General features: G+C 53.4%; 51 protein-coding genes and 2 pseudogenes (1 of these 53 only partly in view). 25 read left to right on the top strand and 28 right to left on the bottom strand.

Translation table 11 applies throughout. From position 1 onward, the window contains the following. From OGV69_RS21105 to cobO, 6 genes are all read left to right on the top strand, one after another. Positions 1-285, top strand: partial view of an acyclic terpene utilization AtuA family protein gene (locus tag OGV69_RS21105; protein WP_038638923.1) — the final stretch only. The gene continues 1,086 nt to the left of window position 1, outside the view; 285 of the gene's 1,371 nt are visible here — the last part of the coding sequence; its start codon lies beyond the left edge, outside the window; its stop codon occupies positions 283-285. After that, entirely contained in the window at positions 282-599 is a 318-nt protein-coding gene (locus OGV69_RS21110) for a DUF4387 domain-containing protein (RefSeq protein ID WP_006685446.1), read from the top strand. Before OGV69_RS21105 ends, OGV69_RS21110 begins: the two co-directional genes overlap by 4 nt. 168 nt (positions 600-767) lie before the next feature. Further along, positions 768-2,075 (top strand): dicarboxylate/amino acid:cation symporter, encoded by a 1,308-nt coding sequence (locus OGV69_RS21115; RefSeq protein ID WP_038638921.1) that lies wholly within the window; start codon positions 768-770, stop codon positions 2,073-2,075. Between the two features lie 70 nt (positions 2,076-2,145). Beyond that, positions 2,146-3,147 (top strand): glutaminase A, encoded by a 1,002-nt coding sequence (gene glsA / locus OGV69_RS21120; RefSeq protein ID WP_038638918.1) that lies wholly within the window; start codon positions 2,146-2,148, stop codon positions 3,145-3,147. A 62-nt stretch (positions 3,148-3,209) separates the two neighbouring features. Continuing rightward, positions 3,210-4,862: a class I fumarate hydratase gene (locus tag OGV69_RS21125; RefSeq protein ID WP_061381689.1), complete on the top strand. Its 1,653-nt coding sequence runs from the start codon at positions 3,210-3,212 to the stop codon at positions 4,860-4,862. A gap of 9 nt (positions 4,863-4,871) precedes the next feature. After that, positions 4,872-5,474: a cob(I)yrinic acid a,c-diamide adenosyltransferase gene (cobO, locus tag OGV69_RS21130; RefSeq protein WP_042309700.1), complete on the top strand. Its 603-nt coding sequence runs from the start codon at positions 4,872-4,874 to the stop codon at positions 5,472-5,474. An 82-nt stretch (positions 5,475-5,556) separates the two neighbouring features. On the opposite strand, the gene OGV69_RS21135 is transcribed toward cobO, so the two are convergent. Continuing rightward, positions 5,557-6,459, bottom strand: a complete 903-nt coding sequence (locus tag OGV69_RS21135) for a LysR family transcriptional regulator (RefSeq protein ID WP_038638907.1) — start codon at positions 6,457-6,459, stop codon at positions 5,557-5,559. A 405-nt stretch (positions 6,460-6,864) separates the two neighbouring features. Between OGV69_RS21135 and cobA the strand changes: the two genes are divergently transcribed. Next, positions 6,865-7,653 carry a uroporphyrinogen-III C-methyltransferase gene (gene cobA, locus OGV69_RS21140; protein WP_069323181.1) on the top strand — a complete coding sequence of 263 codons (789 nt, stop codon included), beginning with the start codon at positions 6,865-6,867 and terminating at the stop codon, positions 7,651-7,653. Here the strand turns inward: cobA and OGV69_RS21145 are convergent. The 9 genes from OGV69_RS21145 to sdhC form a co-directional block, all read right to left on the bottom strand. Further along, positions 7,632-8,522, bottom strand: coding sequence for a PocR ligand-binding domain-containing protein (locus OGV69_RS21145; protein WP_069323180.1), 891 nt, complete (start codon positions 8,520-8,522; stop codon positions 7,632-7,634). The two genes, cobA and OGV69_RS21145, sit on opposite strands and share 22 nt — an antisense overlap. Positions 8,523-8,748: 226 nt before the next feature. Beyond that, complete coding sequence (gene sucD / locus OGV69_RS21150; RefSeq protein WP_003022929.1) at positions 8,749-9,618, bottom strand: succinate--CoA ligase subunit alpha; 870 nt, start codon at positions 9,616-9,618, stop codon at positions 8,749-8,751. After that, on the bottom strand, positions 9,618-10,784 hold the full coding sequence (sucC, locus tag OGV69_RS21155; protein WP_038638897.1) for an ADP-forming succinate--CoA ligase subunit beta: 1,167 nt from the start codon (positions 10,782-10,784) through the stop codon (positions 9,618-9,620). The genes sucD and sucC overlap by 1 nt, the downstream gene beginning before the upstream one ends. Positions 10,785-10,875: 91 nt before the next feature. Beyond that, positions 10,876-12,099: a 2-oxoglutarate dehydrogenase complex dihydrolipoyllysine-residue succinyltransferase gene (odhB, locus tag OGV69_RS21160; RefSeq protein WP_038638894.1), complete on the bottom strand. Its 1,224-nt coding sequence runs from the start codon at positions 12,097-12,099 to the stop codon at positions 10,876-10,878. Between the two features lie 14 nt (positions 12,100-12,113). Next, positions 12,114-14,915, bottom strand: coding sequence for a 2-oxoglutarate dehydrogenase E1 component (gene sucA, locus OGV69_RS21165; protein WP_038638891.1), 2,802 nt, complete (start codon positions 14,913-14,915; stop codon positions 12,114-12,116). Positions 14,916-15,309: 394 nt separating this feature from the next. Further along, on the bottom strand, positions 15,310-16,026 hold the full coding sequence (sdhB, locus tag OGV69_RS21170) for a succinate dehydrogenase iron-sulfur subunit SdhB (protein ID WP_038638888.1): 717 nt from the start codon (positions 16,024-16,026) through the stop codon (positions 15,310-15,312). A 15-nt stretch (positions 16,027-16,041) separates the two neighbouring features. Next, positions 16,042-17,808, bottom strand: a complete 1,767-nt coding sequence (sdhA, locus tag OGV69_RS21175) for a succinate dehydrogenase flavoprotein subunit (RefSeq protein WP_038638885.1) — start codon at positions 17,806-17,808, stop codon at positions 16,042-16,044. Next, complete coding sequence (sdhD, locus tag OGV69_RS21180; RefSeq protein WP_005122550.1) at positions 17,808-18,155, bottom strand: succinate dehydrogenase membrane anchor subunit; 348 nt, start codon at positions 18,153-18,155, stop codon at positions 17,808-17,810. The genes sdhA and sdhD overlap by 1 nt, the downstream gene beginning before the upstream one ends. Beyond that, positions 18,149-18,553, bottom strand: coding sequence for a succinate dehydrogenase cytochrome b556 subunit (gene sdhC, locus OGV69_RS21185; protein WP_042309715.1), 405 nt, complete (start codon positions 18,551-18,553; stop codon positions 18,149-18,151). Before sdhC ends, sdhD begins: the two co-directional genes overlap by 7 nt. A 382-nt stretch (positions 18,554-18,935) precedes the next feature. Here sdhC and OGV69_RS21190 point away from each other — a divergent pair. The 3 genes and pseudogenes from OGV69_RS21190 to OGV69_RS21200 all read left to right on the top strand — a co-directional run bounded on the left by OGV69_RS21190 (position 18,936) and on the right by OGV69_RS21200 (position 21,754). Then, positions 18,936-19,046, top strand: a pseudogene (locus OGV69_RS21190) (hypothetical protein). A gap of 203 nt (positions 19,047-19,249) precedes the next feature. Continuing rightward, complete coding sequence (locus OGV69_RS21195; RefSeq protein ID WP_006685463.1) at positions 19,250-20,533, top strand: citrate synthase; 1,284 nt, start codon at positions 19,250-19,252, stop codon at positions 20,531-20,533. 174 nt (positions 20,534-20,707) lie between these two features. Continuing rightward, positions 20,708-21,754: an AbrB family transcriptional regulator gene (locus tag OGV69_RS21200; RefSeq protein ID WP_204563331.1), complete on the top strand. Its 1,047-nt coding sequence runs from the start codon at positions 20,708-20,710 to the stop codon at positions 21,752-21,754. Here OGV69_RS21200 and nei read toward each other — a convergent pair. From nei to ybgI, 8 genes are read right to left on the bottom strand one after another with little or no spacing between them, the layout of a single operon-like run. Continuing rightward, the gene (nei, locus tag OGV69_RS21205; protein WP_069323178.1) at positions 21,751-22,542 is read right to left on the bottom strand and encodes an endonuclease VIII; all 792 of its coding nucleotides are present in this window, start codon (positions 22,540-22,542) and stop codon (positions 21,751-21,753) included. The genes OGV69_RS21200 and nei overlap by 4 nt on opposite strands. A 14-nt stretch (positions 22,543-22,556) precedes the next feature. Next, the gene (gene pcp / locus OGV69_RS21210) at positions 22,557-23,201 is read right to left on the bottom strand and encodes a pyroglutamyl-peptidase I (RefSeq protein WP_069323177.1); all 645 of its coding nucleotides are present in this window, start codon (positions 23,199-23,201) and stop codon (positions 22,557-22,559) included. A 9-nt stretch (positions 23,202-23,210) separates the two neighbouring features. Continuing rightward, a complete protein-coding gene (locus OGV69_RS21215; protein WP_038638872.1) occupies positions 23,211-24,206 on the bottom strand; it encodes a DUF979 domain-containing protein in 996 nt (331 codons plus the stop codon). Beyond that, entirely contained in the window at positions 24,203-24,925 is a 723-nt protein-coding gene (locus OGV69_RS21220; RefSeq protein ID WP_069323176.1) for a DUF969 domain-containing protein, read from the bottom strand. Before OGV69_RS21220 ends, OGV69_RS21215 begins: the two co-directional genes overlap by 4 nt. 52 nt (positions 24,926-24,977) lie before the next feature. Next, on the bottom strand, positions 24,978-25,712 hold the full coding sequence (pxpA, locus tag OGV69_RS21225; RefSeq protein ID WP_069323175.1) for a 5-oxoprolinase subunit PxpA: 735 nt from the start codon (positions 25,710-25,712) through the stop codon (positions 24,978-24,980). Then, positions 25,702-26,634 (bottom strand): 5-oxoprolinase subunit PxpC, encoded by a 933-nt coding sequence (pxpC, locus tag OGV69_RS21230; protein WP_069323174.1) that lies wholly within the window; start codon positions 26,632-26,634, stop codon positions 25,702-25,704. Before pxpC ends, pxpA begins: the two co-directional genes overlap by 11 nt. Next, positions 26,628-27,284, bottom strand: a complete 657-nt coding sequence (gene pxpB / locus OGV69_RS21235) for a 5-oxoprolinase subunit PxpB (RefSeq protein WP_038638862.1) — start codon at positions 27,282-27,284, stop codon at positions 26,628-26,630. The genes pxpC and pxpB overlap by 7 nt, the downstream gene beginning before the upstream one ends. 15 nt (positions 27,285-27,299) lie before the next feature. After that, positions 27,300-28,043, bottom strand: coding sequence for a radiation resistance protein YbgI (ybgI, locus tag OGV69_RS21240; RefSeq protein ID WP_016152273.1), 744 nt, complete (start codon positions 28,041-28,043; stop codon positions 27,300-27,302). A gap of 289 nt (positions 28,044-28,332) precedes the next feature. On the opposite strand from ybgI, the pseudogene dtpD reads away from it, so the two are divergent. Beyond that, positions 28,333-29,813 (top strand): annotated as a pseudogene (dtpD, locus tag OGV69_RS21245) (dipeptide permease DtpD). Between the two features lie 50 nt (positions 29,814-29,863). Here the strand turns inward: dtpD and OGV69_RS21250 are convergent. The 4 genes from OGV69_RS21250 to OGV69_RS21265 all read right to left on the bottom strand — a co-directional run bounded on the left by OGV69_RS21250 (position 29,864) and on the right by OGV69_RS21265 (position 33,092). After that, positions 29,864-30,766 (bottom strand): Rpn family recombination-promoting nuclease/putative transposase, encoded by a 903-nt coding sequence (locus tag OGV69_RS21250; protein ID WP_069323173.1) that lies wholly within the window; start codon positions 30,764-30,766, stop codon positions 29,864-29,866. A gap of 161 nt (positions 30,767-30,927) precedes the next feature. Continuing rightward, on the bottom strand, positions 30,928-32,346 hold the full coding sequence (gene phrB / locus OGV69_RS21255; protein WP_286469477.1) for a deoxyribodipyrimidine photo-lyase: 1,419 nt from the start codon (positions 32,344-32,346) through the stop codon (positions 30,928-30,930). Between the two features lie 53 nt (positions 32,347-32,399). Next, positions 32,400-32,798: a DUF523 and DUF1722 domain-containing protein gene (locus tag OGV69_RS21260; protein ID WP_286469478.1), complete on the bottom strand. Its 399-nt coding sequence runs from the start codon at positions 32,796-32,798 to the stop codon at positions 32,400-32,402. Positions 32,799-32,885: 87 nt separating this feature from the next. Then, on the bottom strand, positions 32,886-33,092 hold the full coding sequence (locus OGV69_RS21265; protein ID WP_003022870.1) for a YbfA family protein: 207 nt from the start codon (positions 33,090-33,092) through the stop codon (positions 32,886-32,888). A gap of 308 nt (positions 33,093-33,400) precedes the next feature. On the opposite strand from OGV69_RS21265, the gene kdpF reads away from it, so the two are divergent. The 6 genes from kdpF to kdpE are packed head-to-tail and all read left to right on the top strand — an operon-like array spanning position 33,401 to position 41,182. Next, positions 33,401-33,490 carry a K(+)-transporting ATPase subunit F gene (gene kdpF, locus OGV69_RS21270; protein ID WP_077949339.1) on the top strand — a complete coding sequence of 30 codons (90 nt, stop codon included), beginning with the start codon at positions 33,401-33,403 and terminating at the stop codon, positions 33,488-33,490. Next, positions 33,490-35,169, top strand: a complete 1,680-nt coding sequence (gene kdpA, locus OGV69_RS21275; protein ID WP_069323170.1) for a potassium-transporting ATPase subunit KdpA — start codon at positions 33,490-33,492, stop codon at positions 35,167-35,169. Before kdpF ends, kdpA begins: the two co-directional genes overlap by 1 nt. A 20-nt stretch (positions 35,170-35,189) precedes the next feature. Then, a complete protein-coding gene (gene kdpB, locus OGV69_RS21280; RefSeq protein ID WP_069323169.1) occupies positions 35,190-37,238 on the top strand; it encodes a potassium-transporting ATPase subunit KdpB in 2,049 nt (682 codons plus the stop codon). A gap of 8 nt (positions 37,239-37,246) precedes the next feature. Then, positions 37,247-37,813 carry a potassium-transporting ATPase subunit KdpC gene (gene kdpC / locus OGV69_RS21285; RefSeq protein ID WP_038638841.1) on the top strand — a complete coding sequence of 189 codons (567 nt, stop codon included), beginning with the start codon at positions 37,247-37,249 and terminating at the stop codon, positions 37,811-37,813. Positions 37,814-37,823: 10 nt separating this feature from the next. After that, positions 37,824-40,508 carry a two-component system sensor histidine kinase KdpD gene (gene kdpD / locus OGV69_RS21290; protein WP_069323168.1) on the top strand — a complete coding sequence of 895 codons (2,685 nt, stop codon included), beginning with the start codon at positions 37,824-37,826 and terminating at the stop codon, positions 40,506-40,508. Next, positions 40,505-41,182 carry a two-component system response regulator KdpE gene (gene kdpE, locus OGV69_RS21295; protein ID WP_038638835.1) on the top strand — a complete coding sequence of 226 codons (678 nt, stop codon included), beginning with the start codon at positions 40,505-40,507 and terminating at the stop codon, positions 41,180-41,182. The genes kdpD and kdpE overlap by 4 nt, the downstream gene beginning before the upstream one ends. A 95-nt stretch (positions 41,183-41,277) precedes the next feature. On the opposite strand, the gene pgm is transcribed toward kdpE, so the two are convergent. Then, the gene (gene pgm / locus OGV69_RS21300) at positions 41,278-42,918 is read right to left on the bottom strand and encodes a phosphoglucomutase (alpha-D-glucose-1,6-bisphosphate-dependent) (protein WP_069323167.1); all 1,641 of its coding nucleotides are present in this window, start codon (positions 42,916-42,918) and stop codon (positions 41,278-41,280) included. A 24-nt stretch (positions 42,919-42,942) separates the two neighbouring features. Then, the gene (seqA, locus tag OGV69_RS21305; protein ID WP_038638828.1) at positions 42,943-43,485 is read right to left on the bottom strand and encodes a replication initiation negative regulator SeqA; all 543 of its coding nucleotides are present in this window, start codon (positions 43,483-43,485) and stop codon (positions 42,943-42,945) included. 193 nt (positions 43,486-43,678) lie between these two features. Here seqA and ybfF point away from each other — a divergent pair, with 193 nt between their 5' ends. From ybfF to OGV69_RS21345, 8 genes are all read left to right on the top strand, one after another. Beyond that, positions 43,679-44,452: an esterase gene (ybfF, locus tag OGV69_RS21310; RefSeq protein WP_069323166.1), complete on the top strand. Its 774-nt coding sequence runs from the start codon at positions 43,679-43,681 to the stop codon at positions 44,450-44,452. Between the two features lie 128 nt (positions 44,453-44,580). Next, complete coding sequence (gene ybfE, locus OGV69_RS21315; RefSeq protein WP_042310165.1) at positions 44,581-44,868, top strand: LexA regulated protein; 288 nt, start codon at positions 44,581-44,583, stop codon at positions 44,866-44,868. 280 nt (positions 44,869-45,148) lie between these two features. Then, positions 45,149-45,679, top strand: a complete 531-nt coding sequence (gene fldA, locus OGV69_RS21320; RefSeq protein WP_003022839.1) for a flavodoxin FldA — start codon at positions 45,149-45,151, stop codon at positions 45,677-45,679. A 289-nt stretch (positions 45,680-45,968) separates the two neighbouring features. Then, entirely contained in the window at positions 45,969-46,415 is a 447-nt protein-coding gene (fur, locus tag OGV69_RS21325; protein WP_003022836.1) for a ferric iron uptake transcriptional regulator, read from the top strand. Positions 46,416-46,542: 127 nt separating this feature from the next. Beyond that, on the top strand, positions 46,543-47,469 hold the full coding sequence (gene tcuR, locus OGV69_RS21330) for a tricarballylate utilization LysR family transcriptional regulator TcuR (protein ID WP_069323165.1): 927 nt from the start codon (positions 46,543-46,545) through the stop codon (positions 47,467-47,469). 97 nt (positions 47,470-47,566) lie between these two features. Then, entirely contained in the window at positions 47,567-48,970 is a 1,404-nt protein-coding gene (tcuA, locus tag OGV69_RS21335) for an FAD-dependent tricarballylate dehydrogenase TcuA (protein ID WP_069323164.1), read from the top strand. Next, positions 48,957-50,096, top strand: coding sequence for a tricarballylate utilization 4Fe-4S protein TcuB (tcuB, locus tag OGV69_RS21340; RefSeq protein ID WP_042309776.1), 1,140 nt, complete (start codon positions 48,957-48,959; stop codon positions 50,094-50,096). The genes tcuA and tcuB overlap by 14 nt, the downstream gene beginning before the upstream one ends. A gap of 53 nt (positions 50,097-50,149) precedes the next feature. Continuing rightward, positions 50,150-51,445: an MFS transporter gene (locus OGV69_RS21345; protein ID WP_069323163.1), complete on the top strand. Its 1,296-nt coding sequence runs from the start codon at positions 50,150-50,152 to the stop codon at positions 51,443-51,445. 44 nt (positions 51,446-51,489) lie between these two features. Here OGV69_RS21345 and OGV69_RS21350 read toward each other — a convergent pair whose 3' ends face one another. From OGV69_RS21350 to nagE, 4 genes are all read right to left on the bottom strand, one after another. Further along, positions 51,490-51,822, bottom strand: a complete 333-nt coding sequence (locus OGV69_RS21350) for a ChiQ/YbfN family lipoprotein (protein ID WP_038638809.1) — start codon at positions 51,820-51,822, stop codon at positions 51,490-51,492. Between the two features lie 49 nt (positions 51,823-51,871). Beyond that, a complete protein-coding gene (chiP, locus tag OGV69_RS21355; RefSeq protein ID WP_038638807.1) occupies positions 51,872-53,278 on the bottom strand; it encodes a chitoporin ChiP in 1,407 nt (468 codons plus the stop codon). 433 nt (positions 53,279-53,711) lie between these two features. Continuing rightward, complete coding sequence (glnS, locus tag OGV69_RS21360) at positions 53,712-55,379, bottom strand: glutamine--tRNA ligase (RefSeq protein ID WP_038638804.1); 1,668 nt, start codon at positions 55,377-55,379, stop codon at positions 53,712-53,714. A gap of 186 nt (positions 55,380-55,565) precedes the next feature. Then, a complete protein-coding gene (nagE, locus tag OGV69_RS21365) occupies positions 55,566-57,515 on the bottom strand; it encodes a PTS N-acetyl glucosamine transporter subunit IIABC (RefSeq protein ID WP_038638803.1) in 1,950 nt (649 codons plus the stop codon). Between the last annotated feature and the right edge of the window lie 156 nt (positions 57,516-57,671).

The following is a 57,671-nucleotide window of genomic DNA, read 5'->3' on the forward strand; positions in this document are numbered from 1 at the left end:
CCGATGAAAACCGCCGGTCATGAACTGGGGATTTTGCTGGACGTCGTCGCGCCGACGCAGGATATCGCCAACAGCGTTTGCTCGCTGGTGCGCTCTACCCTGCTGCACTACGGTTATGAAAATCGCATTGCGACCGCGGGCAACCTCGCCTTCCCGTTCTCACCATCCGATATTCAGAGTGGACCGGTGTATGAGTTCTCGATCTATCACCTGATTGAAGCGAGCGATGCGCTGCGTTTTGATTTCCACATTGAACAGGTGACGCCAGAAGGAGTTCAGGCATGAAACACTCAATTTGTTCGCTGGCGCAAGTCATTCGTTCCAAAAATGCCGGGCCGTACGAACTGGTTTTAGATATTTTATTTAAAACCCGTGAAGATTATCAGCGAGTGAAGCGTTCAGAACAATTAACGCCACAACTTATTGCTGGTTTGTATAATGTCAAACCTGACTTTATTCATAATATTGTCTGGTTTGACCCAGCAAATGCCGTAAAAATTGTCATGCCGCGCGATATTATCTCCGGCAACATTGGTGACAATGATGTTTATGGTGCGCAGCAACACGCGCCATTATTAAGTATTGAGTTCGACCTGTAGTAAAAAACACAATAACAGCCATTGGAGCACAGAATTCAGCTGTATCACAGTGCTTCGAATTATTCATGCGGTTGGTCACAACAGGCGTGCGTCTGAACTGCTGTCCAGGTTCAGGCGCGCGCCGCCCTACACAATTCCAATTACCAACCTTTATCCGATGGAGTACACATGAAGAAAATAAGTTTAACGAAGATGATCATATTAGGTCTGATACTCGGCATGATTGCCGGGGTGGCCATAAATAATATGGTCGCGGCTGAAACGGCAAAATCTTATGCAGCAGATATTTCCATTTTTACCACCATATTCTTACGCATGGTGAAAATGATTATCGCGCCATTGGTTATTTCAACTCTGGTTGTGGGTATTGCCAAAATGGGCGATGCCAAAACGCTGGGACGTATATTTTCGAAAACCTTCTTCCTGTTTATTTGCGCCTCACTGCTGTCAATCGCGCTGGGCCTGGTTATCGTTAATATTTTCCAGCCAGGCGCTGGCATCAACTTTGTTCCGCATGACGCCGGGGCCGTTGCCGCCGTTAAATCTGAACCGTTCACGCTGAAAGTATTTATCTCGCACGCGGTACCAACCAGTATTGTTGATGCGATGGCACGTAACGAAATTCTGCAGATCGTCGTCTTCTCAATTTTCCTCGGTTGCAGCCTGGCTGCGATTGGTGAAAAAGCCGAGCCGATCGTGAAGGTTCTGGACTCACTGGTGCACGTAATGCTGAAGCTGACGGGCTACGTCATGCTGTTTGCACCACTGACCGTGTTTGCCGCTATCTCGGGTCTGATTGCCGAACGTGGTCTGGGAGTAATGGTCAGCGCCGGGATCTTTATGGGTGAGTTCTACCTGACGCTGGGTATGCTGTGGGCGATCCTGATCGGTCTGTCCACCATGATCGTAGGGCCTTGCATCGCGCGTTTAACGAAATCAATCCTCGAACCAGCACTGTTGGCCTTCACCACCTCCAGCTCTGAAGCCGCCTTCCCAGGCACGCTGGACAAACTGGAAAAATTCGGCGTTTCCTCAAAAATCGCCAGTTTCGTTCTGCCTATCGGTTACTCCTTTAACCTGGTCGGCTCGATGGCGTACTGCTCCTTTGCCACCGTATTTATTGCTCAGGCGTGCAATATCGAACTAAGCATGGGCGAGCAAATCACCATGCTGTTGATCCTGATGCTGACCTCGAAAGGGATGGCGGGCGTACCGCGTGCATCAATGGTTGTTATCGCCGCTACCCTGAACCAGTTCAACATTCCGGAAGCCGGTCTGATCCTGCTAATGGGTGTGGATCCATTCCTCGATATGGGTCGTTCCGCTACCAACGTCATGAGTAACGCCATGGGTGCTGCCATTGTAGGTCGTTGGGAAGGTGAACACTTCGGTCAGGGCTGTCGCGGAACTGCGCCAGTGAAGACACCGGAACAAGAACGTCCGGCGACCGAGCCGTCAGAAGTTGCGATGTCCTGATAGCACGCGATTGCCGGATGGCGCTCGCGCTTATCCGGCAAGATGATGAATAAACCAACAGGATTACACCATGAATAAAACCCTTATCGGCGTGAGTCTCTTTTCTTTCAGCCTCTTGTTTTGCGCCACCTCATTCGCGCAAACCGCGCCGGATTACGCAAAGATTATCGACCAGGCACATCAGAAATATAAAAGTAACAATGATGGCAAAGTCGCCGACTACATCCCTGCCCTGGCGACCTACAGCCCGAAAAATTTTGCCATCACCATTGCCACGGTGGACGGCAAGATCTATCAGGTGGGCGATGTTAACAAACCCTTCCCAATGGAATCCCTGAGTAAAGTCTTCACCCTGGCGCTCGCCATGGAACAACATGGCCCTCAGGTCGTCCTGGAGAAACTTGGGGCCAATGCCACCGGCATGCCATTCAATTCTGGTTTGGCCGTAGAACTGACTAAAGGCGCACCGGAAAACCCGCTGGTAAACGCCGGGGCGATGAGCACCGTTAGCCTGATCGAAGCCAAAGATAAAACCGATCGCTGGAACAAAATCCTCGACAACCTGAACGTCTGGGCTGATGCCACACTCACCGTGAACGAGCCGGTTTTCAAATCCGAGATGGAAACCAACCAGCACAACCAGGCGCTGGCGAAGCTGATGGAATCCTATAACAGCTTCTATGGCAACACAGACGACGCTGTCGAAATTTATACCCGTCAGTGCTCCGTCGATATCACCGTTGAGCAACTGGCCAAAATGGGCGCGGTACTCGCGAACAAAGGCAAATCACCGTTCAACGGTAAGCAATTGCTGAATGAAAAATATGTCCCGCAGGTACTGGCTGAAATGGCCATTGCCGGATTGTACGACGGTAGTGGTAAGTGGCTGTACACCGTAGGCATCCCGGCGAAAAGCGGCGTCGGCGGTGGGATGGTTGCCGTTGTGCCAGGCGAATATGCGATAGCCGTCTATTCCCCGCCGCTGGATGAAGCCGGTAACAGCGTTCGTGCCCAGAAAACGATCGAATATGTCGCCGAAGCGACCGAAGCGAATGTCTTTTTAGCAAAATAAAACTCTATGCCGGATGGCGCTTCGCTTATCCGGCAAACAACACGAAGAGGTGAGAAGTAAACATGTCTAAACCATTTGTCTGGCAGGAACTCTTTGTTCAGGGTAAAGATAGTACCGAATATGAATTACTGAGTAATCAGCACGTTACAGTTTCGGAGTTAGACGGAGAGGAAGTGATTAAGGTTGCGCCGGAAGCGTTAACCTTATTAGCACAGCAGGCATTTTATGAGGCTTCATTCTTCCTGCGCGCCGGACATTTGAAACAGATCGCCAGCATTCTGCACGATCCACAGGCCAGCGGTAACGATAAGTATGTTGCATTGCAACTGCTGCGCAACGCTGAAGTTTCGGCCAAAGGCGTGCTGCCTAACTGTCAGGATACCGGAACGGCAACGATTGTGGCCTGCAAAGGTCAGCATGTCTGGACCGGCGGCGATGACGCAGAAGCGTTAAGCAAAGGCGTGTATACCACCTTCACCGAAAACAACCTGCGTTATTCGCAAAATGCCCCGCTGGATATGTACACCGAGGTCAATACTCAGACTAACCTGCCGGCACAAATCGATATCAGCGCCACGCCTGGCAATGAATACCGCTTCCTGTTTGTCAACAAAGGCGGCGGCTCGGCCAATAAAGCGGCGCTGTTCCAGGAAACAAAATCCATTCTGCAACCGGAAAAGCTCACCGCCTTTCTGATCGAAAAAATGAAATCACTGGGCACAGCCGCCTGCCCGCCGTATCACATCGCTTTCGTCGTTGGAGGCTTGTCGGCCGACCAGGCGCTGAAAGTCGCCAAGCTGGCTTCAACCAAGTATTACGACAACCTGCCCACCAGCGGGAACGAACTGGGTCAGGCGTTCCGCGATACGGCCCTGGAAGCCGAGTTGCTCAATGCCAGCCGTGAGTTTGGTATCGGCGCGCAGTTTGGCGGCAAGTATTTTGCCCACGATATCCGCGTGATTCGCCTGCCGCGTCACGGTGGTTCCTGCCCTATCGCCATGGCCCTCTCCTGCTCAGCCGACCGCAACATTAAGGCTAAAATTAACAAACACGGTATCTGGCTGGAGAAACTGGAGCATAACCCGGGCAAATTCATTCCTGATTCCCAACGGGTAGAAAATGGCGCCCAAACCGTACAGTTGGATCTCAACCGCCCGCTACGCGAGATTCTGCACGACCTGTCCGCTCTGCCTATCGGTACTCGTTTGTCGTTAAGTGGTCCAATTGTTGTCGCCCGTGATATTGCCCACGCTAACATCAAAGCACGCCTGGATAACGGCGAACCGATGCCGGAATACATGAAAAAGCATATCGTCTATTACGCAGGTCCCGCCAAAACGCCGGAGAATCAGGCCTGTGGTTCAATGGGTCCCACCACTGGCGGGCGCATGGATGGGTATGTCGATGCTTTCCAGGCACAAGGCGGTAGTCTCATTATGCTCACCAAAGGTAACCGCAGCCAACAGGTCACTGATGCCTGCCATAAACACGGTGGATTTAGCCTCGGTAGCATCGGCGGCGCCGCGGCCCTGCTTGCCCAACAGTACGTGAAAAGCCTGCACTGCCTGGAATATCCCGAACTGGGAATGGAAGCGGTCTGGATGATGGAAGTTAAAAATATGCCGGCCTTCGTGTTAGTCGACGACAAAGGTAATAACTTCTTTAGTCAGTTTGAGCAGCAACATCGCTGCGCAACCTGTCCGGCAGGACATTAAGGAGACATAATGGAAGCGCGAGCCAATAATGACAGACACCGCCAACGTCAGCAGAAACTGAAAGAACAGGTTGATACCCGCGTGGCGGCGGCAACGGAGAAGAAAGGGATCCTGATTGTCTTCACCGGTAACGGTAAAGGGAAATCCACCGCAGCCTTTGGCACAGCAACGCGCGCGGTTGGTCACGGAAAAACCGTTGGCATCGCGCAGTTTATCAAAGGTCAGTGGGATAATGGCGAGTACAACACCCTGCAGCCGCTCGGCGTTGAATTCCATATTATGGGCACCGGATTTACCTGGGAAACCCAAAACCGGCAAGCGGATATCGAGGCGGCAACGGTAGTCTGGCAAGAAAGTAAGCGCATGCTGGCTGATGCGCATTACGATCTGGTGGTGCTGGATGAACTGACTTACATGCTGGCTTACCACTACCTGGATACCCAGGAGGTTCTCAGCGCCATCGAAAATCGCCCTGTCGGTCAGAGTGTTATCGTCACCGGGCGCGGATGCCACGCACTGTTGCTGGAACTGGCCGATACGGTCAGCGAAATTCGCCCGGTCAAGCACGCGTTTGACAGCGGTATTCAGGCGCAGGTGGGAATCGACTGGTAGCCATTCTTTTGCCGGATAACGACGCCCTGGCGTCTTATCCGGCCTACCGTTCTTTGCAGGCCTGACAAGGCACACGGTACCATCAGGCAGGCGATACCACAGATTTATTCAACAGCCAGTCCCGGAAGATCTGTAAATGCACAGATTCCGCTTTCTCTTCACGCCACGTCATGATGAAACGGTTCCCGGTTCGCATCGGGACATCGCAAGGAATGACCATATCACCACTATCCAGATCGTGCTGAATGGCAAAACGAGGAAGCAATGCCACGCCCAGATTAGAGCGAACCGCCGCAATCAGCATCGACAGCAGATCAAATCTTGGACCTTTATTGACCAACGGGCTGCTGACGTCTGACAGCGCAAACCATTCCTGCCAGCCTTTGATACGCGTGCTTTGGTGTAAAAGCGGGAATTCGTTCAGCAACTCCTCGACCGCCAGTTTCCGCTCCGGCTCAGCCAGCAAGCAGCGGCTGCAGACCGGCAGGATTTCCTCTTCAAACAGGTACTCAACACCCGACCATGGCGAGTAGAAATCTTCACGCATGATTGCCGCGTCATACTCCCGATTGAGAAAATCACCAATATTCGCCAGCGAATGGATATTCACGATAATATCCGGATTGAGTTTGTTGAACTCGCGCAGATTCGGGATCAGCCAATGCGTGCTGAAGGTCGGATTCACTGCCAGCTCAATAACCTGCACCGTCGGCTGCCAGGTCATTATCGTCGTCGTATCTCGCTCAAGTTTATTTAACGTTTCTTTAACGATACTTAAATAATGTTTGCCCGCCGCATTTAAAAAAATGCGTTTCTTGGCATGATTAAATAGCGAGGTATTCAGAAAATCCTCCAGTGCATTCACCTGACGGAAAACAGCACTTTGTGTTAAAGCCAGCTCTTCAGCAGCCCGGGTATAACTTTCGTGACGCGCAACAACTTCAAAAGTTACCAGCAACTCCGTCTTCGGTATTTTTCCTCTCATAACCTCTTCCATATGCAGCGTACAAAAATAGTTTAATTTATAAAAAATAATTCAAGACACCCAGATAAGCATCGAGAGTTATATTTTATTTCATCCATTGATGTCATTGATCCAATCCATGATTTACTCATACAGATGGCGGATAAATATTAACCAATAATACTCAAGCACAACAATAAACACAATTTAAATAAGGTTAAACCTATGCAAATAGTGCCAATAAGTTCTTAATAATTTTTCAAGTTAACTTGTTTATTGCAGAAAAAACTTTGCGAGATTAATCAATATTATCCATGCGATAATTTTAGATAATTTCACGTTATAACTTACGGGCAAACGACTGCTTTTAATCATTCCTTGATGTAGTTTCTGCCTTTTTTTGTTAGACGTGATAAAGGACACAATGTGAAAACTTTCGGAAAGGTCTGGCTCGTTGGAGCAGGTCCCGGTGATATTTCATTGCTCACCCTCAAAGCGATGATGTGCATTAAACAGGCTGATGTCATTATTTACGATCGACTGGTCAATCCCAAAATTTTGGAATGGGCATTACCTGATTGCCTGCTTATCAATGTCGGCAAAAATCCCGGCTTTCATTGTGTTCCCCAGGATGAAATTAACGCATTACTGGTCCAGTATGCCCAAACACATAACAACATCGTACGCCTGAAAGGGGGCGATCCTTATGTGTTTGGGCGTGGGGCCGAAGAAGTTGAAGATCTTGTTGAAGCGGGTATCCCATTTGAAGTTGTGCCGGGTATCAGTTCTACCATCGGCGGTCTGGCCTATGCCGGGATCCCAGTGACGCATCGCGATTTCGCCTCCGGTTTTCACGTGGTGACAGGCCATACGCGGGAAGGCAACCAGCAGCAGGACTGGCGTCAACTGGCGAAGCTAAATGGCACGCTGGTTATCGTCATGGGAATCGCCAATCTGGCGTTTATTTGCGAAGAACTGTTGATGGGCGGTAAATCAGCAGATACACCCGCAGCGCTAATTATGTCCGCCACCCGAGAGAATCAACGCCGACTAACCTGTACGCTCGGTTCATTACTGAGCAAAGCGCAGGAGGCTAACATTGCTCCACCTGCGCTGATTGTTATTGGCGAGGTGGTGACCCTGAGCGATCGACTCTCTTTTATACCGGAAGCCATCACCATGGCAGAAGATCTTTACTGCGAAAGTCTGGCATGACGAAAAGACTGGGGCGACGTTTGATGCGCCGCCCTGAAAACGCGGCAAAAGTAGCTGGTTTGCGCGTATTGAAGTTTCCGGGCAATACTGTCTATTGAGTGCACGGGATCGTGCAACAACTCCCCCGCTTTTTGCATTTTTTTCTGATTCACCCAGGTTTTAAAATTAACGCCCTGCCGCTTCTTAAAAAATCGGCTGAAATAGTTCGCGCTTAAGCACACATGCGCCGCTACGGATTCCAGGGATAATTCACCATACAAATTTTCATCAATATAACGCAGCGCCGCCAGAAGTTTTTTCTCATGACGAGAAGGTTCAGTGAAATAATGACGAACGCAACGGGTCGGCGGGGTGAATATCTGATCGGATTGTCGCTCTTGCTCAAAGTTATCAACAATAAAACTTAACAAATTAGCCGATGCCACCAGCGTATTATTATCCACTACCGCAACCTGACCCCATTCAGCTTTTATTTTTGGGTCATCCATCCATGAAAATTTATTATTAATTACGATAGTTTTATATTCCTGATACTTTGACCGGACCTGCCCGCAAACAATAAAACCATAAAGATGCCCTTCATTAATTATTGGCATCGAGAACAAACTTAACCCTGCATGACAGGTGAGTATTCTGGGTTTAAGCTGTTTTAGCCCCTCAAAAGCGCACTGCTTATCGCATTTTTCGCAACCTACACGATACCGCTCATCCGCCCGCATTAATGTGCAGAACGAATTAAAATTATGACAATCCGACAGTGCCTTGCCGTGAATATCAATCACGGCCGCGGCTAACCCGGTCGCGCGAGAGAATACTTCGGCTATCGAGAAAAAAACGTGTAAATAGTCATTCTGGATTTTCAGCGGCACGCTCTCCTCCGGCACTCATGATATTAAAGCCGGTAATATGCAGAATTTAATCAAGAGAAAGAATGATGCTGACCGCAAAAAATAATCTCATTTATGAATATGATTATGATCGAATCGCAAGAGAATAGACGGCAGAAAACAAAAAAGGCCATCATCAGATGGCCAACCATGTCGAAACGGGACCAGCCCTTGACCATGCAGATAGTCAGGGCTGTTTTTTTACTTCTTACTTAATAACGGTTTTCAGCGCTTCGCCGATATCGGCCAGGCTGCGAACGGTTTTCACGCCGGCAGCTTCCAGAGCCGCGAATTTCTCGTCCGCGGTACCCTTACCACCGGCGATGATCGCACCGGCGTGGCCCATACGTTTTCCTTTCGGCGCGGTGACGCCCGCGATGTAGCCGACAACCGGCTTGGTGACGTGATCTTTAATGTACGCCGCCGCTTCTTCTTCCGCGCTACCGCCGATCTCGCCGATCATCACGATCGCTTCAGTCTGCGGATCTTCCTGGAACAGCTTCAGAATGTCGATGAAGTTAGAGCCTGGAATCGGGTCGCCGCCGATACCGACACAGGTGGACTGGCCGAAACCGTAGTCGGTGGTCTGCTTAACCGCTTCATAGGTCAGCGTACCGGAACGGGAAACGATACCCACTTTACCCGGCTTGTGAATGTGACCCGGCATGATGCCGATTTTGCATTCGCCCGGGGTGATCACGCCTGGGCAGTTCGGGCCGATCATGCGCACGCCCGCTTCGTCCAGCTTCACCTTCACGGTCAGCATATCCAGCGTCGGGATACCTTCGGTGATGGTGATAATCAGTTTGATGCCTGCATCAATTGCTTCCAGGATGGAGTCTTTGCAGAACGGCGCCGGAACGTAGATCACAGTGGCCGTTGCGCCGGTCGCTTCTACCGCTTCACGCACGGTGTTAAACACCGGCAGACCCAGGTGAGTGGTGCCGCCTTTGCCTGGCGTTACGCCGCCAACCATCTGCGTACCGTAAGCAATCGCCTGTTCGGAGTGGAATGTCCCCTGGCTACCGGTGAAGCCCTGGCAGATAACCTTGGTATCTTTATTAATTAAAACTGACATTATTTCCCCTCCACTGCGGCAACAACCTGCTGAGCTGCATCCGTCAGACTTTTCGCTGCAATAATATTCAGGCCGCTATCAGCCAGTTTTTTCGCGCCGAGTTCGGCGTTGTTGCCTTCCAGACGAACGACAACCGGAACGTTAACGCCCACTTCCGCTACCGCGCCGATGATACCGTCAGCGATCAGGTCGCAACGTACGATACCGCCGAAGATGTTAACCAGTACAGCTTTTACATTGTCATCGGAGAGGATGATTTTGAACGCTTCGGTCACGCGCTCTTTGGTCGCGCCGCCGCCCACGTCAAGGAAGTTAGCCGGTTCGCCGCCGTGCAGTTTAACGATATCCATGGTGCCCATTGCCAGGCCCGCGCCGTTAACCATACAGCCAATGTTGCCGTCCAGCGCAACGTAGTTCAGTTCCCACTGTGCCGCCTGCGCTTCACGCGGATCTTCCTGAGACTGGTCGCGCATTTCACGCAGGTCAGCCTGGCGGAACAGCGCGTTGCCGTCAGCGCCCAGTTTGCCGTCGAGGCAGATCAGGTCGCCCTGTTTGGTCACTACCAGCGGGTTGATTTCGATCAGCGCCAGGTCACGCTCCAGGAAGATAGTCGCCAGGCCCATGAAGATCTTGGTGAACTGCTGAACCTGTTTACCTTCCAGACCCAGTTTGAACGCCAGCTCGCGTCCCTGGTAAGGCATCGGGCCTGCCAGTGGATCCAGCGCCACTTTGTGGATCAGGTGTGGGGTTTCTTCCGCCACTTTTTCAATTTCCACGCCGCCTTCGGTAGAGGCCATAAAGACCACGCGACGGGAGCTACGGTCAACCACTGCGCCGAGGTAAAGTTCTTTACCGATATCGGTCGCCGCTTCAACCAGGATCTGATTTACCGGTTGGCCATTCGCGTCTGTCTGGTAAGTCACCAGACGTTTCCCCAGCCAGTGCTCAGCAAAAGCGCGAATGTCTTCTTTGCTGTTAACAACCTTCACACCGCCCGCTTTACCACGGCCACCAGCGTGAACCTGACATTTCACTACCCACGGGCCTGCGCCGATTTTAGATGCGGCTTCTTCAGCTTCACGCGGAGTATTACAGGCATAACCCACCGGTGCCGGTAAGCCATAGCGGGCAAAAAGTTGTTTTGCCTGATATTCATGTAAGTTCATGTGTTCTGTCCATCCTTCAGGTAATCGTTATCTTTTACCCGTAGGCCTGATAAGGCGTCCAGACCTACGGAGCAGGTGATACTCTTTTTCGTTACACGTCCAGCAGCAGACGCGTTGGATCTTCCAGCAACTCTTTAATGGTTACCAGGAAGCCTACTGACTCACGACCATCGATCAGACGGTGATCGTAAGACAGCGCCAGATACATCATCGGCAGGATTTCAACCTTGCCGTCTACCGCCATCGGACGATCTTTGATGGCATGCATACCCAGGATGGCGCTCTGCGGTGGGTTGATAATCGGCGTAGACATCAGGGAACCGAACACACCGCCATTAGTGATGGTGAAGTTACCGCCCGTCAGGTCTTCAACCGTCAACTTGCCGTCGCGACCTTTTACTGCCAGCTCTTTAATGTTCTTCTCAATGTCAGCCATACCCAGCAGATCCACATCACGCAGGACCGGCGTTACCAGGCCGCGCGGCGTGGAGACCGCCATGCTGACATCAAAGTAGTTGTGGTACACCACGTCATCGCCATCGATAGAGGCGTTGACTTCCGGATAGCGTTTCAGCGCTTCAACCACCGCTTTCACGTAGAAAGACATAAAGCCCAGACGGATACCGTGGCGTTTCTCGAACGCGTCGCCGTACTGCTTACGCAGGTCCATAATCGGCTTCATGTTGACTTCGTTGAACGTCGTCAGCATGGCGGTGGAGTTTTTCGCTTCCAGCAGACGTTCGGCTACGCGTTTGCGCAGACGAGTCATCGGAACACGTTTTTCGCCACGCGCACCCAGTTGAGGCTGAGGCGCAGGCGCGGCGGCTGGTGCTTTGGCTTCGGCTGTTGCTGCCGGCGCTTTGGCCAGATGCTTTTCCACATCTTCGCGGGTGATGCGGCCACCGACGCCAGTGCCTTTGATGGCGCTGGCTTCGAGGTTATGTTCACCGAGCAGGCGACGGATCGCCGGGCTCAGGGCATCGTTGTTCTGCTCAGTAAGCGACGCCTGCTGGCGCTGTGCCGGAGTCGAATCTTTCTCTTCAGACTTGGCGCTGGTCTCTTTACCCGCGCTGTTGCCTTCACGCAGGCGACCGAGGATCTGGCGAGAGGTGACGGTTGTCCCTTCATCTTCCAGAACCGCATCAAGGATACCGTCCGCTGATGCCGGTACTTCCAGTACCACTTTGTCAGTTTCGATTTCTACCAGTACTTCATCACGACGTACTGCATCGCCCGGTTTTTTGTGCCAGGTTGCAACCGTTGCATCCGCTACGGATTCAGGCAGGTCGGGAACAAGAATATCTACGCTACTCATTATTTATCCTTTATTTAATCGACGTTCAGCGCGTCATTAACCAGATCTTGTTGCTGTTTCTGGTGAACGGACATATACCCTACTGCCGGAGAGGCAGAGGCCGGGCGACCTGCATAACGCAGAGCGGACCCAAATGGAATCACTTCACGGAAATGATGCTGACTGCAGTACCATGCGCCCTGGTTGAGCGGCTCTTCCTGGCACCAGACAAAATCATGTACGTGAGCGAACGGTTTCAGCGCTTCCTGTACCGCTTTATGCGGGAACGGATAGAGCTGTTCGATGCGCACAATGGCAACATCTTTTTGATCATTCTTGCGGCGTTGCTCCAGCAGGTCGTAATAAACCTTACCAGAACACATCACGACACGCTTCACGCCTTTCGGATCAAGCTCATCGACTTCGCCAATGGCCGGCAGGAAGGTGCCATTTGCCAGTTCATCCAGCGTTGAGACCGCCAGCGGATGGCGCAGCAGCGACTTCGGCGACATCACCACCAGTGGACGGCGCATACCGCGCAGCGCCTGACGACGCAGCATGTGGTACACCTGTGCCGGGGTAGACGGGACGCAAACCTGCATGTTTTGCTCAGCGCAAAGTTGCAGATAACGTTCCAGACGCGCGGAGGAGTGCTCCGGACCCTGACCTTCGTAGCCGTGCGGCAGCAGCATAACCAGACCGCACATACGACCCCATTTCTGTTCGCCGGAAGAGATGAACTGGTCGATAACGACCTGAGCACCGTTGGCGAAGTCACCGAACTGCGCTTCCCAGATGGTCAGCGTGCGCGGTTCCGCCGTGGCATAGCCGTATTCAAACGCCAGCACTGCTTCTTCAGACAGTACGGAGTCCCATACGCGGAACGTGCCCTGGCCGTTATGCACATGCTGCAGCGGCGTGTAGGTTGAACCGTTCGCCTGGTTATGAATTACCGCGTGACGGTGGAAGAAGGTTCCGCGACCGGAGTCTTCACCCGACAGACGAACCGGAATGCCTTCGTCAACCAGCGTGGCGTAAGCCAGATTCTCTGCGCCACCCCAGTCGAACAGCTTCTCGCCTGCGGCCATGGCCTGACGATCGCCGTAAATTTTGGCAACGCGCGACTGCATTTCAACCGCTTCAGGGACAGTGCTGATGCGTTTAGCCAGCTCCTGCAGACGCTTCATCTCAACTTTGTTCGGGTAGCTTTCGTCCCATTCGTGGTTGAGATATGGCGACCAGGTGAAGGAGTGCATGTTCATTGGACGCCACTCTTTCACTACACACTCGCCAGCATCCAGCGCATCGCGATACAGGTTGACCATTTCGGTCGCATCTTCCAGCGTGGCGACTTTGTCCGCTTCCAGCTTGTCGGCGTAGATTTTGCGCGGCGTCGGATGCTTTTTGATTTTCTGATACATCAGCGGCTGGGTTGCGCTCGGCTCGTCGGCTTCGTTGTGGCCGTGACGGCGGTAGCACACCAGATCGATGAAGACATCGCGTTTGAAGGTATTACGGAAGTCCAGCGCCAGACGCGTGACGAAAGCGACCGCTTCCGGGTCATCCGCGTTGACGTGGAAAATCGGCGCCTGAACCATCTTACCGATGTCGGTGCAGTATGGGGTAGAACGCGCATCCAACGGGTTAGAGGTGGTGAAGCCCACCTGGTTGTTGATAACGATGCGAACGGTACCGCCCACTTCGTAACCACGCGCTTTCGACATGTTCAGGGTTTCCTGAACCACGCCCTGCCCGGTGACTGCCGCATCGCCGTGAATGGTGATAGGCAGGACTTTATTGCTGCTCGGCTCATCCAGACGATCCAGACGCGCACGGACGGAACCGATTACCACCGGGCTAACAATTTCCAGGTGCGACGGGTTAAACGCCAGCGCCAGGTGTACCAGACCGCCTTCGGTTTCGATATCCGATGAGAAGCCCATGTGGTACTTCACGTCGCCAGTGCCGAGGTGTTCTTTATGTTTGCCCGCGAATTCGTCGAACAAATCCTGTGGCTTTTTACCCAGCACGTTGACCAGTACGTTCAGACGACCACGGTGCGCCATGCCCAGCACCACTTCACGCGTACCGCTGTTGCCCGCGTGGCGGATCATCTCTTTGAGCATCGGGATTAACGCATCACCGCCTTCCAGCGAGAAGCGTTTCGCGCCCGGGAACTTCGCGCCCAGGTAGCGTTCCAGGCCTTCCGCAGCGGTCAGTTCGCTGAGGAAGCGTTTTTTCTCTTCGCTACTGAACGCGGCACGGCCAGACTCGATGCGCTGCTGAAGCCAGCGTTTTTCTTCGGTGCTGGTGATGTGCATATACTCGGCGCCAATCGGACCGCAGTAGGTTTGTTTCAGCGCAACAACCAGGTCGCTCAGCTTCATAGTGTCTTTGCCGCCGGCAAAAGAACCTACGTTAAAGCTTTCCTGGAAATCCGCATCGGTCAGATCGTGGAAAGACGGATCCAGATCGGCCACTTTCTCTTGCTGCCACAGTCCCAGCGGATCAAGATTCGCATGTTGATGACCGCGGAAACGGTAGGCGTTAATGAGCTGCAGGACTTTAACCTGCTTCACATTGGCATCAGGGTCGGAAATAGAAGAAGAGTAACGTGGGGTAATCAACGCCTGCCGACGGAAATAATCACGTGTTTTTGAGTGGAGTTGATCCGGTTTGACTCCGGTGCCAGGTAACTGCTGGAACGTCGAACGCCAGTTAGCATCTACCGAGTCAGGGTCGGTTAAGAAGTCTTCATAGAGCTGTTCTATCCAGCTCTGGTTCGAGCCAGAGAGGTAAGAAGAGTCCAACCAGGCTTTCAAAGCGCTGTTCTGCATCGTGATCCCTTAAGCATCTTTTCTGCTTATTTAATACTCTAAATAGGTCACGTTTCAGGAAGGCGGCAAGCTTGCGAATCCCTGGGCGCTTACATCCAGTAAGTGACCGGGGTGAGCAAGTGCAGCCAACGCACATGCAACGTGAACTATGACGAGTATTTCGCCGTGGATACTACCACGCACACCGATGTGCGTGCCGGGGTTCACTTGTTGCGGACTGTCGTGTCATCTGCGTCCGCTAAGGAACCTTTAAAAACTGTCTAATCATATGGCAGTTTTTAGAGGTTTCCTGCACTTCTATTGCCCGATGGCGCGTAGCTTTCAGGCCTACAAGGTACGTAACCCGTAGGCCGGATAAGACGGTACGTCGCCATCCGGCAACCACTACAACAACTTACGCACTACGCTTGAGCAGCATTGACTTAATATGGCCGATAGCGCGCGTCGGGTTCAGCCCCTTAGGACATACGCTGACGCAGTTCATGATGCTGTGACAGCGGAATACGCTGAAAGCATCACTTAAACCTTCCAGGCGGCTGTCGGTCTCGGTATCGCGGCTGTCAATCAGGAAGCGATACGCGGCCAGCAGACCTGCCGGACCGATGAATTTGTCCGGATTCCACCAGAATGATGGGCAGGACGTTGAGCAGCATGCACACAAAATACATTCATACAGCCCATCGAGCTTCTCACGCTGCTCTGGCATTTGTAAATGCTCACGAGCCGGTGGATTTTTCCCATTATTCAACAAGTAAGGCTTAATCTTCTCATACTGTGCGTAGAATTGTCCCATGTCTACCACCAAATCGCGCACAACCGGTAAACCCGGCAGCGGGCGAATGACAATCTTCTTGCCCGGCTGATTCAGCGCAGAAACAGGTGTGATACAGGCCAGTCCATTTTTGCCGTTCATGTTCAGACCGTCGGAGCCGCAGACCCCTTCACGGCAGGAGCGACGAAACGATAGCGACGGATCTTTTTCTTTCAGCTGCATCAATGCATCCAGCAGCATCATGTCGCGCCCTTCTTCCGCTTCCAGGGTGTAATCCTGCATGCGCGGAGCATCGTCAACGTCCGGGTTATAGCGATAAACTGAAAACTCGAGTTTCATTGTCCTGTCTCCGCATTAATAAGTACGAATCTTCGGCGGGAATGCCGGGCGCAGCTTCGGTTCCATATTGACTTGACGTCGCGTCATGGTTTCCGACTCTGGCAGATACAGGGAATGGCACAGCCAGTTTTCATCATCACGTTCCGGGAAGTCGAAGCGGCTATGCGCGCCACGGCTTTCGGTACGGAAGTTTGCAGAGACTGCGGTGGCGTAAGCGGTTTCCATCAGGTTATCCAGCTCCAGACACTCAACGCGCTGGGTGTTAAATTCACTGGAGGTATCATCCAGACGGGCGTTTTTCAGACGCTCGCGAATCGCTTTCAGCTCTTCCAGTCCTTTCGCCATCGCATCGCCTTCGCGGAATACCGAGAAGTTATGCTGCATACATTCCTGCAGCGCTTTGCGAATGGCCACCGGATCTTCGCCGTTACGGTTGCCGTTCCAGCGATTCAGACGGGCCAGAGAAGCATCGATCTCGTCTTCCGTCGCATCCAGCAGGTCGCCCTGTTCCGCGATAGATTCCTGCAGATGCAGACCCACCGCACGACCAAAGACCACCAGATCCAGCAGCGAGTTGCCGCCCAGACGGTTGGCGCCGTGAACCGATACGCAGGCGATTTCGCCTACCGCAAACAGCCCCGGAATCACCACATCTTCGCCCTGCTCGTTTACGGTCAGCGCCTGGCCGGTTACTTTGGTCGGGATACCGCCCATCATGTAGTGGCAGGTAGGAATTACCGGAATCGGCTCTTTCACCGGGTCAACGTGGGCAAAGGTACGAGACAGTTCGAGGATACCCGGCAGACGAGATTCCAGCACTTCTTTACCCAGATGATCGAGTTTCAGCTTGGCGTGCGGCCCCCACGGGCCATCACAGCCGCGGCCTTCACGGATTTCGATCATGATGGAACGCGCCACCACGTCACGACCCGCCAGATCTTTCGCATTCGGGGCATAACGCTCCATGAAGCGCTCGCCGTGTTTGTTCAGCAGATAGCCGCCTTCACCGCGGCAGCCTTCTGTGACCAGTACGCCCGCGCCGGCGATACCGGTGGGGTGGAACTGCCACATCTCCATATCCTGCACCGGCACGCCAGCGCGGATAGCCATACCGACGCCGTCACCGGTATTGATGTGGGCGTTAGTAGTGGATTGATAAATACGGCCTGCGCCGCCGGTGGCCAGTACGGTTGCGCGGGCTTTAAAGTAAACCACTTCACCGGTTTCGATACACAGTGCGGTACAACCGACAATCGCGCCGTCAGCGTTCTTTACCAGGTCCAACGCATACCACTCAGAAAAGATGGTGGTGTGGTTTTTCAGGTTCTGCTGATACAGGGTATGCAGTAGCGCGTGGCCGGTACGGTCTGCCGCTGCGGCGGTACGTGCCGCCTGCTCGCCGCCGAAGTTTTTCGACTGACCGCCAAACGGACGTTGATAAATGGTGCCATTATCGAGACGAGAGAACGGCAGGCCCATATGGTCCAGCTCCAGAATCGCTTCCGGGCCGGTTTTACACATATATTCAATTGCGTCCTGATCGCCAATGTAGTCCGACCCTTTGACGGTGTCGTACATGTGCCATTCCCAGTTATCTTCATGGGTATTACCGAGCGCCACGGTGATGCCACCCTGCGCGGATACGGTATGGGAACGGGTTGGAAATACTTTTGAGAGCAGCGCACAGGTCTGTCCGCTCTGGGAAATTTGCAGCGCCGCGCGCATACCTGCGCCACCGGCACCAATCACAACAGCATCAAATTCTCTGACTGGCAGTTTCATTACACACCCCACACCACAACAAATCCATAAATGACGTAAACCACCAGCGCAACGACGATAGCCAGTTGCAGAATCAGGCGTACAGCCAGCGGTTTAACGTAGTCGGTCAACACCTGCCACATGCCAATCCAGGCATGAATCAAGATGGAAAAAAGCGCCAGCAGGGTGAAAACTTTGGTGAATGCCGATGAGAAGAAACCGGTCCAGACTTCAAAGGTCAACTCGCCGCTGGTGGCGAAGAAGCCGACCATATAGATGATGTATAACGTCAGAACGATAGCGGTAGCACGGACCAGAATGAAGTCATGTACGCCGTTGCGTCCTAATGCGGAGGCGTTGCTTACCATACGAGGACTCCTGCGAGAAGTGAAAGCACGACAATGATAACGAAACAAATTTTGGCGGAGCGTGTCCCTGCTTCGAGGGTTTCTTCGATATAGCCAAAATCCATCAACAGATGGCGAATGCCCATTACGGCGTGATAGGCCAGCGCAATCAGGATCCCCCACATGATTAACTCCACAAAGAAGTTATTCATAATGGATGACGCCGTGAGGAAACCTTCAGGGGAGGAAAGGCTGGTACCCAATAACCACAACAGAATCCCGACCGCCACGAAGGTGATCACTCCGGAAACGCGATGGAGAATGGACGCTATCGCCGTGATTGGGAACCGGATCGTTTGCAGATCCAGATTGACAGGTCTTTGTTTTTTCACATTTCTTATCATGAATAACGCCCACATGCTGTTCTTATTATTCCCTTTGGACTTCGGGCACAGAAGATAAGACTTCTGTAGTCTGAAAGACGCCGGGATTTCCTTCCTCCGGTCTGCTTGCGGGTCAGACAGCGTCCTTACTATAACTACGCGTCATATAAAACACTGCTTCCAGTTGCTAAAACGACACGTTACAACGCTGGTTGGCTCGGGATTGCAGGGTATTCCGGAGACCTGGCGGCAGTATAGGACGTTCACAAAATCATTACAATTAACCTACATATAGTTTGTCGGGTTTTATCCCGAACAGTGACATAGGTCACGATAACAACATTATTTTAATTTTTAATCATCTGATTTGACAATCATTAAACAAAGTTGTTACAAACGACACCAGAAAAAGCATATAATGCGTAAAAGTTATGGGGTCACTCTTTCACCGGAGATTTAGTTATGTAACAGTGTGGAAGTATTGACCAATACCTTCAGGACAGTTATTAGTGATAGACAGGTTAAATAATTCGGATTGCTAAGTTGTTGATTTGTTACTATTTCACCATGAGTTAACTGATTTACCTGCAAGCGCCCATTGCTCTGTACCCTGGTTTTCGCCTCTATCGCAGAGCGGCGAGCCGAATAAAAAACTGGTAACGGTTGATTGATGTATCGAAAACAAGTCTGACTTCCGCAGTCTTAAGTAATAAGGCGCTAAGGAGACCGTAAATGGCTGATACTAAAGCAAAAATCACTCTAAATGGTGACGCTGCTATTGAACTGGATGTGCTGAAAGGTACGCTCGGTCAAGATGTTATTGATATTCGTAGCCTTGGCTCAAAGGGGATGTTTACTTTTGACCCAGGTTTCACCTCTACCGCATCCTGCGAATCCAAAATTACGTTCATCGATGGTGATGAAGGCATTTTGCTGCATCGCGGCTTCCCGATTGACCAGTTGGCGACCGAGTCCAACTATCTGGAAGTGTGTTATATCCTGCTGTACGGCGAAAAACCAACGCAGGAGGAGTACGACGAGTTCAAAACCACGGTCACTCGCCATACCATGATTCACGAGCAGATCACGCGTCTGTTCCACGGTTTCCGCCGCGACTCTCACCCGATGGCCGTTATGTGCGGTGTCACCGGGGCGCTGGCTGCGTTCTATCACGATTCGCTGGACGTAAATAATGCGCGTCACCGTGAAATCGCCGCTTTCCGTCTGCTGTCCAAAATGCCGACCATGGCAGCGATGTGTTACAAATACTCCATCGGCCAGCCGTTCGTTTACCCGCGCAATGATCTCTCCTACGCCGGTAACTTCCTGAACATGATGTTCTCCACGCCGTGCGAAAAATACGAAGTTAATCCAATCCTGGAACGCGCCATGGACCGTATCCTGATCCTGCACGCTGACCACGAACAGAACGCCTCGACCTCTACCGTACGTACCGCAGGTTCTTCTGGCGCGAACCCGTTTGCCTGCATCGCGGCTGGTATTGCTTCCCTGTGGGGACCGGCACATGGCGGCGCCAACGAAGCTGCGCTGAAAATGCTGGAAGAAATCAGCTCAGTTAAACACATTCCGGAATTTGTTCGCCGCGCGAAAGACAAGAATGATTCTTTCCGCCTGATGGGCTTTGGTCACCGTGTTTACAAAAACTATGACCCGCGCGCCACCGTGATGCGTGAAACCTGCCATGAAGTGCTGAAAGAGCTGGGCACCAAAGATGATCTGCTGGAAGTGGCAATGGAGCTTGAGCACATTGCGCTCAACGACCCGTACTTCATCGAGAAGAAACTCTACCCGAACGTCGACTTCTACTCTGGCATCATTCTGAAAGCGATGGGCATTCCGTCCTCCATGTTCACTGTGATCTTCGCCATGGCGCGTACCGTTGGCTGGATTGCACACTGGAATGAAATGCACACCGACGGCATGAAAATCGCTCGTCCACGTCAGCTATATACCGGCTACGACAAGCGCGACTTTAAGTCTGATATTAAGCGTTAATTGTCTGCCGGACAGCGCTCTCGCCTGTCCGGCCTACTCCCTTGAATCTTCCAGGCCGGACAGGGTGTTAATGCCGCTGTCCGGTCTGTTTATTCTTGACCCACATTATTTTATTCTCATCACGTTTTCTCTATGATTTACTGAGATCTTCCTCATTTCACTCAGGAGCATGGGATGCCTGTTTTGCAGTGGAGCCTGCTATTTCTGCTATCACTCCTTCTTTCCCTGTTCTTTCTGTTGATACATCTTCCAGGCGCATTGCTGCTCGGCTCGATGATTGTCGGTATCATTTTCAGTATGCGCGGGATCTCCCTGCACACTCCCCGCTGCACATTTCTTGCCGCTCAGGCCATTCTCGGCTGCATGATTGCGCAAAACCTCACTGGATCCATTTTAACGACACTTGCGGCACACTGGCCGATGGTGATTGTCATCCTGCTGGCAACCCTGATTAGCAGCGCGGTGATCGGCTGGCTGCTGGTTCGCTACAGTAATCTACCGGGGAACACCGGCGCGTGGGGGTCATCACCTGGCGGGGCAGCCGCGATGGTTGCGATGGCGCAGGATTATGGCGCTGACATCCGGCTGGTGGCGTTTATGCAGTATTTGCGCGTACTGTTGGTGGTCGGCGCTGCCGCGCTGGTCACCCGATTTGTCATGGGCGAACAGGCACAAACGGTCGGCCAGCAAATCGTCTGGTTTCCACCGCTGAGTCTTAATCTGTTAAGTACCATACTGCTGGCCGCAGTTGCTGGTGTGGCCGGGCGCTTACTGCGTATCCCCTCCGGCGTGATGTTACTGCCCATGCTGGCGGGCGCATTGCTAAACGCAGGCGGTATAATGGTCATTGAACTGCCGGAATGGCTACTGGCGATAGCGTATATGGCGATTGGCTGGCAAATCGGTCTTGGCTTTGACAAACAGATCTTTTTAATGGCGCTGCGGCCACTGCCGCAAATACTGTTGTCCATTTTTTCACTGATGGCGATTTGTGCGGCGATGGCCTGGGGGCTGGCGCATTATATGCAAATCGACTTTCTCACCGCCTATCTGGCGACCAGCCCTGGCGGAGTCGATTCCGTCGCGGTAATTGCCGCTGGCAGCCACGCCGATATGGCGCTAATCATGGCGATGCAAACCCTGCGGCTGTTCAGTATTTTATTGACCGGTCCGGCGGTGGCGCGTTTTATTTCAGCACATGCGCCAAGACAGCCCACCTAATGCTGGCAGCCCGGACACCAGTAAAAGGGTCGCGAGGAAAGTGTCGTTTTCTCGATGATGCCGCCACAGCGCTCACAGGATTCGCCATCCCGATGAAAGACCTTAAAGCGAAACAACGCGCCGTGGTGCTTATTGTCATCGACCTGGCCGCGAGTGTTATACGACAGGCGAGGAATATCAAGTAGCGCTTGCGCCAGCGCATCCAACTGTTCATCGCTAAGCTGTGACGCTTTATGCTGACCGGTCAACCCCACCTGCCAGAGAATTTCTACCCGCAGATAGTTACCTAATCCCGCCAGAAATGCCTGATCCAACAGCAGACCGGAAAACTGGCGATTGCGAAAACGGGATGACAGCAGACGCGTTTTTACCTCTGCGGCCGTTAAACGCAAATCCAGCACGTCCGGTCCAACCCGTTGCAGAAATGGATGGGTGGTGAGCTGCTCTGGCGTCAGCATTTCGATGTCAGACGCGCTATACAGCAGGATAGTTTTATCCTCGGTTTGCAGCCTGACGCGCAGCACCCGCGTGGTTTGCGGCATGTTGCCGGTATCGACCACTCGCCACACGCCGTAAAGCTGATTGTGACTATACAGCGTCAGGCCATTGGAAAAATGGGTCAGTAAGGCTTTACCCCGCGTCTCAAGCTGGGTAACACTCTGCCCGATGAGTTGGGATTGATACGGTTTTAACTGCTCAAAGGCAAACCAGACATCCGTCAGGGGTTTACCTTTGACTGCCGCCTCCAGGGTATCCGCCGCGCGGCGGATCTCCGGGCCTTCAGGCATAATACTGTCCTTTGTTAATGTGTTGCGCCGCCTGTCACCGCGATATCGCTTTCCAACTGCAATGCGGTGGTAATCGCGACCTCCAGCGCCCGACGTACTGTTTCCGCCGCCATACTTGGCGCACCGGGGTGCTGCGCGGCCTGTTGTGGCAGATAAGGAATATGAATAAAACCGCCCTTCACTGCCGGAACGTCGCGTAATTTATGCAGCAGGCCATACATCACGTGGTTACACACGAAGGTACCCGCCGTCTGAGAAACCGAGGCCGGAATTCCCGCGTTGCGCATGGCGACAACCATCGCTTTGATCGGCAATGTGCTGAACCACGCCGCAGGGCCATCGGCCACAATCGGTACATCAATCGGCTGTTGCCCCTGATTATCCGCAATACGCGCATCGTCAACATTGATCGCCACGCGCTCCACGGTGATATCCGTTCGGCCACCCGCCTGCCCCACCGCCAGCACCAGCGATGGCGACAATGCGTCAATCGCGGCATTGAGTACGGAGAGAGACTCGCCAAAGACGCACGGCAACTGGCGGGCAACGACACGGCATCCATCGATGATAGCATTGTCGAGGCCCGAGACCACTTCCCAGGAAGGGTTAACTGACTCGCCGCCAAAGGGTTCAAATCCCGTGATGAGTACTGTTTTCATCCTTCCTCCTTACAGGAACATCAGGAAATACATCAGAAAAACGTTAACCAACAGCAGCAGTATGCCGGTTGGCACCTGTGCTTTAATCACCGCGTTTTTGTCTGGTAGCTCCAGCAGCGCCGCAGGCACAATATTGAAGTTCGCCGCCATTGGCGTCATCAATGTTCCGCAATAGCCGGAGAACATACCAATCGCCGCCATCACCGCCGGGTTACCACCGTGTTGCAGTACGAGGATCGGAATACCGATTCCCGCGGTCACGATCGGGAAAGCGGCAAACGCATTGCCCATCACCATCGTCAACAAGGCCATACCAATGGTGTACACCGCCACCGCGATAAAACGGCTATCCACCGCCAGATATTCCTGGGTCAGATATGAAATGCCGCTGCCGACGCCCGCCGCAGTGAACAACAGTCCGAGCGTGGCCAGGATCTGCGGCAGGATGAATGCCCAACCGATAGAGTCCAGCAGTCGGCGTGCCTCCTGAATCGGCTGATGCACCCGCTCATGGGTCATTTTTATCGCCATCGCCAGACCAATCAACGAACCTGCGGTCATCGAAAAGAGCGTCACCAGCGTGGCATGATTACCCGGCCCAAACAGCGCATCCTGTAAACCCGGAATATGGTTGAACATCAGTACGCCAATAACGGTTACCACCGGGATCGCCAGCGCCGGGAAAAACAGGCGATTACCCAGACGACTGGCGCTCTCTTCGCGCTGTTGCTGCGTTCGTTGATGGTAGCTTCCCAGCTTTACGCCGCCGAAACCGGCGATCAGGGCCAGTATGACCACCGCGACGCCGACGGCAATATGCACCGCGCGTTTATCGCCAAACAGCGAGTATGTCCAGTCGCCAAGCAGAAAGAGAACGCCGTACAGGCCCCAAAACAGACCGGTAGTTAAGCGACGCGGGTTAGCCTTATCCCGCCAGGACATCAGCGCCACAATCAGTAATACCGCGCCTGCCAGCCAGTAGAGATAGCTTTGCTGAAAATTCATTTCGCTTCCCCTTTCGCTGCGGCATTCGCTTTCGCCACTTCACGCTGCAAATAGCTATCCAGCCGCCACAGACGCGTGCCGTGGATCAGGAAGGCGCAAATTGCCGTCGGGATCCCCCACAGGGCGATATGCAGCGGTTCGGTCTGGATCCCGCCCGATTCCAGCATAAAATTGTGCATGAATATGATGGCACCGAAGGCAACAAAGATATCTTCACCGAAAAACAGCCCAACGTTATCAGTCGCGGCAGACATGGCGCGCAGACGATAACGAACCTCGCCCGGTATCTCACCGTGGTTTTTCTCGGCGGCCCCTTCCGCCATTGGCGCCAGCAGCGGACGCACCATCTGCGGATGTCCCCCCAGGCTGGTCAGTCCTAAGGCGGCGGTCGCCTCACGAATAAACAGATAGACAATAAGCAGACGGCCGCTGGTGGCGCTGCGGATTTTGGCAATCCACGCCTGAGCGCGCTCTTTGAGTCCGTGACGCTCCAGCAGACCAATAACCGCCAGGGGGATCAGCAGGATAAACGGCAGGTTGCGGGTGTTGAGAAATCCCTCACCCAGCTTTTCCAGAATGGTAGCGATTGGCATATGCGCCGCCAGTCCGGTGACGATCCCGGCAATAATGACCACCAATACCGGGTTAAAACGTAAAAGAAATCCGACCACAATGACGGCGATACCCGTCAATGGCCAGAGAGAAATGACCTCTCCCATAATTAAATCCCTTATGTTGTTGTGTAATATATTATTGTTTTTTATAAAAAAATTATGCGCTAATTTGAATATTGCATGCTTCGAATGCGCTGCGCAAGCGACGGGCAAAAGCGAGTGCGTGCTCGCCATCCCCATGAATGCATACCGTCTGGGCCGTCACGTTCGCCCATGTTCCGCTCTGGCTTTTTACTCTACCGGATTGCACCATTTCTAGCGTTTGCGCCAGCGCCTGCTCTTCATCCTCAATCAATGCGCCAGGCTGGCTACGCGGAACCAGACTGCCGTCAGCCTGGTAACCCCGATCGGCAAAAACCTCCTGACGCGTCACCAGGCCATAATGTTCCCCGGCGCGAATCAGTTCGCTTCCCGCCAGCCCCACCAGAACCAGCGAAGGATCGCAGGCATGCACCGCTTTCGCAATCGCGTCCGCCAACTGTGGATCTTTTGCCGCCTGGTTATAAAGCATACCGTGGGGTTTCACATGGCGCATCACGCCGCCTTCCGCGCGCGTAATGGCTGCCAGCGCACCAATTTGATACAGCGTCTGCGCATAAACCGTTTCCACAGGCAGAGTCATGGCGCTACGGCCAAAATTCTCCCGATCCGGAAAGCTCGGATGTGCGCCTACCGCCACGCCATTTTTTAGCGCTTCACGCACGCTTAAAAGCATGGTTTGCGCATCACCGGCGTGAAATCCACAGGCGATATTAGCTGACGACACCAGTTGCAGCAGCGCTGCATCGTTAGCACAGCCCTCACCGAGGTCTGCGTTGAGATCAATTTTCATTATTAAGTCGCCATGTTAACTGTTGCAGGTAACGCTGCTGATCGTGGCGCGCCTTAAGCGCTTCCTCCAGCGAACACTGCACAAAATGAATCGGCTGACCGAGCGGGATCTGCGCCAGATGGTACATATCCGCTTCGATGATACAGGCGATACGCGGATAGCCGCCCGTCGTCTGGGCATCATTCATCAGCACGATCGGTTGACCATTATGCGGAACCTGCACCACGCCGGGGAGTAAGCCATGCGACAGCAACTCGCGATCGGTCATACGCGTCAACGGCTGCCCCTGCAGGCGATAGCCCATCCGGTTGCTTTGCGGGCTAAGCTGCCACGGCGAACGCCAGAAAGACGCCTGCGAGACCTCGTCAAATTCCTGGTATTCAGGCCCGGGCAGCGCGCGAATGTGGTTTCCCCACATCAGCTGTTTTACCCCCTGAGGTCCGCTGAATTGCCGGGTAGATGCCCCAATCGCCAGCCGATCGCCATCACGCAGCAGACGCCCCTCCAGCCCGCCAATGCCGACTTTAAGATCGGTGCTGCGCGAGCCCATGACTTCGGGAACATCAAATCCGCCCGCAACCGCCAGATAACTACGCATACCATGATGTGGACGTTTTAGCGTCAGTCGCTGTCCCGCTTTCACCGGCAGTCGCCACCCACTCCACACAGGAGCACGATCCAGATGCGCTTCGCATCCGGCGCCGGTCAGGGCAAACCAACCATCGGCTTCAAATTCGACTACCAGTTGCCCCAGCGTGATTTCCAGCGCAGCGGCATTCGCATCATTTCCCACCAGCAGGTTAGCAACGTTAAACGCCGGTTTATCCAGCGCGCCGCACTGGCTGATGCCGGATTGACGAAAATTGTGGCGTCCGCCGTCCTGGACCGAGGTGTACATGCCCGCACGAATGATGTTTAACATACCCCCTCCTTCTGCGGAACAAAACGCACGGTATCCCCAGCGCGCAACAGGATCGGCTCTTCTCGTTTTGGATCAAATAACGACACGGAGGTACGCCCAATCAATTGCCATCCGCCGGGCGTGGCAAGCGGATAGACCCCCGTTTGCGATCCACCGATACCTACAGAACCTGCCGGAACAAGCAGACGCGGTTCTGACCGTCTGGGGGTATGGAGTGGTTCAGGTAAGCTCCCCAGATAGGGGAACCCTGGCTGAAAACCAATAAACCACACCACATAGTCGACTGACGCATGAAGTTCAACAACCTGCTTGTCGCTTAATCCACTGTGCCGGGCGACCTCTGCCAGATCGGGACCAAACTCACCGCCATAAGTCACGGGAATTTCAATAAAACGCGAATCCGGTTCCAGCGCTTCGCTCTCTTCCCACCAGCGCTGCAGGCGTTCAATCGCATCCAGCGCCAGCGTTTGTGGGTCACGCAAGATCACCGTGATATTGTTCATTCCTGGAATCGCTTCACGTACATTCGGAGCATCAACCAGACGCTGGGCCAGACGCCAGATACGTTTTTGAGTCGCCAGCGTAATGGGCGGTTCCAGTTCCAGAACTACCGCAGTCTCACCTAACAGATAACAACGCGCTCGCTGCACTTTCGTCCCTCTTTATTACGCTGGGTTAGGAATATCAATAAAAGTGACATCCAGATCGGTATTTTCATTCAGCCATTCGCTTAATGCACGAATCCCGCCGCGTTCGGTCGCATGGTGACCGGCAGCATAAAAATGCAGCCCCTGTTCGCGGGCAGAGTGAATGGTTTGCTCTGAGACTTCACCGGTGATAAAGGCATCAACGCCAAACCGGGCTGCGCTATCAATGAAGCTTTGACCGCCCCCCGTACACCACGCGACGCGTTGCACCTTTTCCGGCCCGGTATCACCACACCATAACGGTTTACGGCCCAGACGCGCTTCAATCCACGACGCCAGCTCCAGCCCTGGAACCGGCATAGAGAGTTCACCCCACGGTACCAGCGGCTCAATTTCCCCCATCACGGTAATCCCCAATAGCGCGGCAAGCTGCGCGTTATTACCCAGTTCCGGATGGGCATCCAGCGGCAGATGCCAGCCATACAGGTTAATATCATTTTCCAACAGCGTTTTCAGACGATGGCGCTTCATGCCGCGAATCACCGGAGATTCGCCTTTCCAGAAATAACCGTGATGAACGATGACCGCATCGGCCTGCAGGCGCACCGCCTCGTCCAGCAGCGCCTGGCTTGCGGTCACGCCGGTCACGATTTTATGCACCGTCTCTTTGCCCTCAACCTGCAAACCGTTCGGCGCATAGTCGCTAATGGCGGCGCTGTTCAGTTTGTCATTGATCAGTTGTTCCAGTTCGGTGTTTTTCATCATCGTCCTCGTTGTCATAAGTTCTGCCTGCCCAATCAGCAACACAGCTTAGGTTAAAATAGCGTCCTCGCCTGCGTTCGTCGATAGTCATTTCATTGACACATTAAGAAACAATCACACCACTGTAGAACGTAATTTGCATACCACCACGCGATCTAATTCATGTATATTTATGCAATCAGACAGCATATTGCAAAAATAATCAGATCTGTATCAAAGTTACAACTTTAAGGAAACACGCTCGCACAGCACATTCAACCTGTTGCGAGACATTTACTTCGAGAAAACAATGAATAAACAAGCATCTCAACCGCGGGCGATTTATTACGTTGTCGCGCTACAAATTTGGGAATATTTCAGTTTTTACGGTATGCGTGCGCTGCTGATTCTGTATCTCACTAACCAGCTTAAGTACGACGATAATCACGCTTATGAACTGTTCAGCGCCTACTGCTCGCTGGTCTACGTCACACCCATTCTCGGAGGGTATCTGGCAGATAAAGTGCTCGGCAACCGGATGGCGGTGATGATCGGCGCATTTTGATGGCGGTGGGGCATCTGGTGTTGGGCGCCAGCGAAATGGCCCCGGCATTCCTTTATTTATCGCTAGCGATTATCGTCTGTGGCTACGGTCTGTTTAAATCCAACGTCAGTTGCCTGCTGGGTGAACTGTATCAGCCTGAAGATCCCCGCCGCGACGGTGGGTTCTCTCTGCTCTACGCCGCCGGCAACATCGGTTCAATCATTGCCCCGATAGCCTGTGGCTATGTGCAGGAAGAGTACAGCTGGGCGATGGGTTTTGCGCTGGCCGCTATCGGCATGCTGGCAGGGCTGGTGATTTTCTTATGTGGTAATCGCCATTTCGCCCATACCACCGGCGTCAATAAGGCCGTCCTGCGCGCGAAAAAATACATGTTGCCGAACTGGGCCTGGTTGTTAGTTCTGCTGGTTGCCGCCCCACTGCTGATTACTGTCTTGTTCTGGAAAGAGTGGTCCGTGTACGCCCTGATCGTTGCTACTGTTATCGGTCTGGCGGTTCTGGCGAAGATTTACCGCCAGGCGCAAACCCAGAAGCAACGCAAAGAGCTGGGGCTCATCGTCACGCTGACCTTCTTTAGCCTGCTGTTCTGGGCCTTTGCTCAACAGGGCGGTAGCTCAATCAGCCTGTATATCGACCGCTTTGTTAATCGCGACATTATGGGGTATTCCGTACCCACCGCGATGTTCCAGTCGGTTAACGCCTTTGCGGTTATGCTGTGCGGTATCGTGCTGGCATGGGTGGTCAAAGAGAGCGTAGGCGGCAATCGCACCGTACGCATCTGGGGCAAATTTGCCCTTGGTCTCGGTTTAATGAGCGCCGGTTTTTGTATTCTGACCGTAAGCGCCCGCTGGTCCGCCGCTTACGGCCACTCTTCCATGCCGCTGATGGTATTGGGGCTGGCGGTCATGGGCTTTGCGGAACTGTTTATCGACCCGGTGGCAATGTCGCAAATTACCCGCATTGAGATCCCCGGAGTAACCGGTGTATTAACCGGCATTTATATGCTGCTCTCCGGCGCAATCGCCAACTACCTGGCTGGGGTGATCGCCGACCAGACGTCACAAGGTTCGTTTGACGCTGCCGGCGCCATCAACTATTCCATCAATGCCTATATTGACGTCTTTAGCGAAATTACCTGGGGCGCACTGGCCTGTGTGGTACTGGTGCTGCTGATTTGGCTGTACCAGTCGCTGAAATTCAGAAACCGTGCGTTAGCGGTAGAGTCCTGAGTGTACAGGCCCGATGATGTGATAAGATTCGGGCCTGTTTTTTCAGGTAATTATGCATGAATTGCTGCGAGTTCCTCTTCAGTAAGACCTGTAACCAGTAGCACCATTGTGCGATCTATACCTTGCTCCAGCATGGTTTGCGCTATACGTAATGCGGCTTCTTGTTTACCCTGCTGTAACCCTTCCTGTAATCCATCTAACCGTAACCGCTCTGCAATAGTCATCAGCCTCTCCTTATGTTGGGGGATCCGTTGCGCTATCTCCTGCATAAATTCATTAAAACGAGATTCGTCGCCAGATTGTAGGATGTAATTAAACATCGCCTGTAATTGCGTGTCATTAGCGCATCCAGTAAGTAGCAGCGTGGCCAGTTGCTCTACCAGCCCCAGCAAATCCCGCTGACGGATATGTTTTTGCATTAATTCCAGCAGCGCCATTCGTCTGTGAGCCATGATCTCATCATCGGGTACCACCGTTATGTCTACCAACGGAAATGCGCTGGAATAAAGCTGCCTTGCCGCCACGGGGTCAGCAAAGGCATCCAGCCAGCACAATGAGTACGGATAGGGGCTTCGGCAGCCATGATAAAAGAGCATCGGTATCACCAAAGGTAGTTCCTTATGCCCTGCGTCCAGATGACGCTGCATCGCCGCCATCGCATAACGCAACAGACGAAAAGCCATATGCGGCTCAGCTGAACTTTGATGCTCTATCACCACATAGACATAACCGTCACCGTTGCGTGTGTGCAAAGACCAGAGCACGTCGGAGTAGCGCGAACGTAAATCCGCTTCAATAAAGCTTTCTGACTCCAGCTTCAGCGAATTCAAATCGCAAAGCATCCGCAGTTCAGCTGGCAGGTGAATGTCGAGAAAATCCCGCGCCGTTTCGGGATGATGTAAAAACGTTTTAAATACCGCATCGTGCGGTGTGGAGGTTGTTGGCATTGTCATCAAGTTCCATCACCCGAATGAAGATGACGGAACTTTACTGCCAGATAAAAGCATCTGCATCAGGGCATTAACAACCTTGCGCGCACACTTCAGCGCTAAACGCGCCCAACTGCAACAAATTCATTTTGCTGGAAGGCATTACGCAGAAATCCACCCTGCCTTTACCCTTTTCGCGCCGCCTCATATGCCGCCAGCGTAGCCAGTCTGGCCTGCTTATGATCGACAATCGGGCGAGGATAGTTGAGCGTCACCTGCGCTTTTTCCGCCCACGACCACGGCTCATGGATGGCTTTACCCGGCACATCGCGCAATTCCGGCAGCCACTGGCGGATAAACTCACCGTCACGGTCAAATTTTTCGCCCTGCGTCGTGGGGTTAAATATGCGGAAATACGGTGCGGCATCGGTTCCGGTGGATGCGGCCCACTGCCAGCCGCCGTTATTGGCCGCCAGGTCGCCATCGATCAGTTGCGACATGAAATACTGCTCCCCTTTACGCCAGTCGATCAGCAGGTCTTTTACTAAAAAACTGGCCGTAATCATGCGTAAACGATTATGCATCCAGCCCGTGGCGTTGAGCTGACGCATCGCCGCATCCACAATCGGGTAACCCGTTTGACCCGTTTGCCAGGCCTGCAAATGCGTCGGGTTATTCTGCCATTGCACGCGATCGGTCCAGCGGATAAAGGGTTGATACCGACACAGCGCCGGATGATATGTCATCAGATGACGATAAAATTCACGCCAGATAAGCTCGTTCAGCCAGACGCTGCCCGCCCCGCCCTCAAGCGCCTGCGGCTGCTCTGCGAGCAGTCGATTCAGGCATTGGCGCGGCGATAACCCGCCTGTCGCCAGGCTTGCGGATAATCGACTGGTCCCGTCAATCGCTGGAAAATCACGCTGCTGTTCGTATTTTCCCGCAGCCTGCTGGCAAAACTGGCGTAATTGCGCGATGGCCAATTTTTCCTCTGCCACAAACCTTTGGGCATCAAAATTTTGCTGCGGATAGCTCAGCGTTATTGATGTTAACGGTGCGTCAAGAGCGCCGCATTCTCTCATTTTTGGCGCGCTCACACATTCTGGAATACCGTCTTTAATCCGCTTCAGCCAGGCATTTTTAAACGGCGTGAACACTTTATACATCTCATGATTGCCGGTCATCACCGCTCCAGGAGGCAGGATCACGCTGTCATCAAACCCTTCGCACACCACCTGGGGTAATGATTTCTCTACGTTTACATCACGCTGTCGTTCGTTTATTTCATATTGATAGTTATAAAATAATCGACTGACGTCATACTGCAGGCAGACACGTTTGACGGTGTCCACGCTGGCCGCAAAATCAGCCACTTCATGAAACAGTAAAGGGATGCCTTTTTCTGCCAGCGCCGCTTGTAACGCATTCAACTGCGCGTTGACAAATGCCGCCTGACGCGGGGCCATATCGTGGGCCTTCCACTGCCCGGGGGTAGATATATATAACGCCAGCACCTGCGCAGAACGATCCCGACAAGCCGCCGCCAGCGCGAGGTTGTCGTGCAGACGTAAATCACGCCGAAACCAGACCAAATGGGTGGTCATAACACTCCTGAAGAAAAAAATTAACGCCCGTAGCGCAAACGCAGAGCCTCTGGTCAGGGATTGAAATAGCGCTGCCCGGAAAGATAAGCATCCGGGTATTCCGCCATATAGTGTTTGAGTAATGTTATTGGCGCAAGCAGCGGTTGAGTCGCACGTCGATAGCCGTCAATGAGAGAGGCCAGCTCTTGTCGCTGACGAGAATTTAATTGCGTACGAAAATACCCCTCGCGCTTATCACTAAAACGCAGGGAGACAGCCTCGCCCTCTTTGACCAGATGCAGCGCAGGTCGTGGGACCGGTAACCCGATCCCCATTTCAGGGCATACGGGTTCAAACGCGACCCACGGCGACAGGTCTTCTACAGCAAAGGCCAGGCGCTTATGCCCTCCATCATAGCGAACCGCTTCCCCCAACAGACAGGCACTGATACCAACAGGGATTTTCTCGCTCATGATCGCTCCTTTTCATTCCTGAGATAAGTGTAGCTATCATGAGCAAAAAAGCCGCTGATATCAGCGGCTTTTAGGATTCATAAATTATCAATAGAAATCGCAGGTGGCTTTTTCAGCCTGCTCCATCCACACCGGCTTATCACTGGTTTTAGACCAGACGCGATGCAGGTAGCTGTAAAAACGGGCACGGTCTTTCCAGAACAGCATGACCGGCAGCGCCAGTACGCCCGCCACTACGGCAAAGGTACGGCGTAAGAAAACAATGTGTGCTGGATATTCTTTATAAAAGTCCATAATCCTCTCCCATATAACTGTTCGGTGAATCGCACCGGAAAAATAAAGTTGGTTAACTGATGAAAATAATACCGCCTTGTGTGTAATTTTACTACTCATCCGACCACTTATTTTTATCTATTTATGCCCCGTTTAGCTTAAAACCGTAATTAAGTTACATAAAAGTTAAATTAATACTAACCATTAGTTAAATAATGGTCTTTGCCATTTTTATACTTTTTTTACACCCCGCCCGCCGATTTTTGCGAAATCTTTGCAAGCAAAAACCTACGCTCTGGTTATCACATTTATGCCACTGGAGGTGCACTGTGAGTGCAGGCGTGATAACCGGCATTGGGCTGGTCTTTTTATTATTAGGTTACCTTGTGTATGCCCTGATTAATGCGGAGGCGTTCTGATGGCGGCTCAAGGTTTTTTACTCATTGCCAGTTTCTTGCTGGTGCTGTTTGTCATCGCCAGACCGCTAGGGTTTGGGCTGGCCCGACTCATCAATAATACGTCCCTACCGGGCCTCGCTGGCGTGGAGAGTGTGCTCTGGCGTGGTCTGGGCATTTCGCAACAGGAGATGAACTGGCGGCAGTATCTGCTGGCAATCCTCGCGCTCAATGTACTGGGCCTGCTGGTCCTGTTTTCGATGCTGATGGCGCAAAACCTGCTGCCGCTGAATCCTCAGCAGCTTCCAGGACTTTCATGGCATCTGGCGCTCAACACGGCAGTGAGTTTTGTCACCAATACCAACTGGCAATCTTATGCCGGTGAAACCACTTTAAGCTACTTCAGCCAGATGGCTGGGTTGACCGTGCAGAACTTCCTGTCCGCGGCGACCGGGATTGCGGTGATTTTTGCCCTGACGCGTGCCTTTACGCGCCAGAGCATGGATACGCTGGGTAATGCCTGGGTCGATCTGGTTCGTATTACGCTGTGGATCCTCGTGCCGATTGCGCTGCTCATCGCCCTGTTTTTTATTCAACAAGGCGCGCTGCAAAACGTATTGCCCTATCAGCCCATCACGACGCTTGAAGGGGTGAAACAGTTGCTGCCGATGGGACCTGTCGCTTCGCAGGAAGCGATTAAGATGCTCGGCACCAACGGGGGCGGTTTCTTTAACGCTAACTCAGCACATCCGTTTGAAAACCCAACCGCGCTGACCAACCTGGTACAGATGCTGGCTATTTTCTTAATTCCTACCGCGCTGTGTTTTGCCTTTGGCGATGTGGTGGGCGATCGTCGTCAGGGCCGGACCCTGTTATGGGCCATGTCGCTCATTTTTGTCATCTGCGTAGCCGTCGTGATGTGGGCCGAAGTTCAGGGCAACCCGCATCTGATGCAGTTAGGTGCAGACAGCAATATCAACATGGAAGGCAAAGAGAGCCGCTTTGGCGTACTGGTCAGCAGTCTGTTTGCGGTCGTCACAACGGCGGCATCCTGTGGCGCAGTGATTTCGATGCATGACTCCTTTACCGCACTCGGCGGAATGGTGCCGATGTGGCTGATGCAAATTGGCGAAGTGGTCTTCGGCGGTGTGGGTTCAGGTCTGTACGGCATGCTGCTGTTCGTATTGCTGGCTGTGTTCATCGCCGGGCTGATGATTGGCCGAACACCGGAATACCTGGGTAAGAAAATCGACGTGCGCGAAATGAAAATGACCGCGCTGGCGATTCTGGTCACCCCTGCGCTGGTCCTGCTTGGCACAGCAATAGCAATGATGACCGATGCCGGGCGCAGCGCCATGCTCAACCCGGGTCCACATGGGTTTAGTGAAGTGCTGTATGCCGTGTCATCTGCCGCGAACAACAACGGTAGCGCCTTTGCCGGATTAAGCGCCAATAGCCCGTTCTGGAACTGCCTGCTGGCGCTGTGCATGTTCTTTGGTCGCTTCGGCGTGATCGTACCCGTGATGGCTATTGCCGGGTCGCTGGTCAGTAAAAAGATCCAGCCTGCCAGCCCTGGCACACTACCCACCCATGGCGCGCTGTTTGTCGGGTTGTTAATCGGTACGGTGTTACTGGTTGGCGCTCTCACCTTTGTTCCTGCCCTGGCCCTTGGCCCTGTCGCAGAATACCTGTCATTACACTGAGTGATGCGGAGCACATTACTATGAGTCGCAAGCAACTGGCGCTGTTCGAACCTTCTCTGGTCGCACAGGCGCTGATGGATGCCGTGAAAAAATTAAGCCCACATACCCAATGGCGTAATCCGGTGATGTTTCTCGTCTGGCTGGGCAGCCTGTTGACCACGCTGTTAACGCTGGCGATGGCAACAGGTTATATGCCAGGCAATCCGTGGTTTACCGGCGCGATTAGTCTGTGGCTGTGGATTACCGTCCTGTTCGCTAACTTTGCCGAAGCGCTGGCTGAGGGGCGCAGTAAAGCACAGGCGAACAGTCTGAAAGGGGTGAAAAAAACCGCCTTTGCCCGCAAACTTCGCGAACCAAAATACGGCTCGGCCATGGATCACGTCCCTGCCGATGATCTCCGTAAAGGCGATATTGTGCTGGTGGAAGCTGGCGATATTATCCCGTGTGACGGCGAGGTGATCGAAGGTGGCGCATCGGTGGACGAAAGCGCGATTACCGGTGAGTCTGCGCCGGTCATTCGTGAATCCGGTGGCGATTTTGCCTCGGTCACCGGCGGGACTCGCATCCTCTCCGATTGGCTGGTGATCGAATGTAGCGTAAACCCCGGCGAAACATTCCTCGACCGGATGATCGCCATGGTCGAAGGCGCGCAGCGGCGTAAAACCCCCAATGAAATCGCCCTGACGATCCTGCTGATTGCCCTGACTATCGTCTTTCTGTTAGCGGCCGCCACGCTATGGCCGTTTTCCGCCTGGGGCGGCAGCGCGGTCAGCGTCACGGTACTGGTTGCCCTGCTCGTTTGTCTGATCCCCACCACCATCGGCGGTCTGCTTTCTGCCATTGGCGTGGCCGGGATGAGCCGTATGCTGGGCGCGAACGTCATTGCCACCAGCGGACGTGCGGTCGAAGCCGCGGGTGACGTGGACGTCCTGCTGCTGGATAAAACCGGTACCATTACGCTGGGTAACCGTCAGGCTTCAGATTTTCTGCCTGCCCAGGGCGTGGACGAAAAAACGCTGGCCGATGCCGCACAGCTTTCATCGCTGGCCGATGAAACACCGGAAGGCCGCAGCATCGTTATTCTGGCAAAACAGCGCTTTAATCTGCGTATTCGCGACGTGCAATCGCTGCACGCGACCTTTGTGCCGTTTACCGCGCAAAGCCGGATGAGCGGTATCAACATCGACAACCGTATGATCCGCAAAGGTTCGGTCGATGCCATTCGTCGTCACGTTGAAGCCAACGGCGGTCACTTCCCCGCCGATGTCGAGCAGAAGGTCGACAACGTCGCTCGCCTTGGCGCTACGCCGCTGGTGGTAGCCGAAGGCTCCCGCGTACTGGGCGTGATAGCCCTGAAAGATATTGTGAAAGGCGGGATCAAAGAACGTTTTGCCCAACTGCGCAAAATGGGGATCAAAACGGTGATGATAACCGGCGATAACCGCCTGACCGCCGCCGCGATCGCCGCGGAAGCCGGGGTGGATGATTTCTTAGCGGAGGCCACGCCGGAAGCCAAGCTGGCGCTGATTCGTCAGTATCAGGCGGAAGGCCGTCTGGTGGCGATGACCGGCGACGGAACCAACGACGCCCCGGCACTGGCGCAGGCGGATGTCGCGGTCGCTATGAACTCCGGGACCCAAGCGGCGAAGGAAGCTGGCAACATGGTGGATCTCGATTCCAACCCCACCAAACTGATTGAAGTGGTGCACATTGGGAAACAGATGCTGATGACGCGCGGCTCGCTGACCACCTTCAGTATCGCCAATGACGTAGCAAAGTATTTCGCCATTATCCCGGCCGCGTTCGCCGCCACCTATCCGCAGCTCAATGCGCTTAACGTTATGGGACTGCATTCGCCGGATTCAGCGATCCTCAGCGCGGTTATCTTTAATGCGCTAATCATCGTTTTTCTGATCCCACTGGCGCTTAAAGGCGTGAGCTACAAGCCGTTATCCGCATCTGCAATGTTGCGCCGTAATTTGTGGATCTACGGTCTGGGCGGTCTGGTGGTGCCATTTATTGGTATTAAAGCGATTGATTTACTGCTGACCCTGTTGGGTCTGGTGTGAGGTTTCAGATGAGTGGATTACGTCCTGCATTATCAACATTGATTTTCCTGATGCTTATTACCGGCGGGGCTTACCCGCTGCTGACCACCGCGCTGGGGCAGTGGTGGTTTCCCCACCAGGCTAACGGCTCGTTGATCCGCGAAGATCAGGTTGTTCGCGGCTCTGAGCTTATTGGGCAACATTTTACCGCCGCCGGTTATTTTCAGGGGCGTCCGTCTGCGACGGCGGAAATGCCCTATAATCCCATGGCTTCTGGCGGCAGTAACCTGGCCGTTAGCAACCCGGAACTGGATAAACAGTTGCAAAGCCGGATTGCCGCGCTGCGCGCTGCCAATCCACAGGCTAATCCAGCCGTTCCGCTAGAGCTGGTAACCGCGTCTGCCAGCGGGCTGGATAACAACCTGACGCCCGCCGCGGTGGCCTGGCAAATTCCTCGCGTGGCGCAGGCCCGCAACCTCAGCGTTGAAGAGGTGTCGCGCCTGGTTGCACAATACACGCAAAAGCCGCTAGTCAGTTTTATCGGCCAGCCGGTGGTGAACCTGGTGGAACTTAATTTAGCGCTGGATAAGCACTGAGAAAAAGGACATGCATAGCGAACCCTTACGTCCCGACCCCGATCGCCTGTTGGAGCAGACCACTGCCCCGCACCGCGGAAAACTAAAAATATTCTTCGGCGCCTGCGCGGGCGTCGGGAAAACCTGGGCCATGCTAACGGAAGCCCAGCGGCTGCGGGCGCAGGGGTTAGATGTGCTGATTGGCGTGGTGGAAACCCACGGACGCAAAGAAACCGCCGCGCTGCTGGACGGTCTCAGCATCCTGCCGCTAAAGCGACACGCGCGTCATGGTCGCCACATCAGCGAGTTCGATCTTGATGCCGCGCTGGCCCGCCGTCCGGCGCTCATTTTAATGGATGAACTGGCGCACAGTAATGCGCCAGGCTCACGCCATCCAAAGCGCTGGCAGGATATTGAAGAGTTGCTGGAAGCCGGTATCGACGTCTTTACCACCGTTAACGTCCAGCATCTGGAAAGTCTCAATGATGTGGTCAGCGGCGTCACTGGTATTCAGGTGCGCGAAACCGTCCCTGATCCTTTCTTCGATGCCGCTGACGATGTGGTGCTGGTCGATCTTCCCCCCGATGATTTGCGCCAGCGCCTGAACGAAGGCAAGGTCTATATCGCTGGTCAGGCGGAAAGAGCCATCGAGCATTTCTTTCGCAAAGGTAATTTGATCGCGCTGCGCGAGCTGGCCCTGCGACGCACGGCCGATCGGGTGGACGATCAAATGCGCGCCTGGCGCGGGCGTCCAGGGGAAGAAAAAGTCTGGCATACCCGCGACGCCGTTTTGCTGTGCATTGGGCACAATACCGGCAGCGAAAAACTGGTGCGCGCCGCCGCGCGACTGGCGGCGCGTCTCGGCAGCGTCTGGCATGCGGTGTATGTCGAAACGCCAGCGCTGCACCGACTCCCCGAAAAACAGCGGCGCGCGATCTTAAGCGCACTGCGATTAGCCCAGGAGCTGGGCGCGGAAACCGCCACGCTTTCCGATCCTGCTGAAGATAAAGCGGTAATCCGCTACGCCCGCGAGCATAATCTGGGAAAAATTGTGCTCGGGCGTCCGACAACGCGTCGCTGGTGGCGCAGCGATTCCTTTGCCGACAAACTGGCCCATCGCGCACCGGATCTCGACCTGATGATTGTCGCGCTGGACGAACCGCCTTCACGCCCGACGCTACCCACTCCGGATAGCCGCACCTTTAAAGATAAATGGCGGGTACAAATTCAGGGTTGTGTGGTTGCTGTCGCGCTATGCGCCATCATTACGCTGATCGCGATGCAGTGGCTGATGGCTTTTGATGCCGCTAACCTGGTAATGCTCTATTTACTGGGTGTGGTGGTTATCGCCCTCTTCTACGGACGCTGGCCATCCGTACTGGCAACCTTTATTAACGTCGCCAGCTTCGATCTCTTCTTTATTGCCCCGCGTGGGACGCTGGCCGTTTCCGACGTTCAGTACCTGCTTACTTTTGCCGTAATGCTAACGGTCGGGCTGGTTATCGGTAATCTGACCGCCGGCGTCCGTTATCAGGCGCGGGTGGCGCGCTATCGGGAACAGCGTACGCGTCATCTGTATGAGATGTCGAAAGCGTTAGCCGTTGGACGGAGCCAGCAGGATATCGCCGCGACCAGCGAACAGTTTATCGCCTCAACGTTTCAGGCCCGCAGTCAGGTTTTATTACCTGATGAACACGGTAAGCTGGCTCCCCTCACCCATCAACAGGGCATGACGCCATGGGACGATGCCATTGCCCAATGGAGTTTTGACAAAGGGCAACCGGCTGGCGCGGGCACGGATACCTTACCGGGCGTACCGTACCAAATCTTACCGCTAAAAAGCGCCGATAAAACGCATGGGCTACTGGTAGTGGAACCGGGAAATCTGCGTCAGTTGATGATCCCCGAGCAGCAGCGCCTGCTGGAAACCTTTACCCTGTTGGTCGCCAGTGCGCTGGAACGTCTGACCCTGACCGCCAGCGAAGAGCAGGCCCGGTTTGCCAGCGAGCGTGAAAGCATTCGCAATGCGTTGCTTGCCGCACTGTCCCACGATTTGCGCACGCCGCTGACGGTGCTGTTCGGTCAGGCAGAGATTTTAACGCTGGATCTGGCCAGTGAAGGTTCGCCGCATGCGCGCCAGGCCAGTGAGATTCGCCAGCACGTGCTGAATACCACCCGACTGGTTAATAATCTGTTGGATATGGCGCGAATTCAGTCTGGCGGCTTTAATCTTAAGAAGGAGTGGTTAACGCTGGAAGAGGTGGTGGGCAGCGCCCTGCAGATGCTGGAGCCAGGACTCTCTGCTCCGATTAACCTGTCGTTACCCGAACCGTTGACGCTGATCCATGTCGATGGCCCGCTTTTTGAACGGGTGTTGATTAACCTGCTGGAGAACGCCGTAAAATACGCGGGTCCGCAGGCACAAATCGGCATTGACGCCAGCGTCGATGGCGAGCATCTGCTACTGGACGTCTGGGATAATGGACCGGGTATTCCGTCGGGTATGGAACAGCGCGTTTTTGACAAATTTTCCAGAGGAAATAAAGAGTCATCGGTACCCGGCGTGGGGTTGGGACTGGCCATTTGTCAGGCGATTGTGGACGTGCACGGCGGCAGCATTTCCGCCCATAATCGTGCCCAGGGGGGGGCATGTTTCCGTGTTACACTACCCCAGGAGATCCCCCCTGAACTTGAAGATTTTCATGAGGATATGTGACAAACGTACTGATTGTTGAAGATGAACAGGCCATTCGCCGCTTTCTGCGCACTGCGCTGGAAGCCGATGGCCTGCGTGTATATGAAGCGGAAACGCTACAACGTGGTTTGCTGGAAGCCGCCACACGAAAACCCGATCTCATCATTCTCGATCTCGGCCTGCCAGACGGCGACGGCATTGATTTTATTCGCGACCTGCGGCAATGGAGCGCAATCCCGGTAATTGTGCTTTCAGCCCGCAGCGAAGAGAGCGATAAAATCGCCGCGCTGGATGCCGGCGCCGATGACTATCTCAGTAAACCCTTCGGTATTGGCGAGCTACAGGCGCGATTGCGCGTGGCATTGCGTCGCCACGCCAGCGGCGCGTCTCCCGAACCGGTGGTGCATTTTTCCAACGTAAAAGTGGATATCGCCGCCCGCCTCGTACACCGTGGTGACGAGGAAATCCATCTGACGCCGATTGAGTTTCGCCTGTTAGCGGTACTGCTGAATAATGCCGGGAAGGTACTGACGCAACGCCAGCTGTTGAACCAGGTCTGGGGGCCGAACGCCGTTGAGCACAGCCATTATCTGCGAATTTATATGGGACACCTGCGCCAGAAACTGGAGCGGGACCCGGCTCGTCCACGTCATTTTCTGACCGAAACCGGGATTGGCTATCGGTTTATGCCGTAAGTCTAGTCGAATAAAAAAGCCGGATCAGCATACATGCTATCCGGCTTTTGTATTCATGCCGGATGGTGACGTTAGCGTCTTATCCGGCCCGGGGTTTACGCGTTTTTCAACACTTCGCTGACGATCTCAACCGCTTCTTTTTCGATCTGTTTGCGGTGTTCTTCGCCGAGGAAGCTTTCGCAATAGATCTTGTAAGCGTCTTCCGTGCCTGACGGACGCGCGGCAAACCAGCCGTTGTCAGTCATCACTTTCAGACCGCCTATGGAAGCACCATTGCCAGGTGCCGCGGTCAGACGTGCGGTGATCGGGTCGCCTGCCAGCGTGCTGGCGCTTACCATTTCCGGAGACAGCTTAGACAGCGCCGCTTTCTGCGCAGAGGTCGCGCTCGCCTGCAAACGATTGTAGCTCGGCGCGCCGAAGCGAGCAGCCAGTTCGTTGTAGTGTTCTTGCGGGTTCTTACCGGTCACAGCGGTAATTTCTGCCGCCAGCAGGCACATGATGATGCCGTCTTTGTCGGTCGACCACGGTGTACCGTCGAAACGCAGGAAAGAAGCGCCCGCGCTCTCTTCACCACCAAAACCAAAGCTGCCATCGAACAGACCGTCAACAAACCATTTAAAACCGACCGGCACTTCCACCAGCTTACGACCCAGATCGTTGACCACGCGGTCAATCATTGCCGAGGAAACCAGCGTCTTACCGACGGCAACATCTTTGCCCCACTGCGGACGATGCTGGAACAGGTAGTTGATCGCCACCGCCAGGTAGTGGTTCGGGTTCATCAGCCCCGCCGGGGTGACGATACCGTGACGGTCATAGTCCGGATCGTTGGCAAAGGCCAGATCGAACTTGTCACGCAGCGCCAGCAGACCCGCCATCGCGCACTCGGAGGAGCAGTCCATACGGATTGCGCCGTCTTTATCGAGATGCATAAAGCGGAAAGTCTGATCAACGTGGTCGTTAACGATAGTCAGGTTCAGGTTGTAGTGCTTCGCAATACGCTTCCAGTATTCGATACCGGAACCGCCCAACGGATCGACACCCAGCGTCAGACCCGCTTTCTGGATCGCCGCCATGTCGACGATATCCGCCAGTCCTTCCACAAACGGTTGAACCAGGTCCTGCTCTTTAACATGACCCGATGCCAGCGCCGCGTCCAACGACATACGCCTCACGCCTTGCAGACCGTCAGCCAGCAACGCGTTAGCCCTGTCTTCAACCACTTTGGTGACGTTGGTATCTGCCGGACCACCGTTTGGCGGGTTGTATTTAATGCCACCATCTTCCGGCGGGTTGTGGGACGGCGTGATCACAATGCCATCAGCCAGCGGGCCGCCTTTTTTGTTGTGGACCAGGATGGCATTCGACACGGCAGGGGTTGGCGTAAAGCCGTTGTTTTCCTGCACGATGACGTCAACACCATTCGCCGCCAGCACTTCCAGCACAGAGATAAAAGCCGGTTCAGACAGCGCGTGGGTATCCTTGCCCACATAGCACGGGCCAGTAATCCCGTTTTTCGCACGTTCTTCAGCAATCGCCTGGGCGATAGCCAGAATATGCGGCTCGTTAAAACTATGACGACCTGCACTGCCGCGATGCCCGGACGTACCGAACTTGACGGCGTGCTCAGCGTTCCCTGCCGTTGGTTTCAGTACATAGTACTGTGCCGTCAGTTGGGCGACGTTAATCAAATCACTCTGTTGCGCAGGTTGACCTGCACGGTTGTGGATTGCCATTGCCTGGTCCTTCTAATGCAAGGATTAAATTGTTCCGCAAACCTTTTCAATCAATTCCGCAGGGAATTGCATTGACTGCATGATGTGCTCCACCATGCTGCATTTACGGCCGGTGTTGGTATTGGTGATCACCCAGTACGGCGTGCCTGGCACGTGTTTCGGTTTGGTTTGATTACCATTTTTCAGCAGCGTCTGTTCATCTGCCGCAAAATAAACGCGCGTCCGGCCATGCAACGAATCCGTTGCTTCGGCGAATGCGTTTTGATCCAGAGAATAGAGTGTAGACAGCACCAGCATAAAGCGATTTACTGCTTTCTTCTGTTCCGCATATTCATCGGACAACAGCAGTTCACGCATCGCGCGCACTTTATCTTTTACGGGGTTAACCGGCTTAGCTTCCACGACAGGTTGCACAGCGCGGACTTCTTTTACTACCGGAGTGACAGGCTGTGCTGCGGCGGAAAATTTCAACATACGCCGTAAAATGTCGGATGCGCTCTCGCCGATATGCTTGGTATGGCTGGCAATATAGCTATAGAGTTCATCATCAACTTCAATCGTTTTCATCTTAATCCAGTGCAGTGTTTAGCTGAATACAAGTTGTTGGGTTAACACGCGTAGTGTAAAGGCAAATCCCAACAGCGGATAGCGTCAAGCCTGGTGGCTGATAAAACTCGGAGTAACCGTAGTTGTTGCAGCCCTGTGGCAGAATGGTCAACATGATACCCTAACCCGTGAGTGTGAAAAAAAGAACTTTGCCATGAAATTGAATATCCGAGCGCAATCTGCGCAAAACCTGCACAATAATTCTCCCATCGTCCTGGTTCACGGCCTGTTTGGTAGCCTGGATAACCTGGGGATCCTGGCACGCTCCCTGGTGGTCGATCACGATATCATCCAGGTTGATATGCGAAATCATGGCCTCTCGCCCCGCTCGCCTGAGATGAATTATGCGGCCATGGCGCAAGACCTGGTGGATACGCTGGACGATCAACAGATCGACAAAGCGATCTTTATTGGTCACTCGATGGGGGGAAAAGCCGTCATGGCGTTAACCGCGTTGGCTCCTGAGCGTATCGATCGGCTGGTGGCTATTGATATTGCGCCGGTTGACTATCAGGTACGCCGTCACGATGAGATTTTTGCGGCAATCAATGCCGTAACCGATGCACAAGCGTCCTCGCGCCAGCAGGCAGCAAGCGTCATGCGCCAGCATCTGCAAGAGGAAGGTGTTATTCAGTTTCTGCTGAAATCCTTTGTTGACGGCGAGTGGCGCTTTAACGTTCCCGTGTTGTGGGATCAATATCCCAATATCGTCGGTTGGCAAACCCTCCCGGCATGGGAGCACCCGGCATTGTTTATTCCAGGCGGTAACTCCCCTTATGTCACCGAAGCGTATCGCGAGCAGCTGCTGGCACAATTCCCGCAGGCTCGGGCGCACGTTATCGCAGGCGCGGGGCATTGGGTACATGCGGAAAAACCTGAAGCAGTGCTGCGGGCCATCCGTCGTTATCTTAACGAACCGGCTAACTGATTAAAAACTCAGCGTCCGTGCGCGATTACGCGCGTGGGCGTTGGCGTGCCTCTCCTGCTGATGTATTATGGCGCGCTATCCATCCGGGCGGACGCCTGGCTGATTGTTTCCCCGAAGTCACCAAGATCATGGCCAAAGAACAAACGGACCGTACGACATTAGATCTGTTCGCGCAGGAGCGTCGCCCGGGACGACCCAAAACTAATCCGCTTTCGCGTGATGAACAGTTACGTATAAATAAACGTAATCAGCTTAAACGTGACAAAGTTCGCGGGCTTAAGCGTGTCGAACTGAAACTGAACGCTGATGCCGTTGACGCGTTAAACGAGCTGGCCGAGGCGCGCAACATGAGTCGCAGTGAACTCATCGAAGAGATGCTGATGACCCAACTCACCGCATTGCGCGGTCAGGCATAGTCTGAATTTCTGCTCTATACACTAAATAATTCGAGTTGCAGGAAGGCGGCAAATGAACGCATCCCGATGAGCTTACTGTAGTAAGTGATTCGGGTAAGTGAGCGCAGCCAACGCACCTGAAACTTGAAGTATGACGGGTATAAATCATAAATCGTGTAGCACAGAGTGCAGTCCCGCGTGTTTGCTGTTTCCGCATGGCTGACTGTTCTGCTATGATTGCCCTTATCCGTGGGCAATGCGCCACCACCATTTCAATAAGTTTCAAGAGGTTATTTTACTCATGGCAATCACTGGCATCTTTTTCGGCAGCGACACCGGTAATACCGAAAACATCGCAAAAATGATTCAAAAACAGCTTGGTAAAGACGTTGCCGATGTACATGACATTGCAAAAAGCAGCAAAGAAGACCTGGAAGGGTATGACATTCTGCTGCTCGGCATTCCAACCTGGTACTACGGTGAAGCGCAGTGTGACTGGGACGATTTCTTCCCTACCCTCGAAGACATTGATTTTAACGGCAAACTGGTTGCATTGTTCGGCTGCGGCGACCAGGAAGATTACGCAGAATATTTCTGCGATGCGTTAGGCACAATTCGCGACATCATTGAGCCACGCGGCGCCACCATCGTCGGTCACTGGCCAACGGCGGGTTATCACTTTGAAGCGTCCAAAGGCCTGGCTGACGACGACCACTTTGTCGGTCTGGCTATCGATGAAGATCGCCAGCCGGAGCTGACCGCTGAACGTGTAGAAAAATGGGTTAAGCAGATCTCAGAAGAACTGCACCTCGACGAAATCATCAATGCCTGATTTCGCGCGGCGTAGATCTTCATCTGCGCCGCATCAATAGATAAAACCAATCAAAATAATTGCTACAAATTTGTAACTTTTTCGTCTGACCCTGTACAATGGCTGGATGCCAATCGGGTGTTGCACAGTGTGTTTGTCGGCGATACCACGTTTTGATTAACAATATATGCCAGAGACTTGCTGTTTTCATTTAACCATGGCAGTTCTATAATGATACGCAATTTCTCAAGTGCAATTTCTGTCACTTCTGTTAATGAAGTGAATCGTTTAGCTACAGGACAGATTCCGCATGACTGACAACAATACCGCATTAAAGAAGGCTGGCCTGAAAGTAACGCTTCCTCGTTTAAAAATTCTGGAAGTTCTTCAGGAACCGGATAACCATCACGTCAGTGCGGAAGACTTATACAAACGCCTGATCGATATGGGTGAAGAAATTGGTCTGGCGACCGTGTATCGTGTGCTGAACCAGTTTGATGATGCCGGTATCGTGACCCGCCACAATTTTGAAGGTGGTAAATCCGTCTTCGAACTGACTCAACAGCATCACCACGATCACCTCATTTGCCTCGACTGCGGCAAAGTGGTCGAGTTCAGCGATGATTCCATTGAAGCGCGTCAGCGTGAGATTGCGGCTAAACATGGTATTCGCTTAACCAACCATAGCCTCTATCTTTATGGCCACTGCGCCGAAGGCGATTGCCGCGAAGATGAGCATGCGCACGACGGCAAATAATGTGACGCTTTCTGAAAAGCCAACCATCCGGTTGGCTTTTTTTATGGGCCAAATTTGACCATCCCCCTCTTCCTTCTACGTCAATGTTGCTTTAATGTAAAAATCAATTGCCATTCGGAGAGTTGAAATGGAACTTCGTCAACTACGTTATTTTGTGCGTATTGTAGAAACCGGCAGCATGGGTAGCGCGGCGATCGATCTCAATATCGGTGTTTCGGCACTCAGTCAGCAAATGACGCGCCTGGAAAACGAACTTGCTATTCGCCTGCTTCAACGCACCTCGCGCGGTGTGACGCCCACCAGCGCCGGACTGGCTTTTTACTCCCAGGCGCAGCTGGCGCTCCGGCATGCAGACGATGCAATCCTCGCCGCGCGCGAGGCCCGACTTTCCGGACACGTCAGCGTCGGTATGGCCCCCAGTACCGCTTCCGTTCTCGGTATGCCATTTATTCACGCCATGCGGGAAAGCTATGCTGATGTTCGCCTGCATGTGGTGGAAAGTCTCTCTGGCAACCTGGAACGAATGATTAATACCCGCCAGATTGATCTGGCTGTCGTGTTTCAAAAAGAAAAGATCCTGCGCTGGAGCGCCAGACCGATTCTTGAAGAACGGCTGTTTTTGATTGGGACCCATGCCCTATTGGCTGATATTGTCGACGACAATATTGCTCCAGCCCAGTTGGCAAATATTCCATTGATCATGCCAAGCCCGGGACACGGTCTGCGCGGCAGGCTGGATGCCATCTGCCAGGAACACGCGCTAAATATTGAGATCGCTACTGAAATTGATGGTCTGGCGTTACTGATGCGCGCCGTACGCAGTGGCATTGGCGCCACTCTTCAGCCCGGTGCGGCGATCTCCCATCTCGATAAAGAAACTCTAAGAGTGATCGGCGTCTATAATCCGATACTTAGCCGCCCTAACTTTCTGGTCAGCCTCTCTGACGATGAACTTACCCCGGCAGGCCTTGCCGCCCGTGTGGTGCTGACGAAAGTGATGCATCAACTGGTGGAAGCAGGAAGCTGGCCTGGCGCTACTCTTTACAATAACTAAAGTACTGTTTAGCACCACATCATAGCGCCCGCACAAGCTGTACGTATACATTTCAATTACAAATTTAACAAATAGTTAAATGGTAATGGAGTATACGATGGTTGATGTTCTGGTGATTGGTGGTGGTAATGCCGCGTTATGTGCTGCCTTGACCGCCCGGGAGCAAGGAGCTTCGGTACTCCTGCTCGAAGCGGCCCCCCGGGAATGGCGCGGAGGAAACTCCCAACACACGCGTAATTTACGTTGTATGCATGATGCGCCGCAGGATGTGCTGGTGGACAGCTATCCTGAAGAAGAATTCTGGCAAGATCTGTGGCGCGTCACGGAAGGGAATACCAACGAAGCGCTGGCGCGTCTGGTGATCCGTACCTCTTCACAATGCCGCGACTGGATGCGCCAGCACGGCGTTAACTTTCAGCCTCCTCTCTCTGGCGCTTTACACGTGGCGCGAACCAACGCCTTTTTTATGGGCGGTGGAAAGGCCCTTGTGAATGCCTATTATCGCAGCGCAGAAAAGCTGGGAGTGCAGATCCGCTATAACACCCCGGTTCAGGCGCTTGAACTGCGTAATGGCGAGTTCGTGGCGGCGCTGGCAGGCGAAGAGCGCATCACCGCTAAATCCTGCGTGCTTGCCGCTGGCGGTTTTGAGTCTAACCGCGAATGGCTACGAGAAGCATGGGGAGAGAACGAGCGCGGCGAATGGCCAGCGGATAACTTCCTGATTCGCGGCACGCGCTTTAACCAGGGCGTACTGCTCAAATTTATGATGGATGCCGGAGCCGACATTATCGGCGATCCCTCCCAGTCACACTGCGTGGCCATTGATGCCAGAGCGCCATTATATGACGGCGGGATTTGTACCCGCGTGGACTGCGTCTCGCTCGGTATAGTGGTGAACCGGGACGCTGAGCGCTTTTATGATGAAGGTGAAGATTTCTGGCCCAAACGCTACGCCATCTGGGGACGTCTGGTCGCTCAACAGCCAGGGCAGATTGGCTACTCCATCATCGACAGTAAAGCTATTGGCCACTTTATGCCGCCGGTCTTTCCCGGCGCGCAGGCCAATACGTTGGCAGAGCTGGCTCTTCAGTTAGGACTGGATGCCGAACGTTTTACCCACACCGTGACGCAATACAACAACGCCTGCCAGCCTGGTCAGTTCGACCACACCGTTCTGGATAACTGCGCCACCAAAGATTTGCTACCCGCGAAAACGCACTGGGCGCGACCACTGGACCAGCCGCCATTCTACGGCTATGCCCTGCGGCCAGGGATCACCTTCACTTATCTTGGGTTAAAAGTGAACGAACACGCCGCTGTGCATTTTGCCGGGCATCCAAGCCGTAACCTGTTCGTCGCCGGAGAGATGATGGCGGGCAACGTGTTGGGCAAGGGCTACACCGCAGGCGTGGGGATGTCGATCGGCACAACCTTTGGCCGCATTGCCGGAAAAGAAGCCGCGCTGGCCGCACGTAAGGAGACACGTCATGAAGCAGCTTGAGAAACTGATCATCGAAGCGCAAATTATCACCGAACCGGAAGCTGAAGTTGAACGTGTGATGCAGGTGTGCAATGCCTGTCGCTATTGTGAAGGCTTTTGCGCCGTATTCCCGGCGATGACGCAACGTCTGGAATTCGGTAAAGCGGATATCAACTATCTGGCGAACTTGTGCCATAACTGCGGCGCTTGCCTGCACGCGTGTCAGTATGCCCCGCCTCATGAATTTGCCATCAACGTACCGAAGGCGATGGCGGAGGTCCGGCTCGAAACCTATCAGCATTATGCGCAACCCGCCGCCTTTGGCGCGCTTTATCGTCGCGCGGGCGTAACCGTGACGCTGGCGCTGGTTTTCGGTCTGATCCTGTTTTTACTCCTCGCTATAGGTTTGAAAGGTTCACTATTCCATCCTCCGCTGGCCGGGGATTTCTATCAAATTTTCCCGCATAACCTGCTGGCCTGGATGTTTGGTTCGGTCTTTATTCTGGCGATCGGTTTGCTGATGGCGGGCGTGATCCGCTTCTGGCGCGAGATCTCTCCGGGTATGCCGCGTTCCGCCGAGATTGCTGAAGCCTCACACGATGCGCTGACGCTGAAATATCTCGATGGTGGCCACGGCAAAGGTTGTAACGAAGCGGATGATGCTTTCACCCTGATGCGCCGCCGTTTCCACCACTTTACCTTCTACGGTTTTATGCTCTGCTTTGCCGCCACCGTGGTGGCTACAGGCTATCACTACTTTGCAGGCATAGAAGCGCCCTACCCGTTCTTCAGCGTTCCGGTGATGCTGGGCACGCTGGGCGGCATTGGTCTGGTTGTCGGCCCGGCTGGCTTGCTATGGCTGAATCTTAAACGCTCACCGCTACATGGCGACGCACGGCAAAAACCGATGGATCGCGGTTTTATTTTGCTGCTGCTGCTGACCAGTCTGACCGGTCTGGCGCTGCTGGCGGGAAGAGACACCTCATGGATGGCTATTTTACTGGCTATTCATCTCGGCGTGGTCATGGCGCTTTTTCTGACCATTCCTTACGGAAAATTTGCCCACGGATTTTACCGCTGCGCAGCCTTACTCAAGTGGGCGATTGAGAAACGGCGCGGCAAACAAGCGGGGGTCACAGGCGACTAACCCGCAAACTCTTACCTCTATAAATATTATGATAAGACAGTGGAGCAACCCTAATGACACAACAACCATCGCGCGCCGGAACTTTCGGCGCAATACTGCGGGTAACCAGCGGTAATTTTCTCGAACAGTTCGACTTTTTTCTGTTCGGGTTTTACGCCACCTATATCGCAAAGACGTTCTTCCCCGCGGAGAGTGAATTTGCCGGGCTCATGTTGACCTTTGCGGTTTTCGGTTCGGGTTTTTTAATGCGGCCCGTTGGCGCAATCGTGCTGGGTGCTTACATCGACAGAATTGGTCGCCGTAAAGGACTGATGGTGACGCTGGCGATCATGGGCTGCGGTACCCTGCTGATTGCCCTGGTTCCCGGTTATCAAAGCATTGGCCTGCTGGCCCCTGTGCTGGTATTAGTCGGTCGATTATTGCAAGGCTTCTCTGCGGGCGTAGAGCTGGGAGGCGTTTCGGTTTATCTTTCTGAAATCGCCACACCTGGCAATAAAGGTTTCTACACCAGTTGGCAGTCCGCCAGCCAACAGGTCGCCATTGTGGTGGCGGCGCTGATTGGCTACGCTCTGAATGCCACACTGGGGCACGATGAGATCTCTGAATGGGGCTGGCGCATTCCGTTTTTTATTGGTTGTATGATTATTCCGTTGATCTTCGTCCTGCGCCGTTCGCTTCAGGAAACAGACGCATTTTTACAACGTATGCACCGTCCCGACACCAGGGAAATTTTCACCACTATCATCAAAAACTGGCGTCTGATCGCTGCGGGTACGCTGCTGGTAGCGATGACCACCACGACGTTTTACTTTATTACCGTCTACACCCCAACCTACGGCAGGGCCGTACTCCACCTGAGCGCGCGCGATAGCCTGGTAGTCACCATGCTGGTCGGGATTTCTAACTTTATTTGGCTGCCGATTGGCGGGGCGATATCTGACCGAATTGGTCGTCGTCCGGTATTGATGGGGATTACCGTACTCGCACTGCTTACCACCTGGCCGGTAATGCACTGGCTCACCGCCGCGCCAGACTTCATGCGCATGACGCTGGTACTGCTTTGGTTCTCGTTCTTTTTTGGCATGTACAACGGGGCAATGGTCGCGGCACTCACCGAGGTGATGCCTGTCTATGTCCGTACGGTGGGCTTTTCACTGGCCTTCAGTCTTGCCACGGCGATTTTTGGCGGCCTTACACCAGTCATATCCACGGCGCTGGTCCAGCTAACCGGGGATAAAAGCTCACCTGGATGGTGGCTGATGTGCGCAGCACTTTGTGGACTCGCCGCCACGGCAATGCTGTTTGTCCGACTGAGTCGGGGCTATCAACCAGTGGAACATAAGCTCTGAAAAGCAAACGGGCGGAAAATTCTCCGCCCGTAGCATTTTTCGAATTACTGCGCAGCGTTCTTGCTACGAATTTCCTGCCAGACCTTGTCACAATCAGCATTAACGGACTGATCGTTACCCGTGCGCGTGGCCTGGATACACTGCTGATAATCCAGTACGCGTACGCTTTCTTCATTAGCAAACTGCTGGTGCTGCTTTTCTTTCTTCAACACATTCAGCACGCTTTGGCAGGCTTCGATTTTCTCCGGCGATCCTTGCGCGGTGTTAATACACGCGCTGTAGGCTTCTTTCAGGCGACTGTCTTCTTTCGGCGAAGGGGATTGCGCACAAGCCACCAGCCCTGATGCCATAATGGCGATGAGTATCAGTTTTTTCATAGCACTTTCCTCAACGGAGTGGCAGACGTCTGGTCTGCCGCTGTTGGCATTAGAAGATGGTGAACGGAGCAATAACGATGAACTTCACGTCGCGTTCATCCTGGAAGATGTTGCCATAACCACCGCCCCAGCTCGGAATGTCTGAATGGTTGTCGTACTGGGTGAAGTGCAGTTTAAACATGGTGCCCTTCGCACGACCGTCCTGCAGGGTATAGACCGCATCCAGGCTGTAAGAAGACTCTTCGATAGTCCGGTTTTTGTCGTAGTACGCATCCGGATTGAGCTGCCAGGTAGATGGCTTGGCATCCCAGGCGTAAACGTAGGACGCACCGACTGCCCAACCCGGCAGGTTCCAGTTCTTCAGGTCATACATTGCACCGAAGAATACGGCCTTTTCGCCGTTGGCGTTGAAGTCAGAGCGGTTGTCCCACCAGATATCCAGACGACCGTTTGATGAGGCGTAGGTCGGGGTCATACGCTGCAGGAAGTACCCCTGCTGCCCGTCCGCTTTAACCCAGGTCCCTTCCAGGCGCAGGTCAACCACTTCCGCCACTTTGTAGCCGAAGGTCAACGCCTGCAGCCAGGCCGTGCCGTCATAAATATCGTTCACGGTGCGATCATCAACTTTGTCGCGCGCGCCGTAGAACTGATAACTTGTGGTAAACGGGTTACCACCTAAATCGAATTTGTAGCTGGCTTTCGCGAAGTACTGATCGACGTAGCCTTCAGACTGACCAAATGCCGCTTCCAGCAACAAGTTATTTTTGAAGTCATATTTCGCGCCGATTGAGTGCAGGTAATCTACGCTGGTCTTTTTATCGGCCTGATAGAATTTATCGACTTCGGTGTGCCACGGCGCTTTATATTCGTTGGCCCACATATAGGAGAAGCTCAGTGCGCCGGCATCACCATAGTCGAAGTTGGCACCGGCTTCGGCACCCTGATAAGTACCAGGCATAAAGCTCCAGTGCGGAGCCAATAGCGTCTGCCCGGTTGGTTGAATGTAACCGGCGCGCGCCCAGGTTGGGCCGTATTTAAATTTGGCTGCTGCTTTATACAGGCTAATTCCGCTCTTATCGCCGGAGTAATCTTCGTCATAGCCTTTATTTTTTGAAGAGAATGCGATTTCATTTGGATGGCCGCTTTCGCTACTTTCGTTCATTTCAATCGCGGTGAATGCTGCGATATCAATACCAAACATATCCGCCGCATAACCGGACTGGAAATCGAGGTTGGCGTTCCATGTGGAGTGAGAAAGGTTGGTTTTGTATTTGTCATGATCGGTGACATCTTTACGGTCACGCTCACGCTGCCAGTAATAGATGCCGCCGGTTAAAGTGGAGTCATCAATGAAACCTTCGGCGTGAGCCTGGGGAGCGACAACGAAACCCGACATTGCTGTGATACCGGCGATAGCCAGCGCCAGCGTACTACGTTTGCCACTAAACGTACGCATATGTTAATCCTCTTTGACATAAAAATGCTGCCGATAAAAGCGGTCAGCGAAAAAACAAAAATTAAAAAAGTAGTGCTAAGAAAACCTCAGTGACTACAATGAATAGACTATTTTTCGCGACGCGAATTATCAATCTCTTTCTGTAACGAGTATGTAATAGTATGAGCAACCGCACATATTTCATTGCTTTCTGTTACATTTTCATCGGGAGATAAAAAAGCGTTGAAAAAAAGAAAAAACCGCTTGTTTTCCATGGGGATGAAATCGGTTTCAGCCCATTTCATATTGCGGTAAGTTATTTAAAGGTAAAAACATTCAGCCGATTCATTATTACAGGCATGTAATTAATTCGCTCCGCAAATGGAGCCAGGAAAACGTTTTGGCGTAAAAAAAACGCCGCATGAAGCGGCGTTTAGACAGGATGTGTTGCGGCTTATTCGCCCGCTTTAGCCCACGTATCGCGCAGACCAACAGTGCGGTTAAACACCAGCTTGTCAGCCGTAGCGTAGCGGCTGTCAAGGCAGAAGTAACCTTCACGTTCAAACTGGAACGCTTTGCCTGCGACCGCGGCCTGCAGCGATGGCTCGCCGTAGCCGTGTTTAATCACCAGGGATTCCGGGTTAATCACGGACAGGAAGTCCTCTGCCGCACCTGGGTTCGGTACGCTAAACAAACGATCGTACAGGCGGATTTCAATCGGTAATGCATGTGCCGCACTGACCCAGTGAATAACACCTTTTACTTTACGACCATCGGCCGGATCTTTGCTCAGAGTATCGGCATCGTAAGTGCAGAAAATGGTGGTAATATTCCCTTCCGCATCTTTCTCTACACGCTCGGCCTTGATCACGTAAGCATTACGCAGACGTACTTCTTTGCCCATCACCAGACGCTTGTACTGCTTGTTCGCTTCTTCGCGGAAGTCAGCGCGGTCGATCCAGATTTCACCGCTGAACGGCACTTCACGGCTGCCCATTTCCGGTTTATTCGGATGATTAGGCATGGTCACCATTTCGCTCTCGCCCTGGGGGTAGTTTTCGATAACCAGTTTCACCGGATCGATAACCGCCATCGCGCGCGGCGCGTTTTCATTCAGATCTTCACGAATGCAGGATTCCAGAGAGGCGATCTCAATGGTGTTGTCCTGCTTGGTCACGCCAATACGTTTGCAGAATTCACGGATAGCGGCCGCGGTATAACCGCGACGACGCAGGCCAGAGATGGTCGGCATGCGCGGATCGTCCCAGCCCTCAACGTGCTTGTCGGTCACCAGCAGGTTCAGCTTGCGCTTGGACATCACGGTGTATTCCAGATTCAGGCGCGAGAATTCATACTGACGCGGGTGAACCGGGATGGTGATGTTGTCCAGCACCCAGTCATACAGACGACGGTTATCCTGGAACTCCAGCGTACACAGCGAGTGGGTAATGCCTTCCAGCGCATCGCTGATGCAGTGGGTAAAGTCGTACATCGGATAGATGCACCACTTGTTGCCGGTCTGGTGGTGTTCAGCGAACTTAATACGGTACAGCACCGGATCGCGCATCACGATAAACGGCGACGCCATGTCGATTTTCGCGCGCAGGCAGGCTTTACCTTCTTCAAAGCCACCGGTACGCATTTTTTCGAACAGCGCGAGGTTCTCTTCGACGCTGCGATCGCGGAACGGGCTGTTTTTACCCGGCTGAGTGAGCGTACCGCGGTATTCGCGAATTTCGTCCGCTGACAGTTCGTCAACGTACGCCAGACCTTTATTAATAAGCTCTACCGCATAGGCGTGAAGCTGATCGAAGTAATCCGACGAGTAGCGAATGTCACCAGTCCAGTGGAAACCTAACCATTCAACGTCGTTTTTAATCGACTCAACGTACTCGATATCTTCTTTAACCGGGTTCGTATCATCAAAACGCAGGTTGCACTGGCCCTGGTAATCTTGCGCAATACCAAAGTTCAGACAAATGGATTTCGCGTGGCCAATGTGCAGATAGCCATTTGGCTCCGGCGGAAAACGGGTATGGATCGTGGTGTGCTTACCACTGGCCAGATCTTCATCGATGATCTGACGAATAAAGTTACTCGGGCGGGCTTCAGCCTCACTCATCGTGGATTCCTCAAAGCGTAAACAACGTATAACGGAATATGATCTTATAAGCCAGGCAGACTGACAACCTTTAGTTACGCAAAATATGTATCAATCGAAAATATTGGGGCCAATTGCTGCAAAAAAAAGCGGCGGAGGAATATCCCCCGCCGCTTAAGGCATTTAACTCACTTTACTCAGGAGCAGTTATTTACCTTTAATCTCATACAGTGGTGTCTGACCGGCAACCACATGACCTTCGGCTTTAATGACCAGAGCGCCGAAATCATCGCTGTTGCTGCACACAACCGGGCTAATCATGGAACGTGCATTGGCGTTCAGGAAATCCAGATCCATTTCCAGAATCGGTTGACCCGCCGTCACTTCCGCACCTTCTTCAACCAGGCGTTTAAAGCCTTTACCTTCCAGCGCGACGGTATCGATACCCATATGGACTACGATTTCCGCGCCTTTAACGGTTTCCAGACAGAACGCATGATTGGTGTTGAAGATTTTCACGATAGTGCCCGCAGCCGGAGCAACCACGATTTTATCTGTTGGTTTCACCGCAACGCCGTCGCCTACCGCTTTGCTGGCGAAGGCTTCATCAGGAACCTGCTCCAGCGCAACGACGTCACCGGTAATCGGAGAAACCAGCGCTTCAACGGTGACTGCGTTCGCTACAGCCTGCGGTTTTGCCACCGGGGCCGCTGCTGCTGGCGCACTTTCAGCAGACGCTGCCGCAACCGGGCCACGCGCCACAACTTTCTTCATTTCGTCGCCGATGGATTCCGCTTTCGCACCTACGATGACCTGGATAGTTTGTTTGTTCAGCTTAACGACACCCGATGCGCCTAAGCGTTTACACATCGCATCGTTTACGCGACCAGAATCGGCCACAGTCAGACGCAGACGGGTGATACAGGCATCAATCGCTTTCAGGTTATCGGTACCGCCAACCGCAGCAATGTAGCTGGTTGCCAGTTGAGCCAGACCTTCTTCAGTATTGCTGTTCGCTTCTTCTGTAACGATATCGTCTTCTTTATCTTCGCGGCCCGGCGTTTTCAGGTTAAACATACGAATAACCGCGCTGAACAACACGAAGTAGATGACGAAGAAGACCAGCCCCATCACGACCAGCATCCAGACGTTCTTACTTGCTGCCGGCAGGTTGTACATCAACACGTAGTCGATAGCGCCTGCGGAGAAGGAGAAGCCCGCGTGGATCCCCAGCAGCGTCGCAACGAACAGGCTGATACCGGTTAACAGTGCGTGCAGGAGATACAGCAGTGGCGCCAGGAACATGAACAGGAATTCCAGCGGCTCGGTAACACCGGTCAGGAACGCAGTGATCGCAACGGACAGCAGCATACCGCCAACCATCGGGCGACGCGCTTTCGGAGCAGCGAAGTACATCGCCAGCGCCGCACCCGGCAGACCAAACATCATGATCGGGAAGAAACCAGACATGAACATACCCGCAGTGCCGTCACCCGCATAGAAGCGGTTGATGTCACCGTGGAAAACAGTGCCAGCGGCGTTAGTAAATTCGCCAATCTGGAACCAGGCGATGGTATTCAGAACCTGATGCAGACCGGTTGGGATCAGCAGACGGTTGATGAAACCAAAAATACCGGAACCCAACGCGCCAGCGCCTACGATCCACTCACCACCCGCATGGATGGCGTTCTGCACCGGCGGCCACACGTAACCGAAGATAGCAGCCAGCACCAGACAGAAGAAGCCAGTGGCGATCGGCACGAAGCGTTTGCCGCCAAAGAAGCTCAGGAAGTCAGGCAGTTTGATACCAGACCAACGGTTATACACCGCACCGCCAACCAGACCGGTGATGATACCCGCCAGTACACCCATATTGATGGCCGGGTTAATGGTAACCATTGCTTTGGTCAATATGAAATAACCGACCGCACCCGCCAGCGCTGCCGCACCCGCGCTGTCTTTTGACCAGCTGGAAGCTACACCGATAGCGAAAATCAGCGCCAGGTTATCGAAGATAGCCCCGCCAGCTTGCGCGATAAAAGGTACGTTTAGTAAATCTGGTTGGCCGAATCGCAGCAACAGTGCCGCGACTGGCAGCACAGCGATGGGGAGCTGTAACGCCCTACCCAGCCGCTGGAAAAAACCTAAAATATTCATTTTATTCCCCCTACGAGACCCCGATTAGGCTTCTTTGAAGCCATATTTTTATTGTGCGACCATTCCTGACAGCAAGATTCTGGATCAACGATATTAACCATTCATCTACATTCTGAGTGTGTGAAAATTTAATTCGTATCGCAAATTAAACGCGTG

This window comes from Citrobacter sp. Cc139, from assembly GCF_030334645.1.
GTDB lineage: Bacteria > Pseudomonadota > Gammaproteobacteria > Enterobacterales > Enterobacteriaceae > Citrobacter > Citrobacter werkmanii.

Bases quoted from the DNA above. Each gene is read 5' to 3' on its own strand.
- OGV69_RS21110 (WP_006685446.1), top strand. From the start codon at position 282: ATGAAACACTCAATTTGTTCGCTGGCGCAAGTCATTCGTTCCAAAAAT.
- OGV69_RS21115 (WP_038638921.1), top strand. From the start codon at position 768: ATGAAGAAAATAAGTTTAACGAAGATGATCATATTAGGTCTGATACTC.
- glsA (WP_038638918.1), top strand. From the start codon at position 2,146: ATGAATAAAACCCTTATCGGCGTGAGTCTCTTTTCTTTCAGCCTCTTG.
- OGV69_RS21125 (WP_061381689.1), top strand. From the start codon at position 3,210: ATGTCTAAACCATTTGTCTGGCAGGAACTCTTTGTTCAGGGTAAAGAT.
- cobO (WP_042309700.1), top strand. From the start codon at position 4,872: ATGGAAGCGCGAGCCAATAATGACAGACACCGCCAACGTCAGCAGAAA.
- OGV69_RS21135 (WP_038638907.1), bottom strand. From the start codon at position 6,459: ATGAGAGGAAAAATACCGAAGACGGAGTTGCTGGTAACTTTTGAAGTT.
- sucD (WP_003022929.1), bottom strand. From the start codon at position 9,618: ATGTCAGTTTTAATTAATAAAGATACCAAGGTTATCTGCCAGGGCTTC.
- sucC (WP_038638897.1), bottom strand. From the start codon at position 10,784: ATGAACTTACATGAATATCAGGCAAAACAACTTTTTGCCCGCTATGGC.
- odhB (WP_038638894.1), bottom strand. From the start codon at position 12,099: ATGAGTAGCGTAGATATTCTTGTTCCCGACCTGCCTGAATCCGTAGCG.
- sucA (WP_038638891.1), bottom strand. From the start codon at position 14,915: ATGCAGAACAGCGCTTTGAAAGCCTGGTTGGACTCTTCTTACCTCTCT.
- sdhB (WP_038638888.1), bottom strand. From the start codon at position 16,026: ATGAAACTCGAGTTTTCAGTTTATCGCTATAACCCGGACGTTGACGAT.
- sdhA (WP_038638885.1), bottom strand. From the start codon at position 17,808: ATGAAACTGCCAGTCAGAGAATTTGATGCTGTTGTGATTGGTGCCGGT.
- sdhD (WP_005122550.1), bottom strand. From the start codon at position 18,155: ATGGTAAGCAACGCCTCCGCATTAGGACGCAACGGCGTACATGACTTC.
- sdhC (WP_042309715.1), bottom strand. From the start codon at position 18,553: ATGTGGGCGTTATTCATGATAAGAAATGTGAAAAAACAAAGACCTGTC.
- OGV69_RS21195 (WP_006685463.1), top strand. From the start codon at position 19,250: ATGGCTGATACTAAAGCAAAAATCACTCTAAATGGTGACGCTGCTATT.
- OGV69_RS21200 (WP_204563331.1), top strand. From the start codon at position 20,708: ATGCCTGTTTTGCAGTGGAGCCTGCTATTTCTGCTATCACTCCTTCTT.
- nei (WP_069323178.1), bottom strand. From the start codon at position 22,542: ATGCCTGAAGGCCCGGAGATCCGCCGCGCGGCGGATACCCTGGAGGCG.
- pcp (WP_069323177.1), bottom strand. From the start codon at position 23,201: ATGAAAACAGTACTCATCACGGGATTTGAACCCTTTGGCGGCGAGTCA.
- OGV69_RS21215 (WP_038638872.1), bottom strand. From the start codon at position 24,206: ATGAATTTTCAGCAAAGCTATCTCTACTGGCTGGCAGGCGCGGTATTA.
- OGV69_RS21220 (WP_069323176.1), bottom strand. From the start codon at position 24,925: ATGGGAGAGGTCATTTCTCTCTGGCCATTGACGGGTATCGCCGTCATT.
- pxpA (WP_069323175.1), bottom strand. From the start codon at position 25,712: ATGAAAATTGATCTCAACGCAGACCTCGGTGAGGGCTGTGCTAACGAT.
- pxpC (WP_069323174.1), bottom strand. From the start codon at position 26,634: ATGTTAAACATCATTCGTGCGGGCATGTACACCTCGGTCCAGGACGGC.
- ybgI (WP_016152273.1), bottom strand. From the start codon at position 28,043: ATGAAAAACACCGAACTGGAACAACTGATCAATGACAAACTGAACAGC.
- OGV69_RS21250 (WP_069323173.1), bottom strand. From the start codon at position 30,766: ATGACAATGCCAACAACCTCCACACCGCACGATGCGGTATTTAAAACG.
- phrB (WP_286469477.1), bottom strand. From the start codon at position 32,346: ATGACCACCCATTTGGTCTGGTTTCGGCGTGATTTACGTCTGCACGAC.
- OGV69_RS21260 (WP_286469478.1), bottom strand. From the start codon at position 32,798: ATGAGCGAGAAAATCCCTGTTGGTATCAGTGCCTGTCTGTTGGGGGAA.
- OGV69_RS21265 (WP_003022870.1), bottom strand. From the start codon at position 33,092: ATGGACTTTTATAAAGAATATCCAGCACACATTGTTTTCTTACGCCGT.
- kdpA (WP_069323170.1), top strand. From the start codon at position 33,490: ATGGCGGCTCAAGGTTTTTTACTCATTGCCAGTTTCTTGCTGGTGCTG.
- kdpB (WP_069323169.1), top strand. From the start codon at position 35,190: ATGAGTCGCAAGCAACTGGCGCTGTTCGAACCTTCTCTGGTCGCACAG.
- kdpC (WP_038638841.1), top strand. From the start codon at position 37,247: ATGAGTGGATTACGTCCTGCATTATCAACATTGATTTTCCTGATGCTT.
- kdpD (WP_069323168.1), top strand. From the start codon at position 37,824: ATGCATAGCGAACCCTTACGTCCCGACCCCGATCGCCTGTTGGAGCAG.
- pgm (WP_069323167.1), bottom strand. From the start codon at position 42,918: ATGGCAATCCACAACCGTGCAGGTCAACCTGCGCAACAGAGTGATTTG.
- seqA (WP_038638828.1), bottom strand. From the start codon at position 43,485: ATGAAAACGATTGAAGTTGATGATGAACTCTATAGCTATATTGCCAGC.
- ybfF (WP_069323166.1), top strand. From the start codon at position 43,679: ATGAAATTGAATATCCGAGCGCAATCTGCGCAAAACCTGCACAATAAT.
- ybfE (WP_042310165.1), top strand. From the start codon at position 44,581: ATGGCCAAAGAACAAACGGACCGTACGACATTAGATCTGTTCGCGCAG.
- fldA (WP_003022839.1), top strand. From the start codon at position 45,149: ATGGCAATCACTGGCATCTTTTTCGGCAGCGACACCGGTAATACCGAA.
- fur (WP_003022836.1), top strand. From the start codon at position 45,969: ATGACTGACAACAATACCGCATTAAAGAAGGCTGGCCTGAAAGTAACG.
- tcuR (WP_069323165.1), top strand. From the start codon at position 46,543: ATGGAACTTCGTCAACTACGTTATTTTGTGCGTATTGTAGAAACCGGC.
- tcuA (WP_069323164.1), top strand. From the start codon at position 47,567: ATGGTTGATGTTCTGGTGATTGGTGGTGGTAATGCCGCGTTATGTGCT.
- tcuB (WP_042309776.1), top strand. From the start codon at position 48,957: ATGAAGCAGCTTGAGAAACTGATCATCGAAGCGCAAATTATCACCGAA.
- OGV69_RS21345 (WP_069323163.1), top strand. From the start codon at position 50,150: ATGACACAACAACCATCGCGCGCCGGAACTTTCGGCGCAATACTGCGG.
- OGV69_RS21350 (WP_038638809.1), bottom strand. From the start codon at position 51,822: ATGAAAAAACTGATACTCATCGCCATTATGGCATCAGGGCTGGTGGCT.
- chiP (WP_038638807.1), bottom strand. From the start codon at position 53,278: ATGCGTACGTTTAGTGGCAAACGTAGTACGCTGGCGCTGGCTATCGCC.
- glnS (WP_038638804.1), bottom strand. From the start codon at position 55,379: ATGAGTGAGGCTGAAGCCCGCCCGAGTAACTTTATTCGTCAGATCATC.
- nagE (WP_038638803.1), bottom strand. From the start codon at position 57,515: ATGAATATTTTAGGTTTTTTCCAGCGGCTGGGTAGGGCGTTACAGCTC.